Origin of the sequence: Zobellella denitrificans, from assembly GCF_002407485.1 — a bacterium.
Lineage (GTDB): Bacteria > Pseudomonadota > Gammaproteobacteria > Enterobacterales > Aeromonadaceae > Oceanimonas > Oceanimonas denitrificans.
The window spans coordinates 2384987-2436840 of the sequence record NZ_CP012621.1 but is presented as its reverse complement, the minus strand read 5'-3'; the positions used below and the strand labels follow the sequence as shown (position 1 = coordinate 2436840).

Genomic DNA, 51854 nt, shown 5'->3' with positions numbered 1-51854 from the left:
TCCCGAAGGAGGACAGTGATGAAGCGATACCCCGGCGCGGAGGCAACGGAGCGCAAGGGCTGGTGGCGGGCACACCGTTTCCTGCTGCTGCGTCGGCTGTGCCAGTTGTCGGTGCTGGGCCTGTTCCTGCTCGGCCCCTGGGCCGGGATCTGGCTTATCGAAGGCAACCTGTCCAGCTCTCGGCTCATGGACACGGTGCCGATGACGGATCCCTTCGTCCTGGTGCAACTGCTGGCTGCGGGGCACTGGCCGGTGTTCACGGCCTGGCTGGGGGCGCTGATCGTCCTTGCCGGCTATGTCCTGGTCGGGGGGCGGGTGTTCTGCTCCTGGGTCTGCCCGCTGAACCCGGTGACCGATGCCGCCGGCTGGTTGCGCCGTCGGCTGGGGCTGCGCCAGGGTTCGGGTCTTTCCAGCCGGCTGCGCTACTGGCTGCTGGCCACCATACTGGTGGTGCCCTTTATCGGCGGCGTGGTGGTGTGGGAGTCGGTCAACCCGGTATCCCTGCTGCACCGGGGCCTGCTGTTCGGCATGGGCTGGGGCTGGTTGCTGATAGTGGCGGTGTTTTTGTTCGACAGCTTCGTGGTCGACAGGGGATGGTGCGGTCATCTGTGTCCCCAGGGCGCCTTCTGGGGGCTGGTGAACAAGCTGAGACCCCTGCAGGTGACGGCAGCCGGCCGGGAACACTGCACCAGTTGCATGGATTGTTACGCGGTCTGCCCCGAGCCCCAGGTGCTGAAGGGGCCGGTGCATGGCGCCAAAAGGGGCCATGGCCCCGAAATCAAGATGACGGATTGTAGCCATTGTGGGCGTTGTATCGACGTGTGTGCGGAAGACGTCTTCAGTTTCACCACCCGTTTTGCAAATAAGGCGGAGAAAAAATGATGAGAAAGACTGGAAAAGTGATGGGAGCGCTGCTGTTGGCGGCCTGGGTGGGCATGGTGCAGGCCCAGGTCGAACTGGAGGATGTGGAGGCCCACAGCGGGCGCCTGAGTTCGCTGCGGGGCGACACGGCGCTGGACGTGGACAAGGATGCCGAACGTATCAAGGATCCGGTCAAGGATCAGGGCATTCAGGACCGGCAGTACATGCACCAGCCGCCCCTGGTGCCGCACCAGGTGCGGGGTTACGAGGTGGATCTCAAGGTCAACCGCTGCCTGGCCTGTCACGGCTGGAAAAACGCGGCCGCGCGCAACGCGCCCCGGGTCAGCCCCACCCACTATGAAACCCGGGACGGCATGACCCTGGGCGACATCAGCCCGCGGCGCTACTTCTGCCTGCAGTGCCACGTGCCGCAGACCGGTGCCAAGCCGCTGGTGGACAACACCTTCACTCCCGTTGAATCCCTGCGGTAAGGAGCCCTCATGGCGGAGAAGAAAAGCCTGCTCAAACGGCTGTGGCAAACCTTCCGTTCACCCAGCAAGGTGGCGGTGGGCGTGGTGCTGGTATTCGGCTTCTTCGGTGGCGTCATCTTCTGGGGCGGCTTCAACACCGCCCTGGAGGTGACCAATACCGAACAGTTCTGTATCGGTTGCCATGAGATGCACGACAACGTCTATCTGGAGTACCGGGATACCATTCACTACGCCAACCGCTCCGGGGTCAGGGCCAGCTGTCCCGACTGCCATGTGCCCCACGAGTGGACCCACAAGATAGTGCGCAAGATAGCCGCGTCCAAGGAAGTCTGGGGCAAGATCACCGGCATCATCGATACCCCGGAAAAGTTCGAGGCCCACCGCCGCTATATGGCGGAGCGGGAGTGGCAGCGGATGAAGGAGACCGACTCGCGGGAATGCCGCAACTGCCACAACTTCGACTACATGGACTTCAGTGTGCAGGGCAGCCGTGCCGCCCAGGCTCACTCCACCTCCCTGGCCAGCGGCGAGAAAACCTGTATCGACTGCCACAAGGGCATCGCCCACCAGTTGCCCAACATGCGTGGGGTAGAGGGTTTCTGAGCCTTCCCTTATGAACGACGCCAAAGCCTGTGGCATTATTGCCCCAGGCTTTGTTGTTTTGCGGATTGACCTTCCGTCGCGCTGTGCGAGAATGTTTCAATTATTATCTTTATGTAAAAATTAATGAGAGGACGCCATGAGTCATGCAAGCCAGGCCTTTGTGCCCCTGAAGATAGCGGTGCTGACCGTCTCCGATACCCGTAACGAAGAGACCGACACCTCGGGCCGCTTCCTGGCCGAGGCGCTCACCGCCGCCGGCCACCAACTGGCGGAAAAGATCATCCTCAAGGACGACAAGTACGACATCCGCGCCCTGGTTTCCCGCTGGATAGCCAGCCCTGAGGTCCAGGTGGTCTTGATCACCGGCGGCACCGGCTTTACCGGCCGCGACACCACCCCCGAGGCGGTGGGCCCGCTGCTGGACACCGTGATCGACGGCTTCGGCGAGCTGTTCCGCCATATCACCTACCAGGAACTGGGCACCTCCACGGTGCAGAGCCGCGCCCTGGGCGGGCTGGCCAACCGCACCGCCATCTTCTGCATGCCCGGCTCCACCGGCGCCTGCCGCACCGGCTGGAACGGCATCCTGGCCGAGCAGCTCGATGCCCGCCACAAGCCCTGCAACTTCGTGCAGCACCTGGTGTAGTCCCATGAGCGAACTGACCCACATCAATGCCTCGGGCGAGGCCAACATGGTGGACGTGAGCGACAAGGCGGTGACGGTGCGCGAGGCCCGGGCCGAGGCCTGGGTGCTGATGGCGCCCGATACCCTGTCGCTCATCATCGAAGGCCGGCACCACAAGGGGGATGTGTTCGCCACCGCCCGCATCGCCGGCATCATGGCGGCCAAGAAAACCGCCGATCTGATCCCCCTGTGCCATCCGCTGGCGCTGTCCAAGGTGGAAGTCCGGCTGGAGGCCGACGAGGAAAAGGGCGGGGTGCGCATCGAGAGCTACTGCAAGCTGGCGGGACAGACCGGGGTGGAGATGGAAGCGCTCACCGCCGCCTCGGTGGCGGCCCTGACCATCTATGATATGTGTAAGGCGGTGCAAAAGGACATGCGCATCGAAGGCATTCGCCTGCTGGAAAAGCGGGGCGGCAAATCGGGAGACTTCAAGGCGTCATGATCAAGGTGGTATTTTTCGCGCAGGTGCGCGAGCTGGTGGGCCAGGACGAACTGGAACTGGCCGAAGACTACGGCAACGTCGAGGCGTTGCGCCGGGCCCTGGCCGGGCGCGGCGACAAGTGGGCCCTGGCGCTGTCCGACGACAAGCTGCTGGCGGCGGTGAACCACACCATAGTGCCGCTCGACAGCCCCATCAAGGCCGGGGACGAGGTCGCCTTTTTCCCGCCGGTCACCGGAGGCTGAGATGATCCGGGTACAGCGCGAAGATTTCGAACTGGGCGAGGAGTACGCCGCCCTCAGCCGTTCGCACCAGGCCGGCGCCGTGGTCACCTTCGTCGGCAAGGTACGGGAGATGAACCAGGGGGAAGCGGTCAGCGGCATGACCCTGGAGCATTACCCGGGCATGACCGAGCATTCCCTTGCGCAGATTGTGGAGGAAGCGCACCGGCGCTGGCCGCTGCTGGAGTGCCGGGTGATCCACCGGGTGGGCCGGCTCGAACTCGGCGACCAGATCGTGTTCGTGGGGGTGGCAAGCGCCCACCGGGAGGCGGCGTTCGAAGCCTGCCATTTCATCATGGACTACCTCAAGACCCGGGCCCCCTTCTGGAAGAAGGAAACCACGGCGGGCGGCGAGGAACGCTGGGTGGAAGCCAAAGACAGCGACAACCGCGCCGCGGAAAAGTGGTGACCGGGCTGCGCTGTGGCCTGATTGTAAACTGACTCTCAACGCCGGGTTGAACCAGCCCGGCGTTTTTATATTTGGTGCCAAACGGGCGCTCTGCTAGCATGGCCATCCGAAAGGCCAACCCTGTAGCCGTTCACCATCCTGCCATTTCCGCACTAGCAAGGAGTCCCCATGCACCGTTCGTGGCGTTTCGAGCACCATGGCCGCCGGCTGGCGGTGATGGAGTGGGGCGATCCCCGGGGCATGCCGGTGGTGGCCCTGCACGGCTGGCTCGACAACGCCGCCGGCTTCACCCTGCTGGCCAGGCTGTTGCCCGAAGTGCGGCTGATCGCCCTGGATCTGGCCGGCCATGGGTGCTCGGATCACAGGCCCGCCGGCCAGCCCTACTATATCTGGGACAACCTGGCCGATGTGCAGGCCCTGCTCGACGAGCTGAGGCTGGAACGGGTGGCCCTGCTCGGCCATTCCATGGGCGCCGGGGTAGCCAGCCTGTTCGCCGGGGCCTTCCCCGAGCGGGTCAGCCAGTTGTTCCTGCTTGATGGCCTGGCGCCCCTCGATTACCCCGCCGATGAGTTGCCGGCGCAGATGGCCGAAGCGCTGGCGAAAAACAGACGGCTGCAACGGCGTGCCCTGCGACCCTACGCCAGCTTCGAGCAGGCGGTACAGGCGCGCATGGGCGGGCGCTGGCCGGTGAGCCGGGAGGCGGCCGGCTGGCTGCTGGCGCGGGGATTGCGCGAGGAGGCCGACGGCTGGTACTGGCGCAGCGATCTGGCGCTCACCCAGCCGTCGGTGGTGCGGCTGTGCGAGCCGCAGGTAGCGGCCTTTCTGCGCCGGCTGTCCATGCCGGTGCTGCTGGTGATGGCGGAAGCGGGCATCGGCATGGCACGGGTCGAACAGCAACTGGCGCTGGTGCCGCAACTGGAGCTCAAGCAACTGGCCGGTGGTCATCATCTGCACCTGGAAGCAGCGCCGGCGGCGCGCATTGCCCAGTGGATAAGCGAGCGGCTGCAGGCCTAAAGCGGCAGTGAGTCCTGGGGTGGGCTGTCCTGCTGGGCGAGCTCCAGCTCCAGCTGTTTCTTGCGGGCGGCGGCCAGCACCCGGCGCTTGCGGTCCTGGCACAGGCGGATGACGTCGCGGCGCTGGGCCGGGGTGAACGTCAGCCAGTTGAAGCGCTCTTCCCGGCTGCGAAAGCAGCCCTTGCAGTAGCCCCTGTTGTTGACCTGGCAGACGCCGATGCAGGGGCTGGGGACGTCGAAAAACTCCAGTTGCTCCATCTGTTTCCTCCCTTTGCTTAAATGGAGCACAGTTCGCCGCCCGCGGCAAGGGGCTAGAGCAGATCCCGCAGCCGGTACCAGGCCATGGCCAGCACCAGGGCGGGGGTGCGCAACAGCCGGCCGCCGGGAAAATCCTGGTGGGGGATGCGCCCGAACAGATCGAAGCGCTCGGCGCTGCCGGCGATGGCGTCGGCCATCAGGGTGCCGGCCATGCCGGTGAGGGCGATGCCGTGGCCGGAGAAGCCCTGGGCGAAATAGACATTGCCGTCGAGGCGGCCGAAGTGGGGCGCCCGGTTCATGGTGATGCCCACATAGCCGCCCCAGGTGTATTGCTGCTTCACGCCCTGCAATTGGGGGAACACATGGCGCAGCCGCTTGCCCATGGTGTCCGCCAGGTTGAGGGGATCCAGCCGCGAATAGCTGACCCGGCCGCCGAACAGCAGCCGGTGGTCGGCGCTCAGGCGGAAATAGTCGAGCACGAAGTTGATGTCGGCCACCGCCATGTTGTTGCGGATAAGTTCGCGGGCGCGCTCCTCGCCCAGTGGCTCGGTGGCGGTGATATAGGTGCCCACCGGCATGATCTTGCGCTCTATCTCGGGGGCGACGCCTTCCAGGTAGGCGTTGCCGCACAGCAGCAGGTGCCGGCTGCGTACCTTTCCTGTGGGCGTATGGGCCACCGGGGTGGCGCCCCGCTCGATGCGGGTGACCGGGCTGTGTTCGAAGAAGCGGGCGCCGGCCGCCACCGCGGCCTTGACCAATCCCAGGGTGTAGTTGAGCGGATGCACATGGCCGCTGGCGGGATCGTAGAGGCCGCCCAGGTAGGCTTCGGTGTCCAGTTGCTGCCGCACCCGTTCCCGGCTCCACGGCTCGAGCTTGTCGTAGCCGAAGTCCCGGCGCAGATCCCGGGCCCAGCTTTCCAGCTCGGTCATGTGGCGAGGCTTCACCGCCGCGTGCAGGTGGCCATCGGCCAGATCGCAGTCGATGGCGTGTTCATGGATGCGCCGGCGCATCAGCGTCATGGCCTCGAGGGAGATGTCCCACAGGGCCCGGCTCGCCTCCATGCCCACCAGCCGGGTAAGTTTGGCCTGATCGCAGGCGTAGCCGAAGATCATCTGGCCGCCGCTGCGCCCCGAGGCGCCCCAGCCCGTAAGCTTGCCTTCCAGCACCGCCACCTTGTAGCCGCGCTCCGCCAGGACCAGTGCCGCCGAGGCCCCGGTGATGCCGGCGCCGACGATGCATACGTCCACATCCAGATCGTCTTCCAGGGGCGGGAAGCTCAGGGGATATTTGATGGAGGCGGCGTAGTAGGAATCGGCGTGCTGTTGCATAAGGGCTCCGGATGGCTAAACCAGATGTTGATACCACTGGTACTCCAGCGGGGTGACATGCTGGTCGAACTCGGCCAGCTCGTGGCGTTTGTTGATGAGGTAGGCGCGGTGAAAATCCTTGCCCAGGTACTGGGACAGCCGGTGCGATTGGGCGAATCGGTCGAGGGCGTCCTGCCAGCGGTAGGGCAGCAACTGCAGGTCGAGCTTGTTGGCGTCGCCCTGGATGGGGGCGGGGGGACGCAGTTGCTCGCTGATGCCGTGGTCCACCGCCGCCAGTATGGCCGCCACCACCAGGTAGGGGTTGGCGTCGGCGCCGGCCACCCGGTGCTCGAGCCGGGTGCTGCCCTTGTCGCCGGAGGGGATGCGCAGCGCCACGGTACGGTTGTCGAAGCCCCAACTGGCGTGCAGCGGCACGAACATATGGGGCTGCAGCCGGCGGTAGGAGTTGGCGTTGGGGGCGAACAGCGCCATGCATTCGGGCAGCATGCTGAGGTTGCCGGCGATGGCCTGGCGCAGCAGCTCGTGATCCTCGGCGAACACATTGTTGCCGGCCTCGTCGAGCAGACTGACGTGGATGTGCATGCCCGAGCCGGCCTGGCCGTTGTAGGGCTTGGCCATAAAGGTGGCGTACATGCCCTCCTTGATGGCGATGGCCTTGATCGCCCGCTTGAGCAGTATCGCCTGATCGCAGGCGGCGACGGCATCGTGCTGGTGCATCAGGTTGATCTCGAACTGGCCCGGGGCGTATTCGGCCACGGCGTTGTCCGCCGGTATCTTCTGCAGCTGGCACACCTCCGCCACCCGCACCAGAAAGTCTTCCCAGCTGTCGAGATCGTCCAGGGAATAGACCTGGGTGTCGTGCATGCGCTCGTCGGTGCCCGGCAAGATGGGCGGCTGAGGCAGGCCGTCGGGGCCCTCCTTCTGATCCACCAGGTAGAATTCCAGCTCCACCGCCACGCAGGGACGCAGGCCCTTGTCCAGCAGCCGCTGCACTACCTTCTGCAGCACATGGCGCGGATCGGCGAAGAAGGGGCTGCCGTCGCTCTCTTCCATGGTCATCAGGATCTGGCCGGAGGGGGTCTTGTGCCAGGGCACCGGCACCAGGGTATGGGGCAGCAGCCGGCAGATGCGATCGCTGTCGCCCTGGGCGAAACCGAGCCCGGTTTCCTCCACCGTCTGGCCGGTGATGTCGAGGGCGAACACCGAGGCGGGCAGGCTGATGCCGTCGCGCAGGGCGTTTTCCAGGGCGCTGGTCTGGATGCGTTTGCCCCTGAGTACGCCGTTGATGTCGCACAGCATCAGGTCGACGGACTGGTAGTCGGCCCAGGGGCTGTCGGGAGCATGATGGTGTCTGGTGCTGTGGGCCTTGTTCATGGCGTCATCCTTAACGGGTCATTCGGGTCCGATTGGCAGCTAATCATGAAAACCGGTGTTTAATATATCCATATTTTTGTTAATTATGATCCCGATCTCGTTTACTTTCCGGTGGCCTGATAATTTGTTTGCGTATCTGCAATTCCTATGTCTAGCATATTTTTAGCCAATTATGGACTATGCTTGCCTTTGTTTCCTAAACCATGAGCCTGGTTATGAGTGTTCAAGATCCCGAAAAGCGTGATATGGAGTGGCTGCGGCAGTGGATGCAGCGGCACGCCATTACCGAGGTGGAATGCCTGCTGCCGGATTTCACCGGCAACGCCCGTGGCAAGATACTGCCCGCCAGCAAGTTCCTGAAGGAAGGGGGCATGCGGCTGCCGGAAAACATTTTCCTGCAGACCGTCAACGGCGACTGGCCGGAAGACGAGAACATCGACTGGACCGAACGGGACATGGAACTGCACGCCGACATCAACACGCCCCGGCTGGTACCCTGGGCGACCGAGCCCACCGCCCAGGTGATCCACGATTGCTTCGACGCCGATGGCAACCCGGTGGACATAGCGCCGCGCAGCGTGCTGCGCCGGGTACTCCGGCTCTACGAGGAGCAGGGCTGGCGCCCGGTGGTGGCACCGGAGCTGGAATTTTTCCTGGTGAAAAAGAACGAGGACTGGGACTACCCCCTGGAGCCGCCCATCGGCCGCAACGGCCGGCCCGAGACCGCCCGTCAGTCGTTCAGCATCGACGCGGTTAACGAGTTCGATCCCATCTTCGAGGAAATGTACGACTTCTGCGAAGCCCAGGAGCTGGAGGTGGACACCCTGATCCATGAGTCCGGCGCGGCCCAGATGGAGGTGAACTTCATCCACGGTGATGCCCTGGATCTGGCGGATCAGGTGTTCCTGTTCAAGCGCACCATGCGCGAGGCCGCCATGCGCCACAACGTGTACGCCACCTTTATGGCCAAGCCGATGAAGAACGAGCCGGGCAGCGCCATGCACATCCACCAGAGCCTGGTGGATCAGAATGGCAACAACCTGTTCGCCAACGCCGACGGCAGCCACAGCGAGCGGTTCCTGCACTATATCGGCGGCATGCAGCGCTATATCCCGAGCGCCGTGGCCCTGTTCGCGCCCAACGTCAACTCCTACCGGCGGCTGGCGTTCGGGGACTCGGCGCCGCGCAACATGGCCTGGGGCGAGGATAACCGCACCGTGGGCCTGCGGGTACCGCGCTCGGGGCTGGCTGACCGGCGCATCGAGAACCGCTTCGCCGGGGCCGACGCCAACCCCTACCTGGCCCTGGCCGCCAGCCTGGCCTGTGGCTACCTGGGCATGATGCAAAAGCTCAAGCCCACCGAGCAGGTGCAGGGCAGCGCCTACAACATGCCCTTCGGCCTGGCCCGCAGCCTGGAAGAGGCCCTGCTGGAGCTGGAGCAGTGCGAGGAGCTGCGCCAGATCCTGGGCCCCCGCTTCGTCAACGCCTTTATTTCGGTCAAGCGCAAGGAATACGAGGCCTTCTTCACCGTGATCAGCGCCTGGGAACGGGAGTTCCTGCTGCTGAACGTCTAACCGAGCACGGAGCCGACCATGGCAGAGCAACAAGGAAGTCGCCGCCTGCAGGAACTGGACGCCGCCCACCACCTGCATCCCTTTACCGACAGCCAGGCGCTGCACCGCAAGGGTACCCGCGTCATCGAGCGGGGCGAGGGGGTCTACCTGTGGGATGCGGACGGCCACCGCATCCTCGATGGCATGGCCGGCCTGTGGTGCGTCAACCTGGGCTATGGCCGGGAAGAGCTGATTGAGGCCGCCGACCGGCAGCTGCGGCGGCTGCCCTATTACAACCTCTTTTTCCAGACCACCCATCCGCAAGCCACCGAACTGGCCGCCACCCTGGCCGGGCTGCTGCCCGGCGACATGCAGCATGTGTTTTTTACCGGCTCGGGCTCGGAATGCAACGACACAGTTGTGCGCATGGTGCGCCACTACTGGGCCAGCCAGGGCCAACCCGGGCGGCAGGTGATCATCAGCCGGCACAACGCCTACCATGGCTCCACCCTGGCCGGCGCCGCCCTGGGCGGCATGAAGCCGATGCACGCCCAGGGCGGCCTGCCGTTGCCCGACATAGTGCATATCGATCAGCCCTATCACTTCGGGGAAGGGCAGGGGCAGGATCCGCACGCCTTCGGGCTGGCGCGGGCCCGGCAACTGGAGCAGAAAATCCTGGAACTCGGCCCCGAGCGGGTGGCGGCCTTTATCGGCGAGCCCATCCAGGGCGCCGGCGGCGTCATCATTCCGCCCGAGAGCTACTGGCCCGAGATCCGGCGCATCTGCAAGCAGTACGATATCCTGCTGGTGGTGGACGAGGTGATCTGCGGCTTCGGCCGCACCGGCCACTGGTTCGCCAGCGAGTACTACGGGCTCGAGCCCGACCTGCTGTGCATGGCCAAGGGCATTACTTCCGGCTACATGCCGTTGGGAGCCGTGGCGGTGGGCCGCCGGGTGGCCGAGGGGCTGATCGGCGGCGGGGAGTTCTTCCACGGCTTCACCTATTCCGGCCATCCGGTGGCCTGCGCCGTGGCCCTGGCCAATATTGAGGTGATGCGGCGGGAAAACATCGTCGGGCGCGTCCACGACGATATCGGCCCCTACCTGCAGCGGGCCTGGGCCGGGCTGGGGGATCATCCCCTGGTGGGCGAGACCCGGGGCCTGGGGCTGGTGGCGGCGCTGGAGCTGGTGGCCGACAAGACCGACAACCGCCGTTTCGACAGCGCGGTCGGGGCCGGTCTCATCTGCCGGGAGCACTGTTTCGAGCAGGGCCTGGTGATGCGGGCGGTGGGGGACACCATGATCATCTCGCCGCCCCTGGTGATCAGCCACGCCGAAGTGGACGAACTGATCACCAAGGCGCGCCGGGCGCTGGATTTGACGTATCAGACACTAACCGCTAACTCAGGCAACTAAGGACGGAGAACACCATGACACAAAAAACAGGATACGGTTTTCGACTGGGGCTGCTGGCCACGGGCGTGGGGCTGGCGCTGGGCGCCCAGGCCCAGGAGCCTCCCCAGGTCAACTTCTACAACTGGTCCGACTATATCGCGGAAGACACCCTGGCCAACTTCACCGCCGAGACCGGCATCCAGGTGACCTACGATGTGTTCGACTCCAACGAGGTGCTGGAGGCCAAGCTGCTGGCGGGCAACACCGGCTTCGACCTGGTGGTGCCCACCGGCGACTTTATGGGCCGGCAGATCCAGGCCGGCGCCTTTATGGAGCTGGACAAGTCCAAGCTGACCAACTATGGCAACCTGGATCCCCAGATCATGGCGCTGCTGGAAGAAAAGGATCCGGGCAACAGGTTCGGCGTGCCCTACCTGTGGGGCACCACCGGCATCGGTTACAACGTGGAGAAGGTGAAGGCGGCGCTGGGCGAGGAGGCCCCGGTGGACTCCTGGGATCTGGTGATGAAGCCCGAGAACCTGGCAAAACTCAGCCAGTGCGGGGTGGCCTTCCTCGACGCCCCCACCGAGGTGTTCGCCGCCGCCCTCAACTACCAGGGGCTGGATCCCAACAGCACCAACGCCGACGACTACACCGGCCCGGCCGCCGAACTGATGCTGAGCCTGCGGCCCCACATCACTTACTTCCACTCCTCCAAATACATCAACGACCTGGCCAACGGCGACGTCTGCGTGGCGGTGGGCTGGTCCGGCGATATCCTGCAGGCGCGGGACCGGGCGGAAGAAGCCGGGCGCGGGGTCGAGGTGGCCTACAGCATTCCCAAGGAAGGCGCCCTGATGTGGTTCGACATGCTGACCATCCCCAGGGATGCCCGTCACCCGGATAACGCCCACAAGCTCATCGATTACCTGATGAAGCCGGAAGTGATCGCCGGGGTGTCCAACTATGTGGCCTACGCCAACGCCAACAGCGCCTCCAGGGAGTTCGTGGATGAGGAGATCCTGAACGACACCGGTATCTACCCCACCGAGGAAGCGGCGGCCAAGCTCTATACCGCCAAGATACTGCCCCAGAGCGTGAACCGGGCCATCACCCGCGCCTGGACCCGGGTCAAGACCGGACGCTAAGCGACTGAACCCGGAACGGAGCTGGACCCGGGCAGAGGACAACGGGAAAGGCTCCGTCGGCATTCAAGGATGTTCTCAAGGAGGTGATAATGCCGGAAAACGGTAAGGAAGAGCAGGCCGAGGTCCGGCCTTTTCTGGAGATCCGCAACGTCAGCAAGCTGTTCGACGGCCAGCCGGCGGTGGACGACGTCAGCCTGCAGATCCGGCGGGGGGAGATCTTCGCCCTGCTCGGGGCCTCCGGCTGCGGCAAGTCCACCCTGCTGCGCATGCTGGCCGGCTTCGAACAGCCGAGCAAGGGCGAGATCCTGCTCGAAGGGGTCGACATCGCCGAGGTGCCGCCATATGACAGGCCCATCAACATGATGTTCCAGTCCTACGCCCTCTTTCCCCATATGACAGTGGAAGCCAATATCGCCTTCGGCCTCAAGCAGGACCGGCTGCCCAGGGCGGAGATCGCCGAGCGGGTGGCCAACATGCTCAAACTGGTGCACATGGAAGACTTCGCCCGGCGCAAGCCCCACCAGCTCTCCGGCGGCCAGCGCCAGAGGGTGGCCCTGGCGCGCAGCCTGGCCAAGCGGCCCAAGCTGCTGCTGCTGGACGAGCCCATGGGCGCGCTCGACAAGAAGCTCAGGGAAGAGATGCAGCTGGAGCTGGTCAACATCATCGAGCAGGTGGGGGTCACCTGCGTCATGGTGACCCACGACCAGGAAGAGGCCATGACCATGGCCGGCCGCATCGCCATCATGAACAAGGGGCGGCTGGTGCAGGTGGGGGACCCGCTCGACGTCTACGAATACCCCAACTGCCGTTACAGCGCCGAGTTTATCGGCTCGGTCAATGTGTTCGAGGGGGTGCTGGAGCACAACGAAACCGACAGCGCCCTCATTCGCAGTCCGCAACTGGAGCAACCGCTGCGGGTCAACCACGGCCTGTCCATCGCCGAAGGGCTGCCGCTGATGATAGCGGTGCGCCCGGAGAAGATGCACCTCTGTGCCGAGGCGCCGGGCGGGGACAGCAACTGGCTGTGCGGCGTGGTGGACGAGATCGCCTACCTGGGGGGGCTGTCCATCTACCATGTGCGCCTGGCATCGGGCAAGCGCATCCTGGCCACCCTGCCCAACGTGGATCGGCACCGCAAGGGCAACCCCACCTGGGGCGACCGGGTGTATCTGCGCTGGGAGGCGGACAGCTGTGCCGTCTTGCTGATCTAGGGAGGTGAAGATGAACGCTCGTTCCCGCCTGAGGCTGGGCCGCAACCTGGTGATAGCGCTGCCCTACACCTGGCTGCTGCTGTTTTTCCTGATCCCTTTTCTTATCGTGTTCAAGATCAGCCTGTCCGAGGCGGCCCTGGCCATTCCGCCCTACGGCGAGGTGGTGAAATTCGCCAACGAGCAGCTGCAAATCGTGCTCAACTTCGGCAACTACCTGTTCCTGCTGACCGACAGCCTCTATCTCCAGTCCTATCTGCAGTCGCTGCGGGTGGCGACCATTTCCACCTTGCTGTGCCTGCTGATCGGCTTTCCCCTGGCCTGGGCCATCGTGCATTCCCGGCCCTCCACCCGCAACGTGCTGCTGATGCTGGTGATACTGCCGTCCTGGACCTCCTTCCTGATCCGGGTTTACGCCTGGATGGGCATCCTCAGCAACAACGGCTTTCTCAACAACCTGCTGCTCTGGCTGGGGGCGATAGAGGCGCCGCTGCAGATCCTCAACACCAATACCGCCGTCTATATCGGCATCGTCTACGCCTACCTGCCCTTTATGGTGCTGCCGCTCTACACCGCCCTGATGCGGCTCGACTATTCCCTGGTGGAGGCGGCGGCGGATCTGGGGGCGCGGCCCTGGAAGACGCTGGCCACCGTCATAGTCCCGCTCACCAAGGGCGGCATCATTGCCGGCTCCATGCTGGTGTTCATCCCGGCGGTGGGGGAGTTCGTCATCCCCGAGCTGCTCGGCGGACCCGATACCCTGCTGATCGGCCGGGTGCTGTGGCAGGAGTTCTTCAACAACCGTGACTGGCCGATAGCGGCGGCGGTGGCCAGCGTCATGCTGTTGCTGCTGATGGTGCCCATCATGTGGTTCTACCGTATTCAACGCAAAGAGCTGGAGGGCTGATCATGAACGGCATTCCCGTCAGCCGCTCCCGGCTGCGCCCCCTGATCCTGCTGCTGGGCTTCGGCTTTCTCTACCTGCCCATGCTGCTCTTGATCATCTACTCCTTCAACAGCTCGCGCCTGGTCACGGTGTGGGCCGGCTGGTCCACCCGCTGGTATGGCGAGTTGCTGCGGGATCAGATGATGATGCAGGCGGTGGGGCTGAGCCTGACCATCGCCTTCTTTGCCGCCACCGCCGCCGTGGTGCTGGGCACGGTGGCGGGCTTCGTGCTTACCCGCATCGGCCGCTTCAAGGGCGAGAGTGGCTTCGCCTTTATGATCACGGCGCCGCTGGTGATGCCCGAGGTGATCACCGGCCTGTCGCTGCTGCTGCTGTTCGTGGCCATGGGCGACTGGCTGGGCTGGCCGTCCCAGCGGGGCATGAGCACCATCTGGATTGCCCACGTCACCTTCTGCACCGCCTATGTGGCGGTGGTGGTCAGCTCCCGGCTGCGGGAGCTGGACAAGTCGGTGGAAGAGGCGGCCATGGATCTGGGGGCCCGGCCGCTCAAGGTGTTCTTCGTGATCACCCTGCCGATCATCGCGCCGGCCATCATTGCCGGCTGGCTGCTGGCCTTTACCCTGTCCCTCGACGATCTGGTCATCGCCAGCTTCGTGTCCGGGCCCAACGCCACCACCCTGCCCATGGTGGTGTTCTCCAGCGTGCGCCTGGGGGTCAGCCCCAAGATCAACGCCCTGGCGACCATCATCATCCTGATCGTGTCCCTGGTCACCTTTATCGGCTGGTGGCTGATGGCCCGGGCCGAGCGGCGCCGCGCCCAGGAAGCGGCCGCCGTCCGGGCCGGCGGCTAGGGGAGGGATCATGGAGCTGGCGGAACGACTGAAGTGGCTGCGCACCCGCCACGGCCTGTCCCAGCGGGAATTGGCCCGGCGTGCCGGGGTCAACAACAGCCTGATCTCGCAAATCGAGCAGGCGGCGGTGAACCCCTCGGTAGCCACCCTGAAACGGGTGCTGGATGGCTTTCCCATCTCCATGGGGGAGTTTTTCAGCCTGGAGCAGGCGCCGCGCCGTCAGGTATTTTTCCGCGGTCACGAGCTGGTACCCATGAGCAGCGGCCAGGTGCAGATGTGGCTGGTGGGCCCCCTGCACGGGCGCCGGCTGGCACTGCAGCGGGAACTCTATCCGCCCGGAGCCGACACCGGCCCCGGCATGCTGAGCAACGAGGCGGAGGAAGCGGGCCTGGTGCTGCGGGGCGAAATCGAGGTGACGGTGGGCGAGCACTGTTGCCTGCTGCGGGCGGGGGACGGCTACTACTTCGATACCCGGGAGCCCCACCGTTTTCGCAATATCGGCACCGAGGTGTGCGAGCTGGTGTCGGCGGCCACGCCGCCGACCTTCTAGAGCCTGTTCAAGGTCTTTGAAAGGTTGCCTGTTACCACCCAACGAAAAGGCAACAGGGCCACCTCCACCGACACGCTTCAAGCACATCCCTGTGGCGCTCGGCACATGCCATCCCTGGCATGTGACGGTCGGTGGAGGTAATCCCTGTTACCTCTTCCAAGCCCCGCTGTTGGCTGATGGTCTAACCAACAGGCGACACCGAGCTTTGGAGAGGACAAAGAGTGCTGCTCCGCCGACCGTTGGCGCCAGGGATGGCGCCGTCGAGCCCCCAAGGATGGGTTTACGGCGAGTCGGCGGAGTAGTGCTCTTTGGCCGCGTACACCAGATCGTAAACAGGTTCTTAGAAAGAAGGCGGAGTATTGGCGGAGACCAGCTCCAGCGGCTGGTCGCCGATGCTGATGAAGCGGTGGGGCTGGGTGCTGTCGAAATAGTAGCCGTCGCCCGGGCCCAGCTCGAACTCCTGCCCGCCCACGGTGAGCCGCAACCGGCCCCGGAGCACCACCCCGCATTCCTGGCCGGCGTGGCTGAGCAGCTCGGGGCCGGTGTCGGCCCCCGGCGGCATGGTTTCGCGCAGCAGGCCGATGGCGCGGCCGGGAAAGCCGCCGCCGATCAGACGGTAGCTGATGTCACCGGAGCCCAGCTCGGGCTGCTCTTCGGCCCGGTACACCACCGGGTTGCTGTTATCCTCGGCCTCGGCGAAGAATTCCGCCAGCGACATGGGCAGGCCGTCGAGCAGCCGTTTCAGGGAGCCGATGGAGGGGCTGACCTGGTTCTTTTCCACCTGGGAAATAAAGCCGTTGGTCACCCCGGAGCGCTTGGCGAGCTCACGCTGGGACAATTGGGCCTGTTGCCGTACGGTTTTCAGACGATTGCCAATGTCCATCTGCGGGAATTCTCCTTGAGTCCAATTGAATATCAAAACGGATGCGAGCAAGATAATGCCATCGATTCTATAACAAGATCAGGGCGATGCCGTTGATCCGGCGCGCATTCTAACCCACAACGCGGCCGACACACAGAGGTGGATATGGATATCGGAGTACCGACGGAAATCAAGAACCACGAGTACCGGGTGGGCATGACCCCCGGCGGCGTCAAGGAACTGGTGCGGGACGGCCACAGGGTACTGGTGCAGAGCGGGGCGGGCGCCGCCATCGGCCTGCTGGATGAGGATTACCGGGCCGCCGGCGCCGAACTGGTAACGGACGTGGCCGAGCTGTTCTCCCGCGCCGAGATGATAGTCAAGGTCAAGGAGCCCCAGGCCGAGGAATACCGGCGGCTCAGGCCCGGCCAGGTGCTGTTCACCTACCTGCACCTGGCACCGGATCTGCCCCAGACCCAGGGGTTGCTCGATGCCGGTTGCACCGCCATCGCCTATGAAACCGTGACCGACCGCCAGGGCGGCCTGCCGCTCTTGGCCCCGATGAGCGAGGTGGCCGGACGCATGGCGATCCAGGCCGGCGCCCATTGCCTGGAAAAGGCCCAGGGCGGCCGCGGGGTGCTGCTGGGCGGGGTGCCCGGGGTGGCACCGGCGCGGGTGCTGGTGCTGGGCGGCGGCGTGGTGGGCATCAATGCCGCCCGCATGGCGCTGGGGCTGGGCGCCGACGTCACCCTGTTCGACAAGTCACTGCCGCGGCTGAAGGAGCTGGACGGCCTCTACGGCCCAGGCCTGAAGACCCTGTATTCCACCGGGGATGCCATTGAAGCCGAGTTGCCCCGGGCAGATCTGGTGATCGGCGCCGTGCTGATCCCCGGGGCGGCGGCGCCCAAGTTGCTGAACCGCGACATGCTGAAACTGCTGCCCAAGGGCGCCGTGCTGGTGGACGTGGCCATCGACCAGGGCGGCTGTTTCGAGACCAGCCGGGCCACCACCCACCGCCAGCCTACCTATGAAGTGGACGGCATCGTTCACTACTGCGTGGCCAACATGCCCGGCGCCGTGGCACGCACCTCGACCTTCGCCCTGACCAACGCCACCCTGCCCTTTATCCAGGCCTTGGCCAACAAGGGCTGGCGGCGGGCATTGCAGGATGACGAACACCTGGCCCGGGGCCTGAATGTGCATGCCGGCAAGCTTTGCTACCAGGCGGTGGCCGAGGCCCACGGCATGCCCCATACCCCGCTGGAGGATGTACTGGCGGGTATCTGACGAGGAGCCCTATGCAGCTCGGATTGTTGCTTTGTGATCATATCGATCCGGATTTTCGCCGTACCGGCGGCGACTATCCCGATCTCTTTCTCGACCGTATCCGTGAGGTGATGCCTTCGGCCCGGTTGCGGGTGTTCGATGCCGAGGCCGGAGAACTGCCGGCGCCGGAGACCCGGCTGGACGGCTGGCTGATCAGCGGGGCCCGCCACGACGCCTTCGGCGACTACCCCTGGCTGGCCCGGTTGAAGGCCCGGGTGCATGAGCTGCTGGCGGCGGGGGAGCGGGTGGCGGGCGTCTGCTTCGGCCACCAGTTGCTGGCATTGATGCACGGCGGCGAGGTCGGCCGGGCGCCGGCGGGCTGGGGCATCGGCAACCACGGCTATCGCTGGCGGGCCGGGGGCGGCCCCGATTACCGGCTGCTGGTAAGCCACCAGGATCAGGTGCTGCGCCTGCCCAGCCAGGCCCGTCTGCTGGCCGGCTCCGCCTTCTGCCCCCATGCGGCCTTTACCCTGGGCGAGCGGGTGCTGGGAGTGCAGGGGCATCCGGAGTTCACTCCCGACTATGCCCGCTTCCTGATAGAGCTGCGCCGGCACCGGTTCGATGACGATCTCTACCGTCGGGCCATGGACTCCGTCGAACAGCCCCACCATGGCGCCGAGGTGATGGGCATGATACTGGCCTTTTTGCGGGGGGAGAGCCCCCAGGTACCGGACGAAACCGGTCACCCATTGGACTAAGGAGCAGGCAAGTGGAACTCTATATCGCCAACAAGAACTATTCGTCCTGGTCGCTGCGGCCCTGGATCTTGATGCGGGTGCTGGACATTCCCTTCACCGAGCGGCTGGTGCCCTTCGGGGAAGGCTCCAACTGGAGCAAGTTCCGTCGTTTCTCGCCCACCGGCAAGGTACCCTGCCTGGTGGACGGGGAAGTCACCGTCTGGGACTCCCTGGCCATAGTGGAATACCTGGCCGAGTCCTGCCCGGCGGTCTGGCCCAAGGCCAAAGAGGCCCGGGCCTGGGCCCGCTCGGCGGCGGCCGAGATGCACTCGGGCTTCGGCGCCCTGCGCAGCCAATGCCCGATGAACTGCGGCCTGCACATTGCCCTTGACGAGATGGACGATGCCCTGCGCCAGGATCTCGAGCGCCTGAACGAGCTGTGGCAGCAGGGGCTTGCCCGCTTCGGCGGTCCCTGGCTGGCGGGGGAGGCCTTCGGCGCTGTGGATGCCTTCTTCGCCCCCGTGGTGTTCCGGGCCATCAACTACCGCCTGCCGCTGGCACCGGCTGCCGCCGACTACGCCCAGCGCATCCTGGCGCTGCCGGCGATGCAGGAATGGCTGGCGGCGGCCCTGGCGGAGCCCTGGCGGGAGCCGGGCCACGAGCAGGAATCCCTGCAGGCCGGCACCCTGATAGAGGACAGGCGCCGGGGCCCGGGCTGAGGCCCGGTTTCGGGAGCCGCCCATGGATGAGCTGGCGGAAACCCTGCTGGCCGGGCACCAGACCCTGGCGCGGCTGGGGGTGGCGCTGCTGCTGGGCACCCTCATCGGCATTCAGCGCGGCTGGCAAAGCCGGGATACCCAGGCCGGCCTGCGGGTAGCCGGCATCCGTACCCATGCCCTGGTCGGCCTGCTCGGCGGCCTCACGGCCCTGCTCGGTGGCCATGTCGGTCAGTGGCTGACGGTGGCCGGTCTGCTCGGCGTCTTCGCCCTGACCCTGGTGGCCTACCGGGCCCGCAGCCGGGAGCTGTCCGATTACAGCATTACCGGCAGCGTCGGCCTGGTGCTGACCTTCTGCTTCGGCGCCCTGGCGATGCTCGACAACCCGGCCATCGCCGCCACCGCCGCGGTGATCACCGCCTTTATCCTCGACAACAAGCGGGAGATCCATGGCCTGCTGCAGAAGCTGCAGGAGCACGAGCTGGATGCCGGGCTCAAGCTGTTGCTGATCACCGTGGTGATGCTGCCGCTGCTGCCCAACAAGGACATGGGGCCGGGCGGTGCCATCAACCCTTATGAAATCTGGTGGATGGTGGTGCTGATCGCCTCCATTTCCTTCCTCGGCTATTTCGCCATCCGGGTCGGCGGCACCGAGAAGGGCATTTTCTTCACCAGTCTGTTCGCGGGACTGAGTTCTTCCACCGCCCTGACCCTGCACTACTCCCGCCTGTCGCGGGAATCGCCGGTGCTTTCCCCCCTGCTGGCGGCCGGTGTACTGCTGGCCTGCGGCACCATGTTCCCGCGCATCCTGGTGTACTGCGCCCTGATCAACCCGGCGCTGCTGGCCGACCTCTGGCTGCCGGTGCTGGTGATGACGCTGCTGCTCTATGTCCCTGCGGCCTGGATCTGGCGCCGCCACCGCACCGAGGCGAACGTGGACCAGCCGAGCCTGCATCTGAACCCGCTGGATCTCAAGGCCGCCTTCCTGTTCGGCGGCCTTATCCTGGTGATCATGCTGCTCGGGGAATGGCTGAAGGAGTTGTTGGGGCGGACCGGCATACTGCTGCTGTCGTTCGCCTCCGGGGTGGCCGATGTGGACGCCATCACCCTGTCGCTGACGCGGATGTCGCTGTCCGGCATCGATCACGGTACCGCCGTGCTCGGCATCGTGCTGGCGGCGTCGGTCAACAACCTGGTGAAGGCGGCCATGGCCCTGGCGCTGGGGGACGCCGTGCTGGGGCGGTGGGTGGCGCTGGCGATGGCTGCCTCGCTGCTGGCCGGCCTGGGACTGGCCTGGGGGATGAACTGAAACAACAGCTTGAAGCCGGAAGCCTGACTTTTAGTCACAAGTTTTTGTTGACTTTAGATCAGCAAAACATCGGCCAAAGCGCACAGCTCCTCCGGCACGCCGTGAACCCCTCCCTGGGGGCTCCGCCGCGCCCTCCCTGGCGCGGAGGGCCGGCGGAGCTGCGCCCTTTGCCCTCTCTATCGCCTCGCAGCCGCCTGTTGGCACCATCTTCAGACGACGTCGGAGATTGAAAGAGGCAACAGGGATGGCCTCCGCCGACCGTCACCTGCCAGGGATGGCAGGTGCGAGCCTACATGGACGTACTTGCGGCGTGTCGGCGGAGGTAGCCCTGCTGCCTCTTCTCTGCATCAAATCAGGCAGCCGGACTTGTGACCAAAAGTCAGGCCGGAAGCCTGAAGCTGGAAGCGGTACCATGTGGCCAGGGAGAGTGGCGTATTCCATCTCGACATGAGCCGGCCTTCGGCAATAAAAAACGGCGCCGTACATCACGGCGCCGTTTGCTATTTTTTCTTCCAGCTTCCAGCTTCCAGCTTCCAGCTTCCAGCTTCCAGCCGGTTTATGCCGGCAGCAGTTCCCGGTGCAGATCGGCCACCACCTGGCCGGCTACGTCTTCCTCGACCAGGAAGCACAGGTTGTGGGGGCTGGCGCCGTAGCAGATCATACGGATATTGACGTCGCTCAGGGCCTGGAACACCCGGCTGCCGGTGCCGTTGACTTCGCTCATGCGGTTGCCGATCAACGCCACCAGCGCCAGGCCGTGCTCCACCTTGAGGTGGCAATGCTTGCTGAGTTCGGCCTGCACTTCCTCGGTCAGCAGCTCGGCGCCGGCGTCCAGGGTCAGGGACACGCTGATCTCGGAGGTGGTGATGAGATCCACCGAAATCTTGTGCCTGGCCAGAATGCCGAACACCTCGGCCAAAAAGCCGTGGGCCTGGAACATGCTCTGGCTGGTCAGGGTCAGCAATACCTGGTTGCGGCGCAGGGCCAGGGCGCGGAACAGGGGCTGGCTGGGGGTGCTGTTGCGGATCCAGGTACCGCCGGCTTCCGGCGCCTTGCTCGAGCCCACGAACACCGGGATCTGGCGGCGCACCGCCGGCTGCAGGGTGGCGGGATGCAGCACCTTGGCGCCGAAGGTGGCCATTTCAGAGGCTTCGCTGAAGCTGATTTCGGGAATGGCGCGGGCCTCGCTCACCAGGCGCGGATCCGTGGTGTAGATGCCGGGCACGTCGGTCCAGATCTCCACGGCGGCGGCGTTCAGCGCCTCGGCCAGCAGGGCGGCGGAGTAGTCGCTGCCGCCCCGGCCCAGGGTGGTGGTGCGGCCGTCGTGGGCGGCGCCGATAAAGCCCTGGGTCACCACCAACTGGTGATCGCACAGGGGCTTGAGTTCTTCTTCCGCCGCCGTGGCCAGGGCGGTGAGATCGGGGGCGGCGCGGCTGAAGCGGTCATCGGTGCGCATCACCTTGCGCACGTCGAACCAGATGGCCTGGGTGCCCCGTTGGCGCAGCAGTTCCACGAACAAACGCGTGGACATCAGCTCGCCCTGGGCCACGATCTCGTCGTGCAGCGCCTTGGTGGGACTGATGGCGGCGCTGTCGGCCAGCTCCTTGATATGGTGCAGTATCTCCTCGATATGCCGGGTCAGCATCTCGGGCTGCCCCAGGCTGTCGAGGATGCCCTGCTGGATGCCGGTCAACTGTTGCAGCAGCCGGGCGCGGCTGTCCGGTTGGTGCTCTCCCGAGGCCAGGGCCACCAGCAGGTTGGTGACGCCGGAACTGGCGCTCAGTACCGCCAGGCGGGTGTTGGGGTTTTGCTCGAGAATGGCGGCGCAACGGCTCATGGCATCGGCGTCGGCAACGCTGGTTCCGCCGAATTTGGCAACGGTTAACTGGCTCAAGTGCAGCTCCTTGATGGTATGCATGCGAAAACAAAAACGGGGGAACGACTGCAGAGACGGGAAAGGTCACTTAGAAGCACTCCACCCACAAGGTGACAACCCGAAGGATTCAGCCTTCGTGGCCGACGGTGATGCGCTGCCCCGCATCACCACCTCGGCGTTATCTCCCCTGACCGGCGATCTCGGGAGTGGGAGCTCCTCCTGCCGGCTGCCTGAATAACGCGCCTCTTCTTTTGCCCGAAACGGGCTGCCATATAACTACTGACTCTGCCGGGCACTGTCAATGATTAAATGGCCAAATCCATTTATACCAGATCCTTCATCATGATTTTCGAACGGCGTTGGAAGTTGTACAGCTTCTGCTTGCCCATGGGCAGGGCGCTGACGTCCACCGGCTCGAAGCCCCGCTCCCGGAACCAGTGGATGGAACGGGTGGTGAGGATAAACAGCCGGGTCAGGCCGCGCTTTTTGGCCTGATCCTCCACCTTGTGCAGCAGCATGTCGCCCCGGCTGCCCCGGCGGTAATCCGGGTGGATGGCCACACAGGCCATCTCCGCCATGCCTTCCTCCGGGAAGGGATAGAGGGCGGCGCAGCCGATGATGGCGCCGTCCTTCTCGATGATGGTGAACTGATCCACCTCCATCTCCAGTTGCTCTCGGGAGCGGCGTACCAGTATGCCTTCTTCCTCCAGCGGGCGGATCAGATCCAGGATGCCGCCGATGTCGTCGATACGGGCCTGGCGGGCCTGCTCGGCGCTCTGGCTGACGATCTGGGTGCCCAGGCCGTCGCGGGTGAACAGCTCCTGAATAAGGGCGCCGTCTTCCCGGTAGCTCACCAGGTGGCTGCGCGGCACCCCGGCCCGGCAGCTGGAGATGGCGGCGCGCAGGTAGCGGGCGGTGCCGGACATGGTATCGCCCTCCGCCAGCAGCCGCTGCAGATGTTCTTCCGCCTGCTCGGGAAAGAGTTCGGCGATGGCCACCCCGCTTTCGTTCATCACCCCGCGCTGGGAGCAGAAGCCGATCAACTTATCGGCCTTGAGCTCGATGGCCAGCCGCCGGGCCAGCTCCTCGGAAGAGAGGTTGAAACTCTCGCCGGTCACCGAGAAGCCGATGGGAGAGATCAGCACGGTGGCGCCGTTGGCCAGCTGGTGGTGGATGGTGTCGGTGTGGATGCGGCGTACCCGGCCCGAGTGCTGGTAGTCCACGCCGTCGTCCACCCCCAGGGGCTGGGCGATAACGAAATTGCCGGTCACCACGTTGATGCGGGCATTCTGCATGGGGGTGTTGATAAGCCCCATCGACAGCCGGGCCATGATGTCCATCTGCAGGCCACCGCAGACGTCCTTGATCACCCGGAAGCTGGCCTCGTCGGTGACCCGGGTATGCTTGTGAAAGAGCCCTGCCAGGCCGGCTTCTTCCAGGCCCCGATCGATCTGCGGACGGGCGCCGAACACGATGACCAGCCGGATCCCGAGGCTGGTAAGCAGCGCTATATCACTGATGATATTGGGAAAATTTTCCTGATCTATGGCCTCGCCACCCAACATCACCACAAAGGTGGAGCCCCGGTGCAGGTTCACATAGGGGCTGGATTGACGGAATGCCTTGACCAGGGCGGCATCATTATCGCGCACGGGTTGTCCTTTAAAAAACGGAAGAAAACAGGGATCAATGATCGTGAAAAGTAATGCAAAAAACAAGATTAAATATTTACATTTTAACGGTTCTCCCGCTGCCGGCGATGGTGGCGGCAAGCGGTGGCGAGCTTGATTTTTATCAACGCCGACAAGGGTGAAAACGTGGATACTGCGTGCAACTTCAACGCCGTCGGGAGCAGGGCGGGCGAGCGCCGTCAGGATATAAAAAATGCGAGCAGGCGCCAAGAATCGCCCATGTCTTGGGGGTTGCTTTATGTTAACCTTTTTGGGTGTTTTGTCCGTGCTGGCGGGCAGAACCGCTGGTAACTATAGCCAAAACAACAAAAGCGAGAAAAAACAATGCAAAGGAAATTGTGCTTGTCCATTCTGGGAGGGCTGGCAACGCTTGTCAGTGCGCCCGTCCTTGCGGCCGGAGGACAACTGGATCTGACCTACTCCGCCGTCGGCTTTTTTGCTGTCTTTATCTTCGTCATCGCCTACCTGCTGGTGATGGGGGAAGAGTACCTGCATCTGCGCAAATCCAAGCCGGTACTGGTCGCCGCCGGTATCATCTGGGTGACCATCGGCTGGACCTATATCCAGCACGGCATCCCGGGGGTGACCGAAGCCGCCTTCCGCCACAACCTGTTGGAATACGCCGAGCTGTTGTTGTTCCTGCTGGTGGCCATGACCTACATCAACGCCATGGAAGAGCGCCGCCTGTTCGATGCCCTGCGGGCCTGGATGGTGCGCAAGGGCTTCAGTTACAAATCCCTGTTTTGGCTGACCGGCTTTCTGGCCTTCTTCATCTCGCCCATCGCCGATAACCTGACCACGGCCTTGCTGATGTGCGCCGTGGTGACCAAGGTGGCGGAAGGGGACAAGCGCTTTATCAACCTGTGCTGCGTGAACATCGTCATCGCCGCCAACGCCGGCGGTGCCTTCAGCCCCTTCGGCGATATCACCACCCTGATGGTGTGGCAGGCAGGCATCGTCAAGTTCAACGAGTTTTTCATCCTGTTCATTCCCTCCCTGCTCAACTACCTGGTGCCGGCGCTGGTGATGAATTTCTTTATTGAAAACCGCAAGCCGGCCGCCCTCTACGAGGAGGTGGAGCTCAAGCGTGGTGCCATCCGCATCGTGCTGCTGTTCCTGCTGACCATCGCCTCCGCCGTGGCCTGCCACAGCCTGCTGCACCTGCCGCCGGTGCTGGGCATGATGACCGGCCTGGGCTATCTGCAGTTTTTCGGTTACTTCCTGCGCCAGACCCTGCCCGGGTCGCTGGCGCGCAAACGGGCCCTGGCCCAGAAACGGGGTGACGAGGAAGCGCTCAAGCGCCTCGGCAGCGTGGTGCCCTTCGACGTGTTCAGCCGGGTTTCCCGCGCCGAATGGGATACCTTGCTGTTCTTCTACGGGGTGGTAATGTGCGTGGGTGGCCTGGGTTACATGGGGTATCTGGCACTGGTGTCCGACTTGCTCTACACCCAGTGGAACGCGGTTTATGCCAATATCGCCCTGGGCTTGCTGTCGGCCATTGTCGACAACATACCGGTGATGTTCGCGGTACTGACCATGCAGCCGGAAATGTCCCATGGCAACTGGCTGCTGATCACCCTTACCGCCGGCGTGGGCGGCAGCCTGCTGTCCATCGGCTCCGCCGCCGGGGTGGCGTTGATGGGGCAGGCCAGGGGCATGTACACCTTCTTTGGCCACCTCAAGTGGGCACCGGTGATCTTCCTTGGCTATGTGGTGAGCATTCTGGCCCACCTCTGGCTCAACGCCGAAAGCTTCAATATCTACGGCTAAGCCGGCACGCCGCCCCGTATCGGGGCGGCGTCCATTCAGGCTACCACCACAGGGTGGTGGCGCCCAATCCCACGAAGATGACCGCGCTGGCGCCATGTACCCACTTCATGGGGATGCGCTCGGCGCCTTTCCTGCCAAGCAGCACCACGGGCACGTTGGCGGCCATCATGCCGAGGGTGGTGCCGGCGATGACCAGCCAGAAATCCTCCACGAAGCGGGCCGCCAGCAGCACGGTGGCGAGCTGGGTCTTGTCGCCCATCTCCGCCAGGAAGAACAGCACGAAGGTGGTGATGAAGGGGCCGAAGCGGCGGAACCGGCCGTCTTCGTCGTCGAGCCGGTCGGGGATCAGCATCCAGGCGGCCATGGCGAAGAAGGAGGCGGCCAGCAGCCAGCGCAGCCAGTCCGGATCCAGCCAGTGTTGTATCCATACGCCTACCCAGCCCGCCAGGGCGTGGTTGAGCAGGGTGGCGGCCAGGATGCCGAGGATGATGGTCAGGGGGGTTCTGAAACGGCAGCTCAGCACCAGGGCGAGCAGCTGGGTTTTGTCGCCGATTTCGGCGATGGCGACGGCAAGGGTCGAGGTGGTCAAGGCTTCCAAGATGCATACCAGAGGGGACAGGATTGTTATCAACCAATGAGCAAGCCGTGCCGCCCGTCCCCGGTATCGGCATCAGCCTGTCAAAGGTCTCGTCAAACCCCTAAAGGTCACGGCCGCCATGGTGATTTTGCACCAATCATGTTGACGACCGTCTCGCGTAGAGCGACTACTCCCCCTTGTGCAGGAGCGGCCATTTTAGCCGCCGAAGGCAAAAAAGCAAGGGCTTAGCCACCCACCTTTTTGATCCGGAAGCCGGCCTTGGTCAGCAGGGCGGCCACCTGCTCCAGCCGATCGCCCTGGATCTCGATGACGCCGTCCTTGATGGCGCCGCCGGTGCCGAGCTGGGATTTCAGGCGTTTGGCCTGCTCCTTGAGCTGCTCCGCCGGCACGCCGTAGACGCAGATGACGCCGGCCCCCTTGCGGCCCTTGGTCTCGCGGCGCAGCCGCACCAGGCCGTCGGCGGGGAAGGGGCTGGTGCTGGCCGGCAGACCGTCATCGGCCCGCCAGCCGGGGTCCGTGCTGTAGACGATTTTGTTCATGATTTCGGCTCTATGATGAGTTGCAGCAGTTCGCCCTCCAGCAGGGCACGCTTGACCAGGGCCAGGCCGCCGATGGTCTGGTCGTCCTGGAAATGGGCCCGCACTATGGGCAGTCCCTGGTGGAAGCTCGGCAGGGACTGGTATTCGATGGCCTTGCCAATCAGGGGAAAGACGATGTTCTCGGCCTCGCACAGGGCGCCGGTGAGCAGCACCTTCTGGGGGTTGAACAGGTTGACCATGATGGCCAGGGCCTGGCCCAGGTGCTCGGCGGCGCGTTCCAGAATGTTGCGGGCCAGCTGGTCACCGGCCAGGGCGCACCGGCACAGCTCGGCCATGGTCAGCCGCTGTGGGTCGAGCTGGCTGTGGTAGCCCTGGGCCAGCATCTTCTGCGCCTGGCGCAGCAGGGCGGCGTCGGCCACCATGGTTTCCAGGCAGCCGAAGTTGCCGCAGTGGCAGCGATCGCCCAGGGGATCGACCCGGATATGGCCGATTTCCGCCACGTCTCGTCCCAGGCTTTTGAAGATGCGCCCTTCGGTGATGATGCCGGCGCCCACCCCGTGGTGCACGCTCACCAGTACCGAATCGAGGCAGTCGCGGGAGGCGCCGAAATAGTGTTCGGCCAGGGCCAGGGCGCGGATGTCGTTGCCGATGAACACCGGCAGGCCCAGGGCCTTGCGCAGTATGGCGGCCAGCTCGACCTGGGCCAGCGGGTAGCTGGGGTGGTAGATCACCTGGCCGCGCAGGGCATCGGTGAGGCCCGGCATGATCACCGACAGGGCAATCAGGTTGAGCTTGTCCGCGCGACGGGCGATAAAGTCGGCGATATGGGCGCAAAGCGCCGCCAGCAGGGCGTCCTGCGGCTGGGAGGGGAAGGGGTGGGTTTCCCGGCCGCAGGGGGTGCCTTCCAGATCGTACAGCGACAGGTTGAGTTCGCCCCGGCCCAGCTTGACCGAGACCAGGTGGAAGTCTTTGGTGACCGTGGTCAGCGAAATGGCCCGGCGGCCGCCGGTGGAGGCCTGGTGCTCCATTTCCCGGATCAGGCCGTGCTCGAGCAGGGTCCGGGTGATCTTGGTCACACTGGCCGGAGCCAGGTTGCTCAGCTCGGCGATCTTGACCCTTGAGATCGGGCCCTGGCTGTCGATCAGCCGGTAGACGGCCGAGCTGTTGACCTGTTTGACCAGGTCAACGTTGGCGATTTGTCCGCGGGTCATTGGGTTGTGAAACGTCCGTTTACCAAGGTGGCCCTGACGCGGTAATCCGTATCGAAGACCACCAGATTAGCCACCTTGCCGGCGGCGACGGAGCCCAGCTCCCGCTCCAGGCCCAGTGCCCGGGCCGGATAGAGGCTGGCCATGCGCAGCGCTTCTTCCAGAGGCAGCCCCACCTGTTCCACCAGGTTGCGGACCCCCTCGATCATGGTCAGCGCCGAGCCGCCGAGTGTACCACGCTCATCCAGGCATTGCCCATCCCGCACATAGACGGTGGCGCCGCAGAAATCGAACTGGCTGAAGTCGGGGCCGGCGGCGGCGGCGGCGGTGGCGTCGGTCACCAGGCAGAGGCGTTCGCCCAATACCTTGTGCGCCAGCCGCACATTGGCGTAATGCACGTGGTGGCCGTCCACTATGATGCCGGCGCGAACCTCGGGATGATCGTAGACGGCGCCCACGGCGCCGGGCTCGCGGCCGCTGGCGGTGGGGGTCATGGCGTTGTAGAGGTGGGTGGCGAAGCCCACCCCGGCCTCGAAACCGGCCATGGCCTGGTCATAGCTGGCGGCGGTGTGGCCCATGGACACCAGGATGCCGGCCTCATGCAGGCGGCGGATATGGTCGGCGCTGTTGCACTCGGGAGCCAGGGTCAGGGTGGCGATGACGTCGGCGTGCTGGCACAAAAAGGCGAGCATGGGCTCGTCCAGCGCACGGATCTGCTGCTCGGGGTGGATGCCCTTGCGCCTGACGTTGGTATAGGGGCCTTCCAGGTGCAGGCCCAGCACCTGGTGGCGGTGGCGGGCCATGTATTCCCGGGTGACCGCCACCGCCTGGCGCATGTCCCGATCGGGGGAGGTGATCAGGGTCGGCAGGAAGCTGGTGGTGCCGGACTTCAGGTTGGCCTGGTGCATGGTGTCCAGGGTGGCCAGGCTGATGTCGTCGTTGAACATGACGCCGCCGCAGCCGTTGAGCTGCAGATCGATAAAGCCGGCGCTGAGCAGGGCCCCGCCCAGGGCATGGCGGGGGATCTCGGGATCCAGCTCCCTTTCCGGGAGCCGGGTGGCTATCTTGCCGTCGGCGATCAGCACCGCGCTGTCTTGATGCAGACGCTCGCCGTCGAACAGGGTGCACTCGGTCAGGGCAAACATGGGGGCTTACTCCAGGTGTTTGATATTGTCGGCTTCCAACTGCTCGAAGTAACGCACCGTCTTCACCTTGAGCTCCATGGTGGCCGGGGTGTCGCACACGATGAGGCCGCGCGGGTGCAATTGCAGGGCCGACACCGTCCACAGGTGGTTGACGCTGCCTTCCACCGCCGCCTGTAAGGCCAGGGCCTTGTTGTGGCCGGTCACCAGTATCATGATCTCTTCGGCGTCCAGCAGCGTGCCCACGCCCACGGTCAGCGCCAGGCGCGGTACCTGATCCGGGTCGTTGTCGAAGAAGCGGGAGTTGGCCAGCCGGGTATCTTCGGTCAGGGTTTTTATCCGGGTACGAGAGGATAAAGAAGAAGCCGGCTCATTGAAAGCGATATGGCCATCGCTGCCCACCCCGCCCATAAACAGGTGGATCTTGCCGTAGTGTTTTATCTTGTCTTCGTAGCGCCGGCATTCGGCTTCCAGATCCGGGGCGTTGCCATCCAGCAGGTTGATGTTTTCCGGGGCTATGTCCACATGGTTGAAGAAATGCTCGTGCATGAAGTGGTGGTAGCTCTGGGGGTGATGTTTGGGCAGCCCCACATACTCGTCCATATTGAAGGTGACCACGTGGCGGAAGCTGACTTCGCCGGCCTGGTGGAGCCTGATCAGCTCCCGGTAGGTGGCCAGGGGAGTGCCGCCGGTGGGCAGGCCGAGCACGAAGGGGCGCTCGGCGCTGGGGGCGAAGGCCGCTATCCGGTTGGCGATATGGCGGGCGGCCCAGCGGCTGACCTGGGTGGCGGTGGAGAGGGGGATTAAACGCATGGCGGACACCTTTTAAGTTGAGTATCGAAGGGGGATCATATTTTTTATGGTAAAATAAGATGGGGTTATTGGCCAGTATTTCGGTCTTTAAATAATCAATTTAAGTGATTTTAATCACAAATAAACAGATCTTAATTTGTTGTGTGAATTATATCCGCATAGACTGGGTGCAAGCCGGTTTGGACAGAACAGGCTCCCGACAGACATTGCATAAGGAGAGCAGCCGTGAACGTGCTGGGTTATTTACAGAAGTTAGGCAAGGCGTTGATGTTACCCATAGCCACGCTGCCGGTGGCGGCGCTGTTGTTGCGCCTGGGGCAACCGGATCTATTGGGCATTCCCTTTATCGCCGAGGCGGGCGGCGCCATCTTCGGCCAGCTGCCGCTGCTGTTCGGCCTCGGCATCGCCGTCGGCCTGTCCAAGGACGACGCCGGTGCGGCAGCCCTGGCCGGGGCCGTGGGCTACTTCGTGCTGACCGGCGCGGCCAAGACCATCAACAGCGAAATCGACATGTCCTTCTTCGGTGGCATTATCGCCGGCATCATCGCCGGCCATTGCTACAACCGCTTCCATATGGTCAAGTTGCCCGATTACCTGGCCTTCTTCGGTGGCAAGCGGCTGGTGCCGATCATGACCGGCCTGGTGGCCTTGCTGGCGGCCTTTGTCGCCGGTTTCGTCTGGCCGGCCATCCAGCACGGTATCGACAGCTTCGGTATGGCGGTATCGACCTCCGGCGGTATCGGCCAGTTCTTTTACGGCCTGCTGAACCGGGGCCTGATCCCGGTGGGGCTGCACCACGTGGTCAACTCCATCTTCTGGTTCGGCCTGGGCGAGTGTCTCAAGGTGACCTACGAGGCGGCCGGGGCGATACAGAATATCTGCATGGATCCGGCCCTGGTGCGTACCCTGAGCGTGGGCGGTGCCGTGCCGGGCGTGGACGGGGCCACCATTACCCAGATTGCCGGCGAGGCGACCCGCGGCGACCTGCACCGCTTCTTTGCCGGTGATCCCACCGCCGGGGTGTTCATGGCCGGTTTCTTCCCGGTGATGATGTTCGGCCTGCCGGCCGGGGCCCTGGCCATGGTGCTGGCCGCGCCCAGGGACAAGCGAGCCCAGGTGGGCGGCCTGCTGCTGTCGGTGGCGGTCACTTCCTTCCTCACCGGCATCACCGAGCCGCTGGAATTCACCTTTATGTTCCTGGCGCCGGTACTGTACGGCATCCATGCGCTGCTCACCGGCCTGTCGCTGGTGGTGGTCAACCTGTTCGGGGTGCTGCACGGCTTCGGCTTCTCCGCCGGCCTGTTCGACATGGTACTGAACTGGGGCCTGGCCACCAGGCCCTGGACCCTAGTCGCCATCGGCCTGGTGTTCGGTGCCGTCTACTTCACCACCTTCTATTTCGCCATCAAGCTGCTCAACCTGAAGACGCCGGGGCGGGAAGCCGATGAGCCGCTGGCCTCGGGCCGCAGCGTCACCGACAAGTCCCAGCTGGCGCGGGAGTACCTGGAGGCCTTGGGTGGAGAAGGCAACCTGGCCAATATCGACGCCTGCATCACCCGCCTGCGCCTGACCATGAAGGATCGGAGCCGGGTCGACGAAGCCAGGCTCAAGGAGCTGGGCGCCAAGGGCGTGGTCAAGCTGGGCGAGCAGAACCTGCAGGTGATACTGGGCCCCCTGGCGGAAATCATGGCGGCGGAGATAAAGAGCCTGACCGGCAGCCGCTGATCCCTGTCCGCTCCGGACCCTGAACCGAAAAAACGGTGCCGACCCCGGGTTGGCACCGTTTTTTATTATTTGGGGGCATAAAGTGCCCCAAAATGGTGAAAGTGGCTATTTGAATCGGGCAAAACGGGCCGGAATGGGGCACCAAATTGTGACAGCTCAGGAATGGAGCGGGGAATGTGTAACCCACCACAGAGATTGATAAACCGGGAGCAGGCAGGAGGAAACGGGATCAGGTGGGACGAAGCCAGGGCTGGCAAGGGTTTGCGGGGCATGGCGTGGTCGGCGGCGGCGCGAGGCCGTTTGCCGCTCGAATTGATAAAAACGGAACGCGCTCGGGCGGCGTGGCGCCAAGATTGATAAAAGCGGCGGACGGCGGCCCGGTACGGGCGGTTTGATAAAGTCGGCGGGGTTGAGTGTTTAAGGGGCGTTTGATACGCCCCTTTTTCGTTTGTGCGCTGTGGATAAACAGCCGGGGCTATCAGCTGATGTCTTTACCTATCCACACTACCTGGCCGATGACCTGCAGGTGCTCCAGTTCGGAGGCGGGGATGGCCTGGGTGTGGTATTCCTTGTTGTCCGAAATCAGCTCTATGCCGCCGTCCCAGCGCTTCTGGATGCGCTTGGCATAAAGCTGGTCGCCCAGGCGCACCACGAAGATCTTGCCGTCGATGGGGTTGGTGCTGGCCAGGTTCACCAGCAGGCTGTCGTTGTCCTTGATGGTGGGTTCCATGGAGTCGCCCCGGGCGAACACCACCTTGAGCTGTTCGGGGCGAAAGCCGCGATAGTTGAGCCAGCGTTTGCGAAAGGCCAGGCGACGGGTAACCTCGGCTCCCTCGCCAAAGGCACCATGCCCGGTGCTGACGGCTACATGGTAGCCCTCGATCAGGGCATATTCTTCATCGAATTCGTCCTTACAGACGCAGGGGCTTTCCTGGGCAGCCGTCGCCGGCCCGCCCCAGTACATATCTTCCGGCCAGGGTTCCTTGGTGCCTTCACCTGTCACCAGCCATTCGACAGATATGTCGCAAGCTACAGCAATTGCGGCCAATCGGCTGAGGGTGGGTTCAGTCTCACCGGTCAGATATTTGCGGATGGTTGTGTCACTGATCCCAACCTTGCGACCAAAAGCTCTCATGCTTTCCTGTCCGATTAACTCTTTCAGTCGCTCGTTAAAGCGTCCGATCCCTTCAGGGAGAATCGGACCTTCTGTCTGATTCTGCTGGTTTTCGTCCGTTTCCATATAAGCCACTGATATATAAGGGGTTAATTTTTGTTGCTTCAAATATGCCGCAACCAGTGAATCGGACGCGACAAAAAGGTGTTGACGCAACATATGTGTCTGATCAATGCTGTATATGTGTCGCATTTAGCTAGATGCCCAGTGCGACAGTTAACCCAAAATACTAACACGGTGATACGTCATGAAGATAGACAATGCCAACCATATCCATGCGGCTCTTAGAGCCCAGGGGATGACCTGCCGGTCATGGGCCTTGGCGCATGGCTACCACCCCCGCACCGTTCTGCACTGCATCCAAATGTTCGCACCGGATACCGGACGGCATCCCAAGCGGCCACATGCCAAGGCCATTATTCAGGAGCTGTCCGAGACCATCGGCTGCGATCTGATGGGAGGCGAGCATGAGTAAGGAATGGTTCTCAGCGCAAGAGCTAGCCGGTATTGACGGCATGCCGTCAACCGACAGGCGAGTTCGCAGCCGAGCAGAAAAAGACGGGTGGCAAAGTCAAAAGCGGGCCGGCACCAAGGGCCTGGAATACCACCTTTCCAGCCTGCCGCTGGAAACCCGCCAGGCCCTGGCCAAGCGGGAAGCGGAAGCCATTGCCAAGAGTAATGCCCCCGCCGTTGCGGCCGGACGCGCCATGGCCAGGCTGGCCACCGGCCAGCCGGATCGGCGGGCGATGGCCAATGGCATCCGCCAACTGGTGACCATGGCCCCGCACAAGCGGGAGCGAGCGGAAGCCCGGGCCACCATAGTGCAGGCGCTGGAGCGCTTTTGCGCCCCCTATGCCGAAGTGCGGCAACGGGTGAAAGGCGAGCAGGCTTTTGTGGATGCCTACAACCGGCGCGAGCTGAGCTTGCCTGCCGAGGTTTACGCCCTGGTGCAGTCGGTGTCGTTCGCCAGCCTGCGCCGCTGGAGCAAAACCCTGGAAACCGAGGGCATGGCCGCGCTGGCCGGGCGCTATCGCAACGAACGCCAGCACAAGGTGGCCGAAAACCCGGACATGGCCGACTTCCTCAAGGCGTTGGTTACCGCCAAGCCGCACCTGGCCAACAAGTGGAATCAGTTGCACCGGCTGCTGGACATTTACGTGGCCAAGAACGGCCTGGCCTGGGAGGTGCCCAGTGCCTCCAGCCTGCGGCGCTGGCTGACCGGCTGGCTCAAGGAGCACGAGGCGGCCTTCACCTTTGCCACCAACCCCAAGAAGTACAACGACAAATACCGCACCGCGGTGGAACGGATGTACCCCTGGGTGAGTGCCCCCAACGACGTGTGGGAGTTTGACTCCACCCCGGTGGACGCAATGCTCAAGGAAGGCCGGCACAGCATCATCGCGGTGATCGACGCCTACACCCGCCGGGTGCGGCTCTTGGTCTCGCCCACCTCCAGTTCGGAAGGCATCTGCCTGCTGTTGCGCAAGACCCTGCTCAGTTGGGGCTCGGTGAACGAAGGCGGCCTGGTGCGTACCGACAACGGTTCCGACTATGTATCCAAGCGCACCACCGCCATCTGCAGCCTGCTGGGGCTGGAGATCAGCCGGGCCAATGCCTACAGCGGCTGGGAAAAGCCCTTTATCGAGCGGTTCTTCCACACCCTCAGCCACGGGCTTATCGAGCTGCTGCCGGGCTATATCGGCCACAACGTGGCGGATCGGGAGGTGATAGAGGCGCGCAAGGAGTTCGCCAAGCGGCTGGAAGAAAAGCGAAAGCCCGAGCATGAAAAGGACGGGTTCGATCTGCGCATGACCCAGGCCGAGCTGCAGCAACTGCTGGACGATTGGGTGGACGCCTATTACCACCGCCAGCCCCACGAGGGTGACGGCATGAACGGCCGCTGCCCGGACGAGGTGTACCGCGAAAGTCGCTACCAACCCAGGGTGATAGAAGACGCCGACGCGCTGGACGTACTGCTGAACTTCGTGGGCGAGGCCACCGTGCTCAAGGGCTTTATCAAGTTGGGCGGGCTGCGCTACACCGCACCCGAACTGCTGGAGCACAACTGGAAAGGCCAGCGGGTGCAGGTGTTTCAGGATCCGGCCGACGTGGGACGCGCCTTCGTGTACCGCAAGGGCAGCTGGGAAGAACGGGTGGAGGTGGTGGACACCAACCTGCTGGGCCGGGACATCAATCCCGAGCAGTACCGCACCAAGAAGAAGGAAGACGCCAAGGTCCTGCGCGGCTTTCGCCGAGAGATGCAGAACCTGGCCAAGACCTTTGGCGTGGAGCATCTGCATCAGGACGTGGTGGATCACTTTACCGAGCAGGCCAAAAAATTGGCCGAACTGCCCACCGGCAGCCGGGAGCATGGCGTTGATGCCATCCGCGCCCTGGGCGACGTGGCCAGCCGGCTGAAAAACCCGGAGGAAAACCGCTATTCCGAGGCCGAACTGGCCCACCTGGCGCTTAAGCGCGAGGCGATTGAACAGCGCCAGGAAGAAGTACAGCAACAGCAGGGGCTGCTGATCCGCAACGAGCACGACAAGGCCCGGCAACTGGCCCAGCAGTCGCTGGAGCGTGAACTGACGGCCAAGGAAACCGCCTGGCTGGAGGACTACAAGCGGCGCAACGTGCTGGGGGCCAAGCGGATAGAAGAAATGATGGCGGGGCGCAAGCTGGGGTGAGAGCCGCTAACGCCCCGCCAATAGCCGACCCGGACGGGTCAACCAAAACCAAGAAGAAAGGAGTATGTGATGAAAAACGTAGTAGCGCCAGTGAAAAACGTGGTGGCCGCGCAAGACGCGTTTGACAACCTGTGCAACCGCTCCCTGGGGGTGCCCGGTATAGGGCTTATCCACGGGGAAACCGGCTACGGCAAGACCACCGCCGTGACCTACCTGTTCAACCAGGTGAACGGCATCTATGTACGGGCCCTGTCGGCCGACACCCCCAGCAGCCTGCTGGGCCGGGTGATGGGGGAACTGGGCGCCCAGCCCATGGCCCGCACCGCCCGCATGGTGGACTACATCCTGGAGCACATGAGCATGTACGAGCGGCCGCTGTTTATCGACGAGGCCGACTACCTGATGGATGACGTCAAGCTGCTGGAAACCGTGCGCGACCTGTACGACTGCACCGAGGTGCCGGTGGTGCTGATTGGCATGGATCAGATCGCCCGGCGCATCAGCACCCGTCGCCAGTTCTTCAACCGCATCAGCGAGTGGGTGGAGTTCAAGCCCGCCGACCTGGAAGACGTGCAAATCGCCGCCGACGCCATGCTCGATGACGGCATCGGCATAGACGTGGACCTGCTGGACGAACTGCGCCGCCAGGCCAAGGGCGAAATGCGCACCATTGCCATCGGCCTGGACAAGATCGAGCGTCTGGCCAAGGCCAACGAACTGGACTGCGTCACCCTGGCGCACTGGGGTAGCCAGCCGTTCAAGAACAACCGGTGAGGCGTGATGTGAGCATGGGAAAACGTCGACTGGCCTGGCAGTTCCTCTGCCTGTGCCATGCCCGGGAACACGACTTTAGCGCCGAACAGGTGGCCCAGGCGGTGGGTATGAACAGCGAAAACGCCCGCATCTTCCTCGCCTTGCTCAACAAGGCGGGCCGGCTGGAGCGGGTGTGGCAGGGGCGTGGTGCGCTCAGCCACCGCTACCGCCTGCTGGATGCCAGCCCCCTGCCGCTGTTCAAGCGCAAGCAACCGCGCAAGCAGCCCCTAGTGCACCAGCGGATCTGGAACAGCGTGCGCATCCTGCGGATGTTCACCGTGGCCGAGGTGGCCGCCACCGCCCGCGCCTCGGAGATCACCACCCGCCGCTACCTGCGGGCCCTGGAGCGCAGCCGGCTGCTGCGGGTGGTGAACCGCGAAGAGGGGCGGGTGCTGTACCGGCTGAATCTGGACTCGGGGACCGAGCCGCCGCAGGTGAAGCCGGGCGGGGTCTATGTGCCGTCGCGGCAGCAGCTGTACCCCTATCGGGAGGAATTATGAGCGAACAATGGTTGGACGCACTCAGGGAGCGGGTGAGCCAGTCATCCCAGCGCAAGGTGGCGGAGGAGCTGGGTGTCAGCGCCGCCATGGTGAACCAGGCCCTCAAGGGCACCTATGGCGGCAACCTGGACACCCTGCGCACCAAGGTGGAGGGCGCGTACCTGGATCGCTGCGTGCAATGCCCGGTGCTGGGACGGCTGCCGGTGCACGAATGCGAAGAGAACCAGAAGCGGCCCTTTACCGCCAGCAACCCCCAGCGGGTGCGGCTGTATCGGGCCTGCCGGGCCGGCTGCCCGCACTCCCGGCTTGCCAGCACCGCCACCACCCAGCGGATTGACGTACAGCCGGCGGAGGAAGGGCGCTACCTGCTGGAGCAGCAACTGGCCTACTGCGAGCGCATGGCGGCGGGGGACGACGCCCGCCACGTGGAGCTGCTGCGCCGGGAGCTGCGCCAGGTGGCCCAGCGTTTAAACGACCTGTTATGGCAACGCAAATACAAGAGGACTTGAACATGGCTCAAACAGTGGCAATGCACAATCAGGCCCGCCGCGCCGTGCGCTGGCTGGCGGAACGCGGGGTCATGGCCCGGGCGGTAAAGGCCGCCCCGCGCCGGCCCTATATTGAAATCGACCAGCCCTGCCCGGATCTGGCCGGAGCTGCGGTGGAAATCACCCAAACCGTAAACGGCCTGCGCCGCCGGGTATGGGCCGCTCGCCTGGGTGGGTGTGTTGTGACCTGGGCAGAAGGAGAGGCGGCATGAGCAAGGTGACTTTGACCGTAGAAATTAACGAAGCCAACGGTGCCTTGTCTGGCACCTGTCAGGTGGCTGGTGGAAACCAGAAAACCCTTGCCTGGGCATTGGCCCAGGGACTGGCCAAAAACCTCCCTGAGCTGATGGCCATCATCTTGAACGATATCAACGAAAAGCAGCAGGAGCACAGCAATGCAACACACTGATACCACCATTCCCGCCGGTTTTCGCCAGAACGCCATGGGCCACCTGGTGCCGGAGGAGCGGATCGCCCCCATCGACAAACTGCGCGACGACCTGGTGCTGGGCATCATCACCAAGGCCAAGGCGCACCGGGAGGCGTTGGCCGCCTTCAAGCTGGGTGCCATGGCTGAGATTGCCGACTTTGTGGACCTGTCCGCCGAGGAATACGGCGTGGAGTACGGCGGCGCCAAGGGCAACGTGACGCTGACCAGCTTCGACGGTCGCTACAAGCTGGTGCGGGCGGTGGGCGAGCACCGGGTTTTTGATGAACGGATACAGGCCGCCAAGGCGCTGATCGACCAGTGCATTGCCCGCTGGAGCGACGGTGCCCGCAGCGAGCTGAAGGCGCTGATTGAACACGCCTTCCGGGTCAACAAGCAGGGCCGCATCGATGTAAACCAAGTGCTCAGCCTGCGGCAGCTGGACATTGCCGACCCGGAATGGAAAGAGGCCATGGACGCCATTGCCGACGCCATTCAGGTGAACGGCACCAGCACCTATGTGCGCATGTACGAACGCCAGGGCGACGGCCGCTACCTGCAGATCGCCCTGGACCCGGCCAAGTTGTGAGGTGCGATATGAAGCAAGCGCTGAAGCATTTGGACTTTGCCGCCTTTTTGGCGCTGGGTCTGCTGGTGGTATGCGGTCTTGAAGTCCTGGTATGGCTGTGGCTGCTGTGCAGCGGGAGGCTGGGGTGAACGAGCTGTTCCAGGCCAGGGTGACCGAGGGCGACATTGCCGACCAGTTGACCCAGGCCGAAACGCGGATTGACCTGAACGGCACCGACTACCCGGATGCCACCTATGAGGAGGGCGTGCTCGACGCCCTTAAATGGATAGCCGGGCTGGCCCCGGCTCCCCTGGGCACGGAGGAAGACTGAATGAGCACGTATCGCAAGCTGGCCGAACAGGCCGCGCAACTGGAGAGGGAGCAGTGTTACTACCAGGCCGCCGAGGCCTGGGAGCAGGCCTACCAATGGGCTTGCCAGCTGGAGAACCTGCTGTGGTGCAAGCTGCGCGCCGACTTTTGCCGCCACGCCCGCCGCTGGGTGGAGCGGGGCATCAACCGCCAGCATGTGGCCTGATGAAAGGGAGGGCAAGATGGAAGAGACGATGGAAAAAACCACTGCCGGGCTGGAAGCGCTGGAGGTCACGGTAAGGGAGAGCGGCGGCAGCTTTCGCACCGACCGGGTGTGCGGCCAGCAGGCCAGCTGCACCCACAGCCAGGCCCAAGCGGTAGAAGCGCTGGCGGGCAAGCTGTTCCGCCGCTGGTCAGTGACGCTGCTGGAGGAATACCCCCACAGCGCTACCGATAACCGCCGCAGCCGCTGGAAGATAGAGGGCGAGGTGGGTTAAGCGAAACGCCCCTGTGGGGGCGTCTGTCCGGCGTGGTGGCCGGGCACTGATGAGCAGCCAGGGCCCCGGTTGTCATCCGTTCACTGTTTATCGCAAACAAGGCGGAGACAACACATGCAAACACACAATTTAGACACGCACCTCACCCGGATCTTCGGGGAGGCGGCCATTGCCATGGCGCCGGACGCCAAGCAATCGGTCATCAAAAAGCTGGACGACTTTTGCCCCGCCGCTAACGGGGCGGGCCGGCCGGAGCTGGCCACCGAGGCCCTGCGCCTCAAGCTCGACCTGGTGGCCGAACTGCATCAGATGGGGGTGGCGTCATGAACCACCAGCAGCAACTGCTTGGCTATCTGAAACAGCAGCGCATGAGTGACGAACAAGCCCGCGTATGGCTGAACACCCATTGCCCGCGCTGGCAAGAGCCTTTGCCGGATGCTCATGGGCTAATCGAACTGGATGCAACGCAGGAGGCCGACGATGGCGATCACTAAGGCGCAGTGGGAAGCGGTACGGGCCGAGCTGTGGGACAGCTTCAGCGGCAGCGTGGAGTTTGTTTACCAGGGCCACCGAATCAGCTGTCAGGCCCGGCTGGATCATAAGCGCAAGCTGGTTATCCGGGTTTACCTGAACGGTACCATTAAAGGTGCCTGGCTGTTGGCGGTCAGGGAGCCGGAGAAGCACCCCTGCAGTGACCCGGAAGTGGCGCTGGTGCCGCTGTTCTGGAGCGTGAAGCGCTCGGCCCTTTACAGCCGTAAGGAACAGGAGCGGCTGACCAAGGGGTTTGGCAAGCGCCAGGTGAAGCGGTTGTTCCCCAACCTGGATGCGGCAGTGGAAATGCCGACCGACACCTGGGGCTCGGCCACGCGCATGATTGCCCAGTTCAAGCGGGTAGAGGGACTGGAACTGGTGAGGATTGGGTATCGAAACATGGCGGAGGTGGCCGGTGAATAAGCGTGTGATGGAAAAGCTGAAAAAGCTGATGGCCCTGGCTCAGTCGGGCAACCCCCATGAGGCGGCCAACGCCCTGGCCAAGGCGCAGAAGCTGATGGCCGAGCACAAGATCGATGCCGATGCCCTGGAACTGGCCGACCTGGGCGAGAGCCTGGTGCGCATGGCCACCAACTCGGACAAGCCGCCGCGCTGGTCGCTGATGTTGGTGAGCCTGATCCGGGAGGCGTTCGGGGTGGAAGCGGTGATAACCCGGGAGCTGTTCAGCGCAACCAGACAGGTACGGTTCTACGGCCTGGCGGAGCGGGCGGAGATTGCCGGTTATTGCCACGACGTGCTGCGCCGCCAGCTGGCCCGGGCCCGCAAGGACTACATCGCCGGGTTAAGCAAGCGGATGAAGCCGGCCAACAAAACCGCCCGGGCAGATCAGTTCTGCGAAGGGTGGTGCTATGGGGTGCGGCAGGCGGTAGACAAGTTGGTGCCGAGCGAGCGGGAGCAGGTGTTGATGCGGCGCTACCAGGAGCAGGTGATCAAGCCCAATGGCACCACCACCGGCCGCAGTGCCGGCAGCGTGCGCGGGGGCGACAATGCCCGGGGTGAGGGTTTTGTGGCTGGCCGCCAGGTACAGCTCAACCCCGGCATGACCGGGCGCGAGACCGGCAAGCTGGGGGTGACCGATGCGTAACCGCCTGATACAGCTGATCCATGTGGCCAAGCGTGAGCTGAAATTGGACGAGATCGCCTACCGTGCCCTGCTGGAGGGCGCCACCGGCAAGGCCAGCTGCAGCGCCATGAACGACAAGGAGCTGGAGCAGGTGCTGGCCGCCTGTGAAAAGGCCGGGTTCAAGCGCCTTAAGCCCAAACGCAAATACAGCCCCCGTTCGGGCTATGCCCGCACCGCCGAGGCCGACAAAATACGTGGCCTGTGGATACAGATGGGCCAGGATGGCTTCCTGCGCGACAACAGCGAAACCGCCCTTAACCGCTGGTGCCAGCGCACTACGGTGGTCATCAACCACGGGGTGGGGGTCGGCAATGTCAGCTGGTTGACCCCCGATCTTGCCTGGCGGGTGCTGGAGGCGCTGAAGAACTGGCACAAGCGGGAGATGGTGCAGGCCATCGCCGACCGGGGGTGACCCGCCCCCGCTCAATGAACGGGGCCATATCGCCAGTTATACCCGTGGTTGACTGGGCGTTTAGGCGCGGAGGCCAGCGCCGCACAAACTGATAAAACCCGCTTCGGCGGGTTTTTTTGGGGGTTGCACTCGGGATCCGCTGGATAAATAATCAGGTTATGTTTGAGACTGAACGGGGAGGTGCCATGGAGCACCAACGCAAGCTGTTTAATGACGAGCACCAGCAACTGGGGCAACTGCTGGACCGCAATGGATCAACTGCCGGAGGATGAGCTGGGCAGCAAATGGCCCAAGAGCCTGGCGGAGCTGATTGACGTGATGGCCGCCGAGCTGGAGCGCCAGGGGCTGGCCTCCGATCAGGCCCGGCGCATGGCCGGCAAGCAGGCCGGGGCGGTGGCGCACTTTCTGGGGGGGCGGGTCTACTACCTGCCCACCGGCGACAAGCTGAAAGACGCCCTGCGCGATGATATGATCTGGGCCGAATTCAACGGCCGCAACATGGACGAGTTGTCCAGCAAATTCCGGCTCAGTCAGCCCCATCTTTACGCCATCTTGCGGCAGCAGCGCGCCCTGCACCGGGGCCGGCAGCAACCTGACCTGTTCGGCCCCTTTAACGCGCAATAAACCCGCCTGAGTCTTTCCCCCCGTTACCCTGAGGCCACCTGTTCACCAAGTGGCCTCTGTCATGTCTGTATTCGCATTCAATCCGGCCTACGGCGAGGCGTTTCGCCACGGCGTGACCTTTATTCTTGCCGCCGAGGGCAGCTTCAGGCCCGACGGCGGTTACATCATCCACCCGAATGATCCGGGCGGCGAAACGAAACACGGCATATCCAAACGCGCCTACCCGCATGAAGACATTAAAAACCTCAGCCGCGAGCGGGCGGTGTTTCTCTATCACCGGGACTATTGGAAGTCGGCTCATTGCCATGAATGGCAAGACGGCGTGTCGCTTGCGGTACTCGATGCCGCCGTGCAGCACGGCTACCTGGTGGCCATCAAGCTGCTGCAGGAAGTGGCCGGGGTTAAACCCGACGGCCTGGTGGGCCCGAAAACCCGCGCCGCCGTTACCGGCGCCGACCCCGAGTGGCTGATCGCCCGGCTCAATCTGCGCCGCGCCCGGCTCTATGCCCGCATTCTGCGTACCAAGCCCGCTCAGGGTGTGTTTATCGAGGGCTGGCACAACCGTTTAAGAGAGTTGACCGATGCCTGCTGGCAGGTAGTTGGCCAGCATGAGCGGAGGGCCGCCTGATATGGAACCGCTATCCCTGATCGCCACGGCCACCGGCATTGCCCGGCTGGCCACTGAACACGGCCCCGGTCTGCTGCGCTCGGTGGGCCAACTGCTGGGCGGCAAGGCCCAGGCTACCGCCGACACTATCGCCACCCTCACCGAACAGGTGGGCAACGTTGCGGGCATCAGCCCGGGCGACCGAACCAAGGCGCTGGCCAACGTCATCCAGGGGCTGCCGGCGGAGCACCAGGTAGAGCTGGCCCGCATCCATGCCCAGGCCGAGAGCGAGGCGCTGCGGCTGGAGGTGGATCGGGAACTGGCCCGGCTGCAGGACCGGCAGGCCGAGCATGAGCAAACCCAGGCCACCATCCGTGGCGGTGACCAGGCCAGCGACGAGCTGGTGCGCGAAACCCGGCCGCTGCTGGCCCGGCGCTCGTTCTGGTTGACCGCGCTCTATTGCCTGGCGGCGGAGGCGGCGCGCCTGGGCGGCCTGGCCGAGGAGGGAGCCGAGATCGCCGTGGCGAGTCTGCTGGCCGCCCCCTGCTGGGCCTATATCGGCTTGCGCACCCTCGACGGCTTCGCCCCCTATCCCAAAGCAGCGGCCAGAAACTGCCCGGTGTGCTGGGCGCTATCGCCAAGGGGGTCAGCCGTGAGCGAGCGATATATTCGACCGGGCCAGCCAGTTGGAGGCCGAGGAGCGGGAACGGCTGTTGGCCAATCACCGTAACCGGCCACAGGAGCGCCCGGATCAGGATGCCCACGGCCGCTACTGCCTGGCCTGTGGAATCGCCATCCCGCCCGAACGGGTGGCGCGGGTCAATGCCGTGCGCTGCGTCGACTGCCAGCACATCCGAGAAAAGCAGGAGGCTACTCGTGTGGGACGTTATCGCCAATAACTGGCCCCCGGTGCTGGCCGCCTTGAGCCTGGTCGGCACCGTGGGGTTGAGCCTGCTGGGTAAAACCTATGCCAAGCGGGAAGAAACCCAGGCACTGAATGGTGAGATGACGGCGGTTCAGCAACGACTGGCCCATCTGGAAGCCAAGGTATCGGACTTGCCCGGTCACAACGAACTGGCGGCACTGCGGCTGGAGGTCAGCGAGTTGCGCGGCGATCTCAAGGAAATCCGCCCGGTGCTGAGCCGGCTGGAGCGGCTGAGTGATTTGCTGCTGGAAAATGAATTAAAGGAGAAAAGCTAATGGCGATGGCTGAACTGATGACCGAGCATCAACGGCTGGTGATCCTGCGCCTGTTGTGGGAAGCAGGTCAGGCCCTGAACGAATCGATATTGTGCGACGGCGTGAATCGCTGTGCGGTGCCCATCAGCCGCGATCAAACCCGTACCCAACTGGCCTGGCTGGCCGAGCAGGGCCTGATCACCCTGGAGCAGGTGATGGGCACCCGCGTGGCCAGCCTCACCGGCCGGGCGAAGACGTGGCCACCGGCCGCGCTCGGGTGCCCGGCATCAAGCGCCCCCGGGGGGACTGAGCCATGACCGACAAACCCACCCGGGGCCGGGCGTTCCAAGGTGGACCTGCTGCCCGAGCCCATTCGCCGGGAGCTGGACGCCATGTTGCGCGACGGCCGGCTCACCCAGCAGGACATTCTCGACGGCATCAACGACCTGATCGAACAGCACAACCTGCCGGAAGACATGCAGCTCAGCCGATCCGGGCTCAACCGCTACGCCACCCGCATTGAATCCATTGGCAAGGACCTGCGCGAACTGCGGGAGGTGTCCAATGCCCTGGTCTCGCAACTGGGCGACAAACCTACCGGCGACCTCAGCCGCATGATCCTGGAAATCGGCCGCACCCAGCTGTTCAAGGCCATGATGCGCCAGGCCGAAAGCCCGAATGAAGAGGTGGACATCGGCATGGTGAAAGACGCCATGCTCGCGCCCAGCGCCTGGAAGCGGCGGCCATGAGCAGTCACCGGCGGGAGAAGGAGATCCGTCAACAGCTGCTGGGGATGAACAACGCGCCAAGCTGGAAGCCATGCCCAACCAGGGGGCGTAACCGAAGAGACCAAGGCGGCGATTCGTGAAGCGTTGGGGATAGTTTGATGAAGCGCAAAGGCAACGCCAAATGTATACCGGTTAATCCTGATGGCATTTTTCTGCCGTATCAGTCGGCGTGGATTAAGGACGACAGTCGTCTGAAGCTAATGGAAAAATCGCGCCAGATAGGGTTGTCCTGGTCAACCGCGTATGCCTGTGACGAGCGTACCGCCGCCCAGGGCGCACTACGCGATCAGTGGGTCAGCAGCCGCGACGATTTGCAGGCCCGGCTGTTTATTGAGGACTGCAAGATGTGGGCGGGCATCATGAGTATGGCCGCCAAAGACCTGGGCCAAATCGTGATAGATGAGAGCAGCAGAATATCCGCCTATGTACTGGAGTTTGCCAGTGGCCGGCGTATTCACTCCATGAGTTCCAATCCTGACGCCCAAGCGGGAAAACGGGGTGGCCGGGTGCTCGACGAGTTCGCCCTGCACCCCGACCCGCGCAAACTCTGGTCCATCGCCTATCCGGGGATCACCTGGGGCGGGAGCATGGAAGTGATCTCTACTCACCGGGGCAGCCATAATTTTTTCAATGAGCTGGTGCGTGAAGTGCGCGAGCACGGCAACCCCAAAAACATCAGCTTGCACCGGGTAACCCTGCAGGGATGCCCTGGAGCAGGGCTTTCTTTTCAAGCTGCAACAGATGCTGCCGGCCGATGACGAACGGCAGGTGATGGACGAGGCTGCGTATTTTGATTTTGTCCGCGCTGGCTGTGCAGACGAGGAGTCGTTCCAACAGGAGTACATGTGCAATCCGGCCGATGACGATGTGGCGTTCCTGGAGTACGACCTGATCGCTTCCGCCGAGTACCCCCGCCGATGCCAACTGGCAGCAGCAGGAAGGGGGCACACTGTTTGCCGGTGTGGATATAGGCCGTAAAAAAGACCTTACCGTGCTGTGGATACTGGAGAGAAACTGGGTGACGTGCTGTACACGCGGCACGTCGAGTGCCTGCAAAACATGCGCAAATCGGAGCAGGAAGCCATCCTGTGGCCCTGGTTCGAGCGCTGTCACCGCATCTGTATCGATGCCACTGGCCTTGGTACCGGCTGGGCGGATGACGTTCAAGGTGAAGGTGAAAAGTCTTGATTCCGGCGACGTTTTTATCGCCAAGGTACAGGACAATACCCTGGAACGACGTTACCTGGATGCACTGCAGGAGGGGGAGTGGCGTCGTCAGCCCGTGCGCTTGCGTATTAATGCCAGGCAGCTCAAAGGTGACATTAAGTCAGCATTGGTTATTCGGGCCGAGCTGGCCGAGATAGAAGAGCAGTAGTTTTGTTTCAACCAGAACAAGGAATGCACCGATGACAAGAATACTGACACTGATTTTCATGCTGTGGGCGGGCATTGCTCAGGCCAAGGAATATGAGCAGTTGCTGTTTATGCCGGCGGCACAGGCGCAGTCCAATATCAGGGTTGGAGTGACGCTGTATGTTGGTCGGGTGGACAGAGATAAGATCCTGCTCGGTCGCATCAGTGCCTTTGAGAAAGACAAGGTAGTAGGTGGCCGTATCTGCGATGCCTTTGGCGTAAGCGATTCATGGCGTTGCCTGGATGAGTTTATCCTGCTGGACAAATGGTATGTGCGGGTTGACGATCCGGTGTTGAACGGAGAGCCCGTTCCGGAAGTAGAAGACGAGGACGACGAAGACGACGACCTGTGGTTGTAACCGGCGAACTCGCTTTTTATACAGGCCACCCCAGGGTGGCTTTTTCTTTGCGCCCTAATAAACCCGCCTGACTCCCCTCGCCGCCGATACTGGCGGCATGAACATCGTATCCGCTTTCTCACCCCCTGCCCTTTGGCCGTGCTGACCGCCGGTCAGCACGAGCGCCTGGCCATTCTCACCGCCGAGCTGGCCGACAGCCACGACGGCTGGCACCAGTTGCTGCCGGCCGGGCGTTTCAAGGCCCGTGATGGCCGGCCCTTTGATGTGCCCGGCGGCCATTGGCAGCTCGACGGCGACATCGCCGCCGGGCTGATTGCCCGCGCCCAGGCACTGGGCCAGGACCTGCTGATCGACTACGAGCACCAGACCCTGCATGCCGCCAAAAACGGCAAGCCGGCCCCGGCGGCCGGCTGGTTCAACGGCGCCGAAATACAGTGGCGCGAGGACCAGGGGCTGTTCATCAAGCCACGCTGGACCGAGCGGGCTCAGGGCTTTATCGAGCGGCACGAATACCGCTTTCTGTCGGCGGTGTTTCCCTACGACGACACCGGCCGGCCGCTGGAGCTGCGCATGGCCGCCATCACCAATGATCCGGGCGTGGTGGGCATGGCTTCCCTGCCAGCCTGGCCGCCCGTTTATTACCCCCTGCGGAGGAAAACCCCATGAACGATTTGCTTTGCCAACTGCTGGGCAAGCTCGGTATCGAGCTGCCGGCCGACACCGCCCCCACCGAGGAGCAGGGCCGGCGGCGTTGACCGCCCTCGACGCCCTGACCCAAAAGAGCACCGAAACTGGAGGGCAGAGTGGCCGCGCTCTCTGCCCAGGACAAGGGCGTGGATCTCAGCCGCTATGTGCCCAAGGCCACCTACGACGCCCTGGCCGTGAACTGGCGGTGCTCAGCCGCCAGCGACACCGACAAGGCCGAGCAGTTGAATCAGCCAGGCAGGGCGAAGGCCGGTGCTGGCCTGTGAAGAAGACTACCTGGGCCAGTTCGCCCGTCAGCAGGGGGTGGCGCGCTTTAGCGCCATGCTCAGCCAACGCCAGCCTCTGGCGGCCCTCAGTGGCAGCCAGGGCAAGAAAGAGAGAGACCAGGCCGGCCGGTGACCGAGGAAGAGCTGGCGGTGCTCAAGGCACGGGCTGAGTGAAGAGGCTTTATCAACGCAAAGGAGCAGGCAATGATCGCCAAACGTACAGGCAACAAGCGGGCGTATCCGTCAAGGCCGGCATCGCCTATCAGCGGCGAGCCGGTGGTGCTGGCGCCGGCTACCTCACCAATGTGCTGGGCACCGCCAGCTGCGTGGGCATGGTGACCCTGCCGCCGACAACGGCGCCGGACTGGATGGGGAACTGACCGCCGAGGTGGAGGTGGGCGAGTTCAAGTTCGCCAAGCCGGCGACATTACCGTGGCCAATGTGGGCGCCACCGTGTATTTCGCCGATGCCAATACGGTGTCGGTATCGGATGACACCGGCACCCGGGCCACCGCCGGCAAGCTGGTTCAGGTGGACGCCGACGGCGTCTGGGTTGAACTGGGCGTTTAAGTTCCGTTTATCAGGAGTGTTTCATGGATATCAGTGCAATGCCTTAACGGCGATTTATACAGCGGTAAAACTGCACTTTAACCAGGGCCGTGAAAGTTACCGCCCGCTGTGGGAAGAGATTGCCACCCTGGTGCCAGCACCACGGCCCAGGAGAACTATGCCTGGCTGGGCGAGTTTTCCCGCCTGCGCGAGTGGATTGGCGACCGCCAGATCAACCGCATGAAGGCCCACGACTACAGCATCAAGAACAAGAAGTTCGAGGCCACCGAAGGCATTCCGGCCGATTACATCGAAGACGACACCTATGGCGTGCTGATGCCCAAGTTCGCCGACATGGGCTATGCCGCCGCCACCCATCCCGACGAGATGGTGTTCGCGTTGCTGGCCAACGGCTTTGCTCAAAAGTGCTACGACGGCCAGTTCTTCTTCGACACCGATCACCCGGTGGGACCGGAGGGCCAGGAGCAGAGCGTGGCCAACCTGCAAGAGGGGGCCGGCAAGCCCTGGTTCTTGCTCGACACCCGCCGACCGCTCAAGCCGTTGATCTTCCAGCGTCGCCGCGACTACCGGCTGCTGGCCAAGACCGATGCCGGCACCTCGGACCATGTGTTCATGGCCGACGAGTACCTCTATGGCGTGGACGCCCGGGTAAACGTGGGCTTTGGCTTCTGGCAGCAGGCGTTCGCCTCCAAGGCGGCCCTGGACGAAGCCAACTTCGACGGCGCCGTGGCGGGCATGATGGCGCACAAGTCGGATAAGGGCCGGCCGCTCGGCATCAACCCCAGTGTGCTGGTGGTCGGTCCGTCCAACCGGGCCGCGGCCAAGGCGCTGATTGAAACGCAAACCAAGGCCAACGGTGCCTCCAACCCCAACTATCAGGCGGTGAAGGTGATGGTGGTGCCCTGGCTCGACTAAGCCGGCGGCATAAGGTGGGGCCGCCTGGCGGCCCCGGTGAAGGCATAACAGGTGGATTCATGTCATGGGATAACAAGGATTTGGAACAGGATCAGGCGGTGGTGGTGCGCAGTGTGGCGCCGGCTGGTTATCGCCGTGGCGGCCGTGCATGGCGCCCGGGTGAACAATGGTGGCGCGTCGGCGCTGTCGCCGGCCCAGTGGCAGCAGGTGGCCAACGACCCCTATTGCTGGTGGCCGGCCTCGAAGAAGCAACTGGCGATTCAGACGCGGGCGGGGGTGTGGAGCCTGACCCACTGGGTGAGCGCCTGACCCTGGCCCAGGCCCTGGCGGCGCTGGATCCAGCCGACCCGGCGCACTTTACCGTGAATGGCCTGCCCCACTCGATGCCCTGGCCCGGCTGACCGGGCACAAGGTGACGGCGGCGGAGCGGGACGCGGCCTGGCAGGCCCATAAGGCCGGGGAGGCCGAGTGAGTTACGCCGACCTGGCCGAGATGCAGGCTCGTTACGGCGCCGACGAGCTGGCCACCCTCACCAGCCGCGACTTCAGCGGCCAGTTGAACGAGGCGGTGCTGGCCGAAGCCCTGAGCGATGCCCAGGCTACCATCGACGGTTACCTGGCCTCCCGCTACCGGCTGCCGCTGGCGGCGGTGCCGGTGGTGCTGACCCGTATCTGCTGTGTGCTGGCACGCTATTACCTGGAACAGGGCCGAGCCACCGACCAGGCCCGGCAAGACTATGAAGACGCGGTGCGCTGGCTGGAGCAGGTGGCCCGGGGTGTGGTCAGCCTGGGGCTGACCGAGCAGGGCACCCAGCCGGCGGGCGACAATGGCGCCCAACTGGTGTCGGCCGGCAGCGTGTTCGGTCGTCAGCGGTCGAAGGGGGTTCATCTGATGATTGCCGACGCCGAGCAGCAGCTGCTGGCTGCCGTGCGCGACACCCTGGGCGCCACGGTGAAGCGGGTGGAGTCGCACCCCGGCCATTGGGACGACGACGCCGTGCGCCGCCTGGTACAGACCCCGCCGTCGGTGTACCTGGCGTTTCTGGGGGGACGGCCCGGCCGCCGCCCCGACGAACTGGATGCCCAGTGGGCCATGTTCGTGACCGCCCGGGTGCTGAATGGCCAGCGGGAGCTGGGCATTTATCAACTGCTGGAGCGGCTGGTGGCCCGCTTCAATGGCCAGCGGGTGGCCGCTGCGGCTTCACCCTGCGCGACATCAAGAACCTCTGGTCCGACACCCAGAGCGGCGCCGGGGTGGCGGTATACGGCCTGTACTGGCAGCCACATGACGCTTGCCCTCGGTGGTTGATTTGACCACCCTTGACGAGTTCCAGACCCATTACCAGACCTGGCCCCGGGGCGATGCCGCCACCGTGGACCAGCAGGCCCATATCACCCTGGAGAGCAATGATGGCTGAGGTATTTGTGAAGCCGGCCCCGGGCCGGTTTGTGCGTGACCCGCTGACCCTGGCGCCGCTGGCGGCAGAAGGAGAACGCAAGCCGCGCAGCAGCTACTGGCTGAAGCGGCTGCGTGACGGCGATGTGATTGAAACTGACGTTAAACCTAAGGCGCCCCGGGCGCGAACCGGCAAGGAGACGGACTGATGGCGGTGTCATTTAACGAGATCCCGGGCAACCTGCGGGTGCCGCTGGCCTATGTGGAATTCGATAACTCGGGGGCGGTGACCGGCACCCCGACCCTGATGCAAAAAGACCCTGGTGCTGGGCCAGCGCCTGGCGGGCAGCGAGGTGGCCGCCGGGCGTGCCGGTGCGCATTACCCGCACCGACCAGGGCGCGGCCGCTTTTGGCCGGGGCAGCATGCTGGCGGCCCAGTGCCAGGCGCTGCGCCAGGCCAACAGTTATGGCGAGGTATGGGCGCTGGCGGTGGACGAGCCCGCCACCGGCGCGGCGGCCACCGGTCGCATTCAGCTGGCCGGTACGGCGGCGGAAGCGGGGCCAACTGGCCCTGCTGATGACCGGTCATCGGGTGCCCGTGGCCGTGGCGGTGGGGATACCGCCCAGGTGTTGGCCACCAGGGTGGCGGCGGCCATCAATGCCATGGCCGAGCTGCCGGTCACGGCGGCGGTGGACGGCGCACAGACCAGCGAGGTGGTGCTGACCGCCCGCTGGAAGGGACTGACCGGCAACGACATTGACTGCGCCTGAACTATTACTCCGACGAGCGCACCCCGGTGGGGGTAGCGGTGACCTGGTGGCCATGGCCGGTGGCGCCGGCAGCCCCGATTTGGCGCCGGCGCTGGCCGCCCTAGGCGACGAATGGTGGCATTACCTGGTGAACCCGTTCACCGATACCGCCTCACTCGATGCCCTGCGCGACGAGCTGCTGAGCCGCTGGGGGCCGCTGCGCCAGATTGACGGCGTGGCCTTTATGGCGGTGCGCGGTACCCATGGCGAGGCCAGCACCTTTGGCCTGAGCCGTAACGATCATTTGTTCAGCTGCATCGGTACCGGTCTGGCGCCCCAAGCCCCCTGGGTATGGGCCAGTGTGCTGGCGGGGGTGGCGGCTACCATCTGGGGATTGACCCGGCGCGGCCGCTGCAGACGCTGCCGTTGATCGGCCTGTTGCCGCCGGCCATCGCCGACCGCTGGGATCTGCCCGAGCGCAACCTGCTGCTGTATGACGGCATCAGTACTTTACCGTGGATGCGGGCGGCCAGGTTCGGCTGGAGCGACTGATCACCTTGTATCGGGAGAATGCCTACGGCGACCGGACCCCAGCTACCTGGATGTGAACACCATCGCCACCCTCAGCTATATCGCTATGCGGTGCGCACCGCATCACCAGAAGTTTCCGCGCCACAAGCTGGCGGACGACGGCATTCGGGTGGGGCCGGGGCAGGCCATCGTGACCCCAAAATCATCCGCACCGAGCTGCTGGCGTTGTTTACCGAGCTGGAAACCCGGGGGCTGGTGGAGGACTTCGAGGCGTTCAAATCCACCCTGGTGGTGGAGCGCAACGCCAATGACCGCAACCGCCTGGATGTGCTCAGCCACGAGAACCTGGTGAACCAGTTCCGGGTATATGCCCATTCCGTGCAATACGTGCTGTAAGGAGCCGACATGAAATATCAAGGCAGGGCCTTTATTCGGGCCAATGGCCGTGAGTGGCCAACCCTGGAGGGCAGCACCCTCAACCCCGGCGGGGTGAACCGCAACGTGGTCAAGGGCGCCCGGGTGCTGGGCTATCAGGA

Annotated in this window: 75 protein-coding genes, 1 other RNA gene, 1 pseudogene and 2 riboswitches (2 of these 79 running past the window's edge); of the genes and pseudogenes, 64 read left to right on the top strand and 13 right to left on the bottom strand. The window is 64.0% G+C overall.

The window, feature by feature from the left end:
• The 9 genes from napG to AN401_RS11490 all read left to right on the top strand — a co-directional run.
• A protein-coding gene (gene napG, locus AN401_RS11530) for a ferredoxin-type protein NapG (protein ID WP_198401728.1) crosses the window boundary here: on the top strand, window positions 1–19 show its 3' portion. It extends 725 nt beyond the left edge of the window; the window shows 19 of its 744 coding nt (coding positions 726–744); its start codon lies off the left edge, out of view; the stop codon is at window positions 17–19.
• Window positions 19–882, top strand: a complete 864-nt coding sequence (gene napH / locus AN401_RS11525) for a quinol dehydrogenase ferredoxin subunit NapH (protein WP_094040686.1) — start codon at window positions 19–21, stop codon at window positions 880–882. The genes napG and napH overlap by 1 nt, the downstream gene beginning before the upstream one ends.
• Complete coding sequence (locus AN401_RS11520; protein WP_176442080.1) at window positions 882–1352, top strand: nitrate reductase cytochrome c-type subunit; 471 nt, start codon at window positions 882–884, stop codon at window positions 1350–1352. The genes napH and AN401_RS11520 overlap by 1 nt, the downstream gene beginning before the upstream one ends.
• Window positions 1353–1361: 9 nt before the next feature.
• Window positions 1362–1955, top strand: a complete 594-nt coding sequence (locus tag AN401_RS11515; protein ID WP_096779443.1) for a cytochrome c3 family protein — start codon at window positions 1362–1364, stop codon at window positions 1953–1955.
• 136 nt (window positions 1956–2091) lie between these two features.
• Window positions 2092–2601 (top strand): molybdenum cofactor biosynthesis protein B, encoded by a 510-nt coding sequence (gene moaB, locus AN401_RS11510; RefSeq protein ID WP_094040689.1) that lies wholly within the window; start codon window positions 2092–2094, stop codon window positions 2599–2601.
• Window positions 2602–2605: 4 nt separating this feature from the next.
• Window positions 2606–3082, top strand: coding sequence for a cyclic pyranopterin monophosphate synthase MoaC (gene moaC / locus AN401_RS11505; protein WP_094040690.1), 477 nt, complete (start codon window positions 2606–2608; stop codon window positions 3080–3082).
• Entirely contained in the window at window positions 3079–3324 is a 246-nt protein-coding gene (gene moaD, locus AN401_RS11500; protein WP_094040691.1) for a molybdopterin synthase sulfur carrier subunit, read from the top strand. Before moaC ends, moaD begins: the two co-directional genes overlap by 4 nt.
• A 1-nt stretch (window position 3325) precedes the next feature.
• A complete protein-coding gene (gene moaE, locus AN401_RS11495; protein WP_094040692.1) occupies window positions 3326–3769 on the top strand; it encodes a molybdopterin synthase catalytic subunit MoaE in 444 nt (147 codons plus the stop codon).
• A 168-nt stretch (window positions 3770–3937) separates the two neighbouring features.
• Window positions 3938–4783, top strand: coding sequence for an alpha/beta fold hydrolase (locus AN401_RS11490; protein ID WP_096779442.1), 846 nt, complete (start codon window positions 3938–3940; stop codon window positions 4781–4783).
• On the opposite strand, the gene AN401_RS11485 is transcribed toward AN401_RS11490, so the two are convergent.
• From AN401_RS11485 to AN401_RS11475, 3 genes are read right to left on the bottom strand one after another with little or no spacing between them, the layout of a single operon-like run.
• Window positions 4780–5040, bottom strand: a complete 261-nt coding sequence (locus AN401_RS11485) for a DUF1289 domain-containing protein (protein WP_094040694.1) — start codon at window positions 5038–5040, stop codon at window positions 4780–4782. The genes AN401_RS11490 and AN401_RS11485 overlap by 4 nt on opposite strands.
• Window positions 5041–5093: 53 nt before the next feature.
• Window positions 5094–6368, bottom strand: a complete 1275-nt coding sequence (locus tag AN401_RS11480) for an NAD(P)/FAD-dependent oxidoreductase (protein ID WP_094040695.1) — start codon at window positions 6366–6368, stop codon at window positions 5094–5096.
• A gap of 15 nt (window positions 6369–6383) precedes the next feature.
• A complete protein-coding gene (locus AN401_RS11475; RefSeq protein ID WP_094040696.1) occupies window positions 6384–7742 on the bottom strand; it encodes a glutamine synthetase family protein in 1359 nt (452 codons plus the stop codon).
• A gap of 215 nt (window positions 7743–7957) precedes the next feature.
• Here AN401_RS11475 and AN401_RS11470 point away from each other — a divergent pair, with 215 nt between their 5' ends.
• The 7 genes from AN401_RS11470 (at window position 7958) to AN401_RS11440 (ending at window position 15354) form a co-directional block, all read left to right on the top strand.
• Entirely contained in the window at window positions 7958–9316 is a 1359-nt protein-coding gene (locus AN401_RS11470) for a glutamine synthetase family protein (protein WP_408645703.1), read from the top strand.
• Window positions 9317–9334: 18 nt separating this feature from the next.
• Window positions 9335–10711 (top strand): aspartate aminotransferase family protein, encoded by a 1377-nt coding sequence (locus AN401_RS11465; RefSeq protein WP_096779441.1) that lies wholly within the window; start codon window positions 9335–9337, stop codon window positions 10709–10711.
• 14 nt (window positions 10712–10725) lie between these two features.
• Window positions 10726–11838, top strand: coding sequence for an extracellular solute-binding protein (locus AN401_RS11460; protein WP_094040698.1), 1113 nt, complete (start codon window positions 10726–10728; stop codon window positions 11836–11838).
• 89 nt (window positions 11839–11927) lie between these two features.
• A complete protein-coding gene (gene potG / locus AN401_RS11455) occupies window positions 11928–13049 on the top strand; it encodes a putrescine ABC transporter ATP-binding subunit PotG (protein WP_094040699.1) in 1122 nt (373 codons plus the stop codon).
• A gap of 10 nt (window positions 13050–13059) precedes the next feature.
• Window positions 13060–13953, top strand: coding sequence for a putrescine ABC transporter permease PotH (gene potH, locus AN401_RS11450; RefSeq protein WP_096779440.1), 894 nt, complete (start codon window positions 13060–13062; stop codon window positions 13951–13953).
• A gap of 2 nt (window positions 13954–13955) precedes the next feature.
• Window positions 13956–14804 (top strand): putrescine ABC transporter permease PotI, encoded by an 849-nt coding sequence (gene potI / locus AN401_RS11445; RefSeq protein WP_094040701.1) that lies wholly within the window; start codon window positions 13956–13958, stop codon window positions 14802–14804.
• Between the two features lie 10 nt (window positions 14805–14814).
• Entirely contained in the window at window positions 14815–15354 is a 540-nt protein-coding gene (locus AN401_RS11440; RefSeq protein ID WP_094040702.1) for a cupin domain-containing protein, read from the top strand.
• Window positions 15355–15694: 340 nt separating this feature from the next.
• Here AN401_RS11440 and AN401_RS11435 read toward each other — a convergent pair whose 3' ends face one another.
• Entirely contained in the window at window positions 15695–16237 is a 543-nt protein-coding gene (locus AN401_RS11435; RefSeq protein WP_094040703.1) for a cupin domain-containing protein, read from the bottom strand.
• Between the two features lie 144 nt (window positions 16238–16381).
• Here AN401_RS11435 and ald point away from each other — a divergent pair, with 144 nt between their 5' ends.
• The 4 genes from ald to AN401_RS11415 are packed head-to-tail and all read left to right on the top strand — an operon-like array spanning window position 16382 to window position 20244.
• On the top strand, window positions 16382–17503 hold the full coding sequence (gene ald, locus AN401_RS11430) for an alanine dehydrogenase (protein ID WP_096779439.1): 1122 nt from the start codon (window positions 16382–16384) through the stop codon (window positions 17501–17503).
• A gap of 11 nt (window positions 17504–17514) precedes the next feature.
• Window positions 17515–18240 (top strand): glutamine amidotransferase-related protein, encoded by a 726-nt coding sequence (locus tag AN401_RS11425; protein ID WP_096779438.1) that lies wholly within the window; start codon window positions 17515–17517, stop codon window positions 18238–18240.
• Between the two features lie 11 nt (window positions 18241–18251).
• The gene (locus tag AN401_RS11420; RefSeq protein ID WP_094040239.1) at window positions 18252–18938 is read left to right on the top strand and encodes a glutathione S-transferase family protein; all 687 of its coding nucleotides are present in this window, start codon (window positions 18252–18254) and stop codon (window positions 18936–18938) included.
• A gap of 22 nt (window positions 18939–18960) precedes the next feature.
• Window positions 18961–20244, top strand: coding sequence for an MgtC/SapB family protein (locus AN401_RS11415; protein ID WP_094040240.1), 1284 nt, complete (start codon window positions 18961–18963; stop codon window positions 20242–20244).
• Between the two features lie 556 nt (window positions 20245–20800).
• On the opposite strand, the gene lysC is transcribed toward AN401_RS11415, so the two are convergent.
• Together lysC and argA are read right to left on the bottom strand one after the other, a co-directional pair.
• Window positions 20801–22138: a lysine-sensitive aspartokinase 3 gene (gene lysC / locus AN401_RS11410; protein WP_094040241.1), complete on the bottom strand. Its 1338-nt coding sequence runs from the start codon at window positions 22136–22138 to the stop codon at window positions 20801–20803.
• 66 nt (window positions 22139–22204) lie between these two features.
• Window positions 22205–22376, bottom strand: a riboswitch (Lysine riboswitch).
• Window positions 22377–22443: 67 nt separating this feature from the next.
• Window positions 22444–23772: an amino-acid N-acetyltransferase gene (argA, locus tag AN401_RS11405; protein ID WP_096779437.1), complete on the bottom strand. Its 1329-nt coding sequence runs from the start codon at window positions 23770–23772 to the stop codon at window positions 22444–22446.
• 363 nt (window positions 23773–24135) lie between these two features.
• Here argA and nhaD point away from each other — a divergent pair, with 363 nt between their 5' ends.
• Window positions 24136–25581, top strand: a complete 1446-nt coding sequence (gene nhaD, locus AN401_RS11400) for a sodium:proton antiporter NhaD (protein ID WP_096779436.1) — start codon at window positions 24136–24138, stop codon at window positions 25579–25581.
• Between the two features lie 40 nt (window positions 25582–25621).
• Here nhaD and AN401_RS11395 read toward each other — a convergent pair whose 3' ends face one another.
• From AN401_RS11395 to nagB, 5 genes are all read right to left on the bottom strand, one after another.
• A complete protein-coding gene (locus AN401_RS11395; protein ID WP_096779435.1) occupies window positions 25622–26179 on the bottom strand; it encodes a TMEM165/GDT1 family protein in 558 nt (185 codons plus the stop codon).
• A 22-nt stretch (window positions 26180–26201) separates the two neighbouring features.
• Window positions 26202–26366: riboswitch (yybP-ykoY riboswitch) on the bottom strand.
• A gap of 37 nt (window positions 26367–26403) precedes the next feature.
• Window positions 26404–26718, bottom strand: coding sequence for a translation initiation factor (locus tag AN401_RS11390; RefSeq protein WP_096779434.1), 315 nt, complete (start codon window positions 26716–26718; stop codon window positions 26404–26406).
• Window positions 26715–27929, bottom strand: a complete 1215-nt coding sequence (locus AN401_RS11385) for an ROK family transcriptional regulator (protein ID WP_096779433.1) — start codon at window positions 27927–27929, stop codon at window positions 26715–26717. The genes AN401_RS11390 and AN401_RS11385 overlap by 4 nt, the downstream gene beginning before the upstream one ends.
• A complete protein-coding gene (gene nagA, locus AN401_RS11380) occupies window positions 27926–29071 on the bottom strand; it encodes an N-acetylglucosamine-6-phosphate deacetylase (RefSeq protein WP_096779432.1) in 1146 nt (381 codons plus the stop codon). The genes AN401_RS11385 and nagA overlap by 4 nt, the downstream gene beginning before the upstream one ends.
• 6 nt (window positions 29072–29077) lie before the next feature.
• Complete coding sequence (gene nagB / locus AN401_RS11375; RefSeq protein ID WP_094040248.1) at window positions 29078–29881, bottom strand: glucosamine-6-phosphate deaminase; 804 nt, start codon at window positions 29879–29881, stop codon at window positions 29078–29080.
• Window positions 29882–30106: 225 nt separating this feature from the next.
• Here nagB and nagE point away from each other — a divergent pair, with 225 nt between their 5' ends.
• A complete protein-coding gene (gene nagE, locus AN401_RS11370) occupies window positions 30107–31606 on the top strand; it encodes an N-acetylglucosamine-specific PTS transporter subunit IIBC (protein WP_096779431.1) in 1500 nt (499 codons plus the stop codon).
• A gap of 478 nt (window positions 31607–32084) precedes the next feature.
• On the opposite strand, the gene AN401_RS11365 is transcribed toward nagE, so the two are convergent.
• Window positions 32085–32609 (bottom strand): S24 family peptidase, encoded by a 525-nt coding sequence (locus tag AN401_RS11365; RefSeq protein WP_232513456.1) that lies wholly within the window; start codon window positions 32607–32609, stop codon window positions 32085–32087.
• A 12-nt stretch (window positions 32610–32621) separates the two neighbouring features.
• Window positions 32622–32741 (bottom strand): annotated as a pseudogene (locus AN401_RS20315) (helix-turn-helix domain-containing protein); the annotation flags it as partial.
• A 286-nt stretch (window positions 32742–33027) separates the two neighbouring features.
• On the opposite strand from AN401_RS20315, the gene AN401_RS11360 reads away from it, so the two are divergent.
• The 42 genes from AN401_RS11360 to AN401_RS11200 all read left to right on the top strand — a co-directional run.
• Window positions 33028–33255: a helix-turn-helix domain-containing protein gene (locus AN401_RS11360; RefSeq protein WP_096779429.1), complete on the top strand. Its 228-nt coding sequence runs from the start codon at window positions 33028–33030 to the stop codon at window positions 33253–33255.
• A complete protein-coding gene (locus AN401_RS11355) occupies window positions 33248–35467 on the top strand; it encodes a DNA-binding protein (RefSeq protein WP_096779428.1) in 2220 nt (739 codons plus the stop codon). The genes AN401_RS11360 and AN401_RS11355 overlap by 8 nt, the downstream gene beginning before the upstream one ends.
• 69 nt (window positions 35468–35536) lie before the next feature.
• Complete coding sequence (locus tag AN401_RS11350; RefSeq protein ID WP_096779427.1) at window positions 35537–36241, top strand: AAA family ATPase; 705 nt, start codon at window positions 35537–35539, stop codon at window positions 36239–36241.
• Between the two features lie 14 nt (window positions 36242–36255).
• Window positions 36256–36780, top strand: a complete 525-nt coding sequence (locus AN401_RS11345) for a hypothetical protein (RefSeq protein ID WP_096779426.1) — start codon at window positions 36256–36258, stop codon at window positions 36778–36780.
• Window positions 36777–37289, top strand: a complete 513-nt coding sequence (locus AN401_RS11340) for a hypothetical protein (RefSeq protein ID WP_096779425.1) — start codon at window positions 36777–36779, stop codon at window positions 37287–37289. Before AN401_RS11345 ends, AN401_RS11340 begins: the two co-directional genes overlap by 4 nt.
• Window positions 37290–37291: 2 nt before the next feature.
• A complete protein-coding gene (locus tag AN401_RS11335; RefSeq protein ID WP_157772246.1) occupies window positions 37292–37540 on the top strand; it encodes a hypothetical protein in 249 nt (82 codons plus the stop codon).
• Window positions 37537–37737 carry a hypothetical protein gene (locus AN401_RS11330; protein ID WP_096779423.1) on the top strand — a complete coding sequence of 67 codons (201 nt, stop codon included), beginning with the start codon at window positions 37537–37539 and terminating at the stop codon, window positions 37735–37737. The genes AN401_RS11335 and AN401_RS11330 overlap by 4 nt, the downstream gene beginning before the upstream one ends.
• Window positions 37724–38344, top strand: coding sequence for a DUF3164 family protein (locus tag AN401_RS11325; RefSeq protein ID WP_096779422.1), 621 nt, complete (start codon window positions 37724–37726; stop codon window positions 38342–38344). The genes AN401_RS11330 and AN401_RS11325 overlap by 14 nt, the downstream gene beginning before the upstream one ends.
• Before the next feature lie 124 nt (window positions 38345–38468).
• Window positions 38469–38654: a hypothetical protein gene (locus AN401_RS11320; protein WP_096779421.1), complete on the top strand. Its 186-nt coding sequence runs from the start codon at window positions 38469–38471 to the stop codon at window positions 38652–38654.
• On the top strand, window positions 38655–38858 hold the full coding sequence (locus AN401_RS11315) for an ANR family transcriptional regulator (RefSeq protein ID WP_096779420.1): 204 nt from the start codon (window positions 38655–38657) through the stop codon (window positions 38856–38858).
• Between the two features lie 28 nt (window positions 38859–38886).
• Window positions 38887–39129 carry a hypothetical protein gene (locus AN401_RS11310; protein WP_096779419.1) on the top strand — a complete coding sequence of 81 codons (243 nt, stop codon included), beginning with the start codon at window positions 38887–38889 and terminating at the stop codon, window positions 39127–39129.
• An RNA gene (locus AN401_RS11305) (hammerhead ribozyme type II) lies at window positions 39128–39192 on the top strand. Before AN401_RS11310 ends, AN401_RS11305 begins: the two co-directional genes overlap by 2 nt.
• Window positions 39193–39243: 51 nt before the next feature.
• Window positions 39244–39456, top strand: a complete 213-nt coding sequence (locus tag AN401_RS11300) for a hypothetical protein (protein ID WP_096779418.1) — start codon at window positions 39244–39246, stop codon at window positions 39454–39456.
• Window positions 39453–39623, top strand: a complete 171-nt coding sequence (locus AN401_RS19800) for a hypothetical protein (protein WP_157772244.1) — start codon at window positions 39453–39455, stop codon at window positions 39621–39623. The genes AN401_RS11300 and AN401_RS19800 overlap by 4 nt, the downstream gene beginning before the upstream one ends.
• The gene (locus AN401_RS11295; RefSeq protein WP_096779417.1) at window positions 39610–40083 is read left to right on the top strand and encodes a hypothetical protein; all 474 of its coding nucleotides are present in this window, start codon (window positions 39610–39612) and stop codon (window positions 40081–40083) included. Before AN401_RS19800 ends, AN401_RS11295 begins: the two co-directional genes overlap by 14 nt.
• The gene (locus AN401_RS11290) at window positions 40076–40765 is read left to right on the top strand and encodes a DUF2786 domain-containing protein (protein ID WP_157772242.1); all 690 of its coding nucleotides are present in this window, start codon (window positions 40076–40078) and stop codon (window positions 40763–40765) included. Before AN401_RS11295 ends, AN401_RS11290 begins: the two co-directional genes overlap by 8 nt.
• Window positions 40758–41216 (top strand): gp16 family protein, encoded by a 459-nt coding sequence (locus AN401_RS11285; protein WP_096779415.1) that lies wholly within the window; start codon window positions 40758–40760, stop codon window positions 41214–41216. Before AN401_RS11290 ends, AN401_RS11285 begins: the two co-directional genes overlap by 8 nt.
• A 249-nt stretch (window positions 41217–41465) precedes the next feature.
• Window positions 41466–41840, top strand: a complete 375-nt coding sequence (locus AN401_RS11280; RefSeq protein ID WP_232513292.1) for a Mor transcription activator family protein — start codon at window positions 41466–41468, stop codon at window positions 41838–41840.
• Between the two features lie 61 nt (window positions 41841–41901).
• Window positions 41902–42468, top strand: coding sequence for a glycoside hydrolase family 108 protein (locus AN401_RS11275; RefSeq protein ID WP_096779414.1), 567 nt, complete (start codon window positions 41902–41904; stop codon window positions 42466–42468).
• 1 nt (window position 42469) lies between these two features.
• A complete protein-coding gene (locus tag AN401_RS11270; RefSeq protein ID WP_096779413.1) occupies window positions 42470–43177 on the top strand; it encodes a hypothetical protein in 708 nt (235 codons plus the stop codon).
• On the top strand, window positions 43134–43346 hold the full coding sequence (locus tag AN401_RS20390) for a TraR/DksA C4-type zinc finger protein (RefSeq protein ID WP_408645701.1): 213 nt from the start codon (window positions 43134–43136) through the stop codon (window positions 43344–43346). The genes AN401_RS11270 and AN401_RS20390 overlap by 44 nt, the downstream gene beginning before the upstream one ends.
• Window positions 43324–43647 (top strand): DUF2730 family protein, encoded by a 324-nt coding sequence (locus tag AN401_RS11260; protein WP_096779411.1) that lies wholly within the window; start codon window positions 43324–43326, stop codon window positions 43645–43647. Before AN401_RS20390 ends, AN401_RS11260 begins: the two co-directional genes overlap by 23 nt.
• Window positions 43647–43943, top strand: coding sequence for a VpaChn25_0724 family phage protein (locus AN401_RS11255; protein ID WP_232513291.1), 297 nt, complete (start codon window positions 43647–43649; stop codon window positions 43941–43943). Before AN401_RS11260 ends, AN401_RS11255 begins: the two co-directional genes overlap by 1 nt.
• 33 nt (window positions 43944–43976) lie before the next feature.
• Complete coding sequence (locus tag AN401_RS11250) at window positions 43977–44375, top strand: phage protein Gp27 family protein (RefSeq protein WP_232513290.1); 399 nt, start codon at window positions 43977–43979, stop codon at window positions 44373–44375.
• 137 nt (window positions 44376–44512) lie between these two features.
• Window positions 44513–45172: a terminase large subunit domain-containing protein gene (locus tag AN401_RS20015; RefSeq protein WP_198401726.1), complete on the top strand. Its 660-nt coding sequence runs from the start codon at window positions 44513–44515 to the stop codon at window positions 45170–45172.
• Window positions 45173–45570: 398 nt separating this feature from the next.
• The gene (locus AN401_RS11240) at window positions 45571–45789 is read left to right on the top strand and encodes a hypothetical protein (protein ID WP_157772240.1); all 219 of its coding nucleotides are present in this window, start codon (window positions 45571–45573) and stop codon (window positions 45787–45789) included.
• A gap of 31 nt (window positions 45790–45820) precedes the next feature.
• Window positions 45821–46186, top strand: a complete 366-nt coding sequence (locus tag AN401_RS11235) for a hypothetical protein (RefSeq protein WP_096779409.1) — start codon at window positions 45821–45823, stop codon at window positions 46184–46186.
• A gap of 138 nt (window positions 46187–46324) precedes the next feature.
• On the top strand, window positions 46325–46852 hold the full coding sequence (locus AN401_RS11230) for a phage protease (protein ID WP_157772238.1): 528 nt from the start codon (window positions 46325–46327) through the stop codon (window positions 46850–46852).
• A 137-nt stretch (window positions 46853–46989) separates the two neighbouring features.
• On the top strand, window positions 46990–47157 hold the full coding sequence (locus AN401_RS19795; protein WP_157772236.1) for a hypothetical protein: 168 nt from the start codon (window positions 46990–46992) through the stop codon (window positions 47155–47157).
• Entirely contained in the window at window positions 47144–47290 is a 147-nt protein-coding gene (locus AN401_RS19790) for a hypothetical protein (RefSeq protein ID WP_157772234.1), read from the top strand. The genes AN401_RS19795 and AN401_RS19790 overlap by 14 nt, the downstream gene beginning before the upstream one ends.
• Before the next feature lie 37 nt (window positions 47291–47327).
• Window positions 47328–47537, top strand: a complete 210-nt coding sequence (locus AN401_RS19785; protein WP_157772232.1) for a hypothetical protein — start codon at window positions 47328–47330, stop codon at window positions 47535–47537.
• Between the two features lie 52 nt (window positions 47538–47589).
• Entirely contained in the window at window positions 47590–47727 is a 138-nt protein-coding gene (locus AN401_RS20010) for a hypothetical protein (RefSeq protein ID WP_198401725.1), read from the top strand.
• 108 nt (window positions 47728–47835) lie between these two features.
• Complete coding sequence (locus AN401_RS11225) at window positions 47836–48642, top strand: Mu-like prophage major head subunit gpT family protein (protein WP_198401724.1); 807 nt, start codon at window positions 47836–47838, stop codon at window positions 48640–48642.
• A gap of 111 nt (window positions 48643–48753) precedes the next feature.
• Window positions 48754–48951, top strand: a complete 198-nt coding sequence (locus AN401_RS11220; protein WP_096779407.1) for a hypothetical protein — start codon at window positions 48754–48756, stop codon at window positions 48949–48951.
• Window positions 48921–49043: a hypothetical protein gene (locus AN401_RS20310; RefSeq protein WP_269769020.1), complete on the top strand. Its 123-nt coding sequence runs from the start codon at window positions 48921–48923 to the stop codon at window positions 49041–49043. The genes AN401_RS11220 and AN401_RS20310 overlap by 31 nt, the downstream gene beginning before the upstream one ends.
• A gap of 67 nt (window positions 49044–49110) precedes the next feature.
• On the top strand, window positions 49111–49950 hold the full coding sequence (locus AN401_RS11215) for a phage protein Gp36 family protein (protein WP_096779406.1): 840 nt from the start codon (window positions 49111–49113) through the stop codon (window positions 49948–49950).
• Window positions 49951–50051: 101 nt separating this feature from the next.
• Window positions 50052–50246, top strand: a complete 195-nt coding sequence (locus AN401_RS11210; protein ID WP_096779405.1) for a DUF2635 domain-containing protein — start codon at window positions 50052–50054, stop codon at window positions 50244–50246.
• A 157-nt stretch (window positions 50247–50403) separates the two neighbouring features.
• Window positions 50404–50808, top strand: a complete 405-nt coding sequence (locus tag AN401_RS20005) for a hypothetical protein (RefSeq protein ID WP_198401723.1) — start codon at window positions 50404–50406, stop codon at window positions 50806–50808.
• Between the two features lie 52 nt (window positions 50809–50860).
• Window positions 50861–51217: a phage tail sheath subtilisin-like domain-containing protein gene (locus AN401_RS20000; RefSeq protein ID WP_232513455.1), complete on the top strand. Its 357-nt coding sequence runs from the start codon at window positions 50861–50863 to the stop codon at window positions 51215–51217.
• Window positions 51214–51339, top strand: a complete 126-nt coding sequence (locus tag AN401_RS20305) for a hypothetical protein (protein WP_269769019.1) — start codon at window positions 51214–51216, stop codon at window positions 51337–51339. The genes AN401_RS20000 and AN401_RS20305 overlap by 4 nt, the downstream gene beginning before the upstream one ends.
• 18 nt (window positions 51340–51357) lie before the next feature.
• Window positions 51358–51714, top strand: a complete 357-nt coding sequence (locus AN401_RS20300; protein WP_269769018.1) for a phage tail sheath C-terminal domain-containing protein — start codon at window positions 51358–51360, stop codon at window positions 51712–51714.
• A gap of 9 nt (window positions 51715–51723) precedes the next feature.
• On the top strand, window positions 51724–51854 hold the 5' portion of the coding sequence (locus tag AN401_RS11200) for a phage tail tube protein (RefSeq protein WP_096779404.1). Its footprint extends 217 nt past the window's final position; 131 of the gene's 348 nt are visible here — the first part of the coding sequence; the start codon lies at window positions 51724–51726; its stop codon lies beyond the right edge, outside the window.

What these genes read in the sequence shown, in the direction of transcription:
- potG (WP_094040699.1), top strand. Translation starts at nt 11,928, where the DNA reads ATGCCGGAAAACGGTAAGGAAGAGCAGGCCGAGGTCCGGCCTTTTCTG.
- moaC (WP_094040690.1), top strand. Translation starts at nt 2,606, where the DNA reads ATGAGCGAACTGACCCACATCAATGCCTCGGGCGAGGCCAACATGGTG.
- AN401_RS11275 (WP_096779414.1), top strand. Translation starts at nt 41,902, where the DNA reads ATGTCTGTATTCGCATTCAATCCGGCCTACGGCGAGGCGTTTCGCCAC.
- AN401_RS11475 (WP_094040696.1), bottom strand. Translation starts at nt 7,742, where the DNA reads ATGAACAAGGCCCACAGCACCAGACACCATCATGCTCCCGACAGCCCC.
- AN401_RS11385 (WP_096779433.1), bottom strand. Translation starts at nt 27,929, where the DNA reads ATGACCCGCGGACAAATCGCCAACGTTGACCTGGTCAAACAGGTCAAC.
- moaD (WP_094040691.1), top strand. Translation starts at nt 3,079, where the DNA reads ATGATCAAGGTGGTATTTTTCGCGCAGGTGCGCGAGCTGGTGGGCCAG.
- AN401_RS20000 (WP_232513455.1), top strand. Translation starts at nt 50,861, where the DNA reads ATGGCCGGTGGCGCCGGCAGCCCCGATTTGGCGCCGGCGCTGGCCGCC.
- nagB (WP_094040248.1), bottom strand. Translation starts at nt 29,881, where the DNA reads ATGCGTTTAATCCCCCTCTCCACCGCCACCCAGGTCAGCCGCTGGGCC.
- moaE (WP_094040692.1), top strand. Translation starts at nt 3,326, where the DNA reads ATGATCCGGGTACAGCGCGAAGATTTCGAACTGGGCGAGGAGTACGCC.
- AN401_RS11210 (WP_096779405.1), top strand. Translation starts at nt 50,052, where the DNA reads ATGGCTGAGGTATTTGTGAAGCCGGCCCCGGGCCGGTTTGTGCGTGAC.
- AN401_RS11325 (WP_096779422.1), top strand. Translation starts at nt 37,724, where the DNA reads ATGCAACACACTGATACCACCATTCCCGCCGGTTTTCGCCAGAACGCC.
- AN401_RS11295 (WP_096779417.1), top strand. Translation starts at nt 39,610, where the DNA reads ATGGCGATCACTAAGGCGCAGTGGGAAGCGGTACGGGCCGAGCTGTGG.
- napH (WP_094040686.1), top strand. Translation starts at nt 19, where the DNA reads ATGAAGCGATACCCCGGCGCGGAGGCAACGGAGCGCAAGGGCTGGTGG.
- AN401_RS11465 (WP_096779441.1), top strand. Translation starts at nt 9,335, where the DNA reads ATGGCAGAGCAACAAGGAAGTCGCCGCCTGCAGGAACTGGACGCCGCC.
- AN401_RS11355 (WP_096779428.1), top strand. Translation starts at nt 33,248, where the DNA reads ATGAGTAAGGAATGGTTCTCAGCGCAAGAGCTAGCCGGTATTGACGGC.
- AN401_RS11440 (WP_094040702.1), top strand. Translation starts at nt 14,815, where the DNA reads ATGGAGCTGGCGGAACGACTGAAGTGGCTGCGCACCCGCCACGGCCTG.
- AN401_RS11415 (WP_094040240.1), top strand. Translation starts at nt 18,961, where the DNA reads ATGGATGAGCTGGCGGAAACCCTGCTGGCCGGGCACCAGACCCTGGCG.
- AN401_RS11485 (WP_094040694.1), bottom strand. Translation starts at nt 5,040, where the DNA reads ATGGAGCAACTGGAGTTTTTCGACGTCCCCAGCCCCTGCATCGGCGTC.
- AN401_RS11280 (WP_232513292.1), top strand. Translation starts at nt 41,466, where the DNA reads ATGGATCAACTGCCGGAGGATGAGCTGGGCAGCAAATGGCCCAAGAGC.
- AN401_RS11285 (WP_096779415.1), top strand. Translation starts at nt 40,758, where the DNA reads ATGCGTAACCGCCTGATACAGCTGATCCATGTGGCCAAGCGTGAGCTG.
- AN401_RS20015 (WP_198401726.1), top strand. Translation starts at nt 44,513, where the DNA reads ATGAAGCGCAAAGGCAACGCCAAATGTATACCGGTTAATCCTGATGGC.
- AN401_RS19800 (WP_157772244.1), top strand. Translation starts at nt 39,453, where the DNA reads ATGAACCACCAGCAGCAACTGCTTGGCTATCTGAAACAGCAGCGCATG.
- AN401_RS11255 (WP_232513291.1), top strand. Translation starts at nt 43,647, where the DNA reads ATGGCGATGGCTGAACTGATGACCGAGCATCAACGGCTGGTGATCCTG.
- AN401_RS11390 (WP_096779434.1), bottom strand. Translation starts at nt 26,718, where the DNA reads ATGAACAAAATCGTCTACAGCACGGACCCCGGCTGGCGGGCCGATGAC.
- AN401_RS11460 (WP_094040698.1), top strand. Translation starts at nt 10,726, where the DNA reads ATGACACAAAAAACAGGATACGGTTTTCGACTGGGGCTGCTGGCCACG.
- AN401_RS11300 (WP_096779418.1), top strand. Translation starts at nt 39,244, where the DNA reads ATGCAAACACACAATTTAGACACGCACCTCACCCGGATCTTCGGGGAG.
- AN401_RS11240 (WP_157772240.1), top strand. Translation starts at nt 45,571, where the DNA reads ATGACGTTCAAGGTGAAGGTGAAAAGTCTTGATTCCGGCGACGTTTTT.
- AN401_RS11490 (WP_096779442.1), top strand. Translation starts at nt 3,938, where the DNA reads ATGCACCGTTCGTGGCGTTTCGAGCACCATGGCCGCCGGCTGGCGGTG.
- AN401_RS11340 (WP_096779425.1), top strand. Translation starts at nt 36,777, where the DNA reads ATGAGCGAACAATGGTTGGACGCACTCAGGGAGCGGGTGAGCCAGTCA.
- AN401_RS11335 (WP_157772246.1), top strand. Translation starts at nt 37,292, where the DNA reads ATGGCTCAAACAGTGGCAATGCACAATCAGGCCCGCCGCGCCGTGCGC.
- AN401_RS11330 (WP_096779423.1), top strand. Translation starts at nt 37,537, where the DNA reads ATGAGCAAGGTGACTTTGACCGTAGAAATTAACGAAGCCAACGGTGCC.
- AN401_RS11425 (WP_096779438.1), top strand. Translation starts at nt 17,515, where the DNA reads ATGCAGCTCGGATTGTTGCTTTGTGATCATATCGATCCGGATTTTCGC.
- AN401_RS11480 (WP_094040695.1), bottom strand. Translation starts at nt 6,368, where the DNA reads ATGCAACAGCACGCCGATTCCTACTACGCCGCCTCCATCAAATATCCC.
- AN401_RS11435 (WP_094040703.1), bottom strand. Translation starts at nt 16,237, where the DNA reads ATGGACATTGGCAATCGTCTGAAAACCGTACGGCAACAGGCCCAATTG.
- nagA (WP_096779432.1), bottom strand. Translation starts at nt 29,071, where the DNA reads ATGTTTGCCCTGACCGAGTGCACCCTGTTCGACGGCGAGCGTCTGCAT.
- moaB (WP_094040689.1), top strand. Translation starts at nt 2,092, where the DNA reads ATGAGTCATGCAAGCCAGGCCTTTGTGCCCCTGAAGATAGCGGTGCTG.
- AN401_RS11270 (WP_096779413.1), top strand. Translation starts at nt 42,470, where the DNA reads ATGGAACCGCTATCCCTGATCGCCACGGCCACCGGCATTGCCCGGCTG.
- AN401_RS11350 (WP_096779427.1), top strand. Translation starts at nt 35,537, where the DNA reads ATGAAAAACGTAGTAGCGCCAGTGAAAAACGTGGTGGCCGCGCAAGAC.
- AN401_RS11345 (WP_096779426.1), top strand. Translation starts at nt 36,256, where the DNA reads ATGGGAAAACGTCGACTGGCCTGGCAGTTCCTCTGCCTGTGCCATGCC.
- potI (WP_094040701.1), top strand. Translation starts at nt 13,956, where the DNA reads ATGAACGGCATTCCCGTCAGCCGCTCCCGGCTGCGCCCCCTGATCCTG.
- AN401_RS11520 (WP_176442080.1), top strand. Translation starts at nt 882, where the DNA reads ATGAGAAAGACTGGAAAAGTGATGGGAGCGCTGCTGTTGGCGGCCTGG.
- AN401_RS11235 (WP_096779409.1), top strand. Translation starts at nt 45,821, where the DNA reads ATGACAAGAATACTGACACTGATTTTCATGCTGTGGGCGGGCATTGCT.
- AN401_RS11470 (WP_408645703.1), top strand. Translation starts at nt 7,958, where the DNA reads ATGAGTGTTCAAGATCCCGAAAAGCGTGATATGGAGTGGCTGCGGCAG.
- AN401_RS20300 (WP_269769018.1), top strand. Translation starts at nt 51,358, where the DNA reads ATGCCTACGGCGACCGGACCCCAGCTACCTGGATGTGAACACCATCGC.
- ald (WP_096779439.1), top strand. Translation starts at nt 16,382, where the DNA reads ATGGATATCGGAGTACCGACGGAAATCAAGAACCACGAGTACCGGGTG.
- AN401_RS11515 (WP_096779443.1), top strand. Translation starts at nt 1,362, where the DNA reads ATGGCGGAGAAGAAAAGCCTGCTCAAACGGCTGTGGCAAACCTTCCGT.
- nhaD (WP_096779436.1), top strand. Translation starts at nt 24,136, where the DNA reads ATGCAAAGGAAATTGTGCTTGTCCATTCTGGGAGGGCTGGCAACGCTT.
- AN401_RS11360 (WP_096779429.1), top strand. Translation starts at nt 33,028, where the DNA reads ATGAAGATAGACAATGCCAACCATATCCATGCGGCTCTTAGAGCCCAG.
- AN401_RS11315 (WP_096779420.1), top strand. Translation starts at nt 38,655, where the DNA reads ATGAGCACGTATCGCAAGCTGGCCGAACAGGCCGCGCAACTGGAGAGG.
- AN401_RS11310 (WP_096779419.1), top strand. Translation starts at nt 38,887, where the DNA reads ATGGAAAAAACCACTGCCGGGCTGGAAGCGCTGGAGGTCACGGTAAGG.
- potH (WP_096779440.1), top strand. Translation starts at nt 13,060, where the DNA reads ATGAACGCTCGTTCCCGCCTGAGGCTGGGCCGCAACCTGGTGATAGCG.